This is a genomic window from Tannerella forsythia (genome assembly GCF_003860135.1).
GTDB lineage: Bacteria > Bacteroidota > Bacteroidia > Bacteroidales > Tannerellaceae > Tannerella > Tannerella forsythia_A.
Map to the genome: position 1 here is coordinate 1 of NZ_RQYN01000004.1, position 57671 is coordinate 57671.

A 57671-nucleotide genomic window follows, 5' to 3' on the forward strand; every position below is an offset into this window, starting at 1 on the left:
ATGTTTATTTGTTGAGTTGAATGTTAAACAACAAACACCTAAACACCTAAACATCCGAAGGACTGAACGCTGAAGATTGATTGCTGTAAAAGCCCTGAAAGGGCGCCTTAATTCAGCCCAATGCGAAGCGTTGGGGAAAAAGGCATTGCATCCCGGCGGAGGGCTGTAAGCCTGACATATTCCAATTGTTAATTGTCAATTGTTATGCCCGGTACCCGCCGAACCATGTACCCGGCATAACCATTAACCATTGACAATTAAATAATAATGGTACACGCCGAACAGTGTATCGCGTAATTTGGGTTAAATAAACTTTTCTCTGCGGCGGAGATTCAGGAGTCCGGCCAGAAGAAAAACGAGACCTCCGACGAACAGAAACAAACGGCTTTTGAGGATCGTATTCTGCCAGACGAGAGGATGCACCTCGCGAGGCAGCGAGAAAGGATTGAGGAAGACATTCCAAAACGAACGGCTGATCAGATCGACGGCATTCATAAAGATAAAAAACAGCAGTCCCAACACAATCATGATCACGGCCGTAGCGTTCCCGCTACGCGTGAGGGTAGAGAAAAGAAACGCGAGGTTTCCGAAAAACAGCATGGGAAAAAGCAGCTGGGCGGCCATCTCGAAGACGGGTACGGGATAGAGCAGCCATCGGGCGAGCAAAGCGAAAAGCAAGAGGATGACATAATCGGCCACGTAGACCATCAGCATACGCACGCCCCAGACCTTATAACGGTAGTCGGGGATGCCGAAGATGATTTCGAGCATGCGACTGTCTTCGTCATTCTGAATCCCAAAGACCACCGGATAGAAAATCAACAACATACACGGGAAGAAGAGCAAATAATAAATGCTCTCTTCGTTGATTTCCACCCTGTCCCATGCCATCTGAAACATAAAAAAGGCAAAGAACAGGAAAGCAGCCAGCAGAAACCAAACGAACTTACCGGCAAAGATAATCTTCACGTTATAGCGCACTATCCGCTCGGCCAGAATGATATATTTTCTCATCTTCTACATGTTTTTTAATAAGCACAAATAAGCGTCTTCGAGATTCGTCTCTGCCGGCACGGCATCGGGACGAGGCTGCACGGCCGACAGATAACGCACTTGTATGCGATCGCCATCCTGAATATGATGCACGACGAACGATTTATCCAGTTCGTCGAACGACTCCCCATCGATGGAGAACTGCCACACCTTGCCTTCGGCCATGTGAACCATGCCTTCGGGTTGTCCGAAGTATTTCAACTGTCCCCGGTCGATGACGGCGACCTGATTGCACGAGCTGGAAATATCTTCGATGATATGCGTCGAGAAGATGACGATGCGTTCCTTGCTCAGTTCGACCAGCAGGTTACGGAAGCGGATCCGCTCGCGCGGGTCGAGTCCCGCCGTAGGCTCATCGACCACGAGGATACGGGGCAGATGAAGGAGAATCAGGGCGATGCCGATCCGTTGCTTCATGCCGCCGGAGAAGGAACCGATCTTCTCATCTCTCCGTTCGTACATATTCACGGCTCGCAACACGTATTCGATCCGTTCCCTGCGCAAACGGTCGTCGGTGAGCCCTTTCAGGATGGCCTGATAGTCCAGAAACTCCCACGACGACATGTGCTCGTACGTGCCGAACTCCTGCGGCAGGAAGCCGATCAGCCCCTGCAACTCCTCACGGTAAACGCGGGTGTTCAGCCCATTCACCCAAATACTTCCATAACTTTGCTCCAGAATCCCCGTAACGATCCGCATCAGCGTCGATTTGCCGGCTCCGTTGGGCCCCAGCAGCCCGAACATGCCCGTCTTGATCTCGAACGATACGCCACGCAACGCCTTGAACGGACGACGTCGCTTGCCGAGCCAGGGCACACGCTTGACCAGACGGAAGAACGTACGTTTCAGCCCCGCCAAACGACCGCCTACGCGCTCGATGTTCACTTCCCGTTCATACAGATATTGCGACGTAACATAAACAATCAACCCGCATCCCCACAAAAGAGCGGTAAACACAGTCAAAGACGGTCGACCGATCTTACTCGACAGTACGACAAGCAGTACGACAGGCACTCCCCAGAACAGGAGTCGGTTGAGATAACGGACGCGTCGTCTGTCACCGAAACGGTAAAAGAGGTACATCCGTATTTTACGCCACAAGTACAAGGTGAACGCATATACGATAAACGAAAAGATAAAGATCCAGAACGAATGCTCCAGATAGCCATAGGTGAAATAGACGACAAACGCGAACAGTCCAAACACCCAGCCGATGTGCAGGAAATCTTTGAACGAATGATATTCCTGCTGAATACCCAGACGCTTACGCCGTTCCCGTCCGCTGTTCCACTGGCGGGCGAAACGTCCCGCGCGGTCGTACACCTTCACAAGGTTACGGATGACGATCCGAATCTCCTCTTCGGGATGAATCACATCGGCTCTTGCCCGTCGCAGACTGGCCTGTACAAAGGCTGTGACCCCGGGAATAAGGATGACCAGCGTCACGACGGATACGGCCTGCCACAGCCAACTGTCGATATAGAGATAGACGGCAAGCAGTCCGAAAAGCATCAGGACGAGATGCAGCCATCGCACCTTGGGCGAAAGCGCACGGTACCATTGCAACGTATGCTCCAGTCCCATGTAAGCCGTAGGAAGGATGACGAGCGTCAGCAGCGACGAGAAGGTCAGTCCGCCGATGACCGTAATGGCGAAAGGCGCTCCGATGGCGCCGGCATATTCCGTGTCGCCCATCGCCAGCGGGAACATGGCGATAATCGTGGTGATGCTCGTGATCAGAATCGGACGGATACGAGACAGTCCGGCCGTCATCAGCGCACGTTCGCGTCGGAAGCCCTCCTTACGGAGGATGCGGGCATAGTCGATCAGGATGATACCGTTGTTGACCACCACTCCCAGCAGGATCAGAAATCCGGTCAGCGTATTGGCATTCAGCAGGCTGTTACCGGTCATAAGCAGAGCCAGCAGTGATCCGATAGCCGCCAGAGGAATGGAAAAGAGCAGTACGAACGGGGTCGTTATCGATTCGAATACACACGAGAGAATCATAAAGATCAGCACGAAGGCGGCAAGCAGAAGGAATTTAAAATCGGCAAACAAGTCTTCTTCATGAACGACTTCAATGGCTACCCCGGCAGGCAGATTATAATTCGCGATATACCGGTCGATGTCGGCACGGTACCCTTCGAGCAACGTCTTCGACTCTTCGACACTGCGGGCAAACCGGTAGCGCACTTCGAGTTGCTTGTCCTGATTCACGCGCATGATGCGTGAGCGTCCGTTGCCCTTGTGAAGCGTAGCCAGCTCGTCGAGGCGGTGCATCCCTCCCTGCGCGTCGGCAATGCGCACATCTTTCAAGTCATCAAAGGTTTGCTGTTGCTTTTCCCGCTCGGGCGTCTTGTCCGGCAGCTCTTCACGAATCACGATATCGTAGGTTTTATTACCCACTTTAAAGGTCGTTCCCGTAGCATATTCGGGCGTCAGCTGCGCCAATCCCGTCGCGATATGACTTCGGGTGATACCGTATGAAGCAAGCAATAACGGGTCGAAATGCAGCCGTACTTCGGGTTGACGACGGGCAGACGACATCCACGCATGTTCGACAAATTCCTGCGCGTCGAGGTAATACCGTATATCTTCGGCCACCACCTGCATCATGTCGTAGTCCGATCCTTTGATCACCACCTGCTCCTGATTATCCCCAATGCCCAATAGCGCCATAAACGCCATGGCCGCTCCTGCGCCGTCGCCCCCACCGGGTCCGCTCATGGCTTCGGAGAACGAGATCTCGACACCTCCCACAGCCGGCATTCGCGCTTGCGCATCAGACTTGATCTCACCGATCTTCCGCTTGCCCGTAGCCTCGTAATCTTTCCGAAGAATCACCGTCAGCACGGCTTGTTCCTGCTGAATACGGCTGACGACATCCTGCTTTTCCGGAATTTCATTGAGACGTTCCTCGATCACTTTCACGATCTTATCGGTATGCTCCAGCGTACTGCCCGTGTGCATCGTAACATAAATATCGAAGCGGTCGGACTCGACCTCCTTATTCTGACGAACGTTCATCGTCAACGACAGAATCAATGTCAGGAAAAGCAGCACGACGGCGCTCAGCAAAGTGATGCCCGGATGACGCATACACGTTTTGAGAAACACAAGGTAAATCTGTACAGGCCGTTGCAGCAGAGAGATTCTTTCGTAAAACACGGCGCGGCCGTTCTTCCGGCGCAAGATACCGTAGGTTACCATCGGAATAAACAGCAGCGCCACCCCCATCGATACCAGCAGGGTGGAGATAATCGAGACACCGATATGGTTACCGATCAGTTTGATCATGAAATTTTCGGAGAAGACGAAAGGCAGGAATACCGTAATGGTCGTGAGCGTAGCGGCGATAATCGAACGCCAGACCTCTTTCGTCCCTTTCGTTACGGACTGCTCGGGCGACTCTCCCGCCGCCGATCGCCGATACACATTTTCGAGCACGACGACGCTATTATCGAGCAGCATCCCGATAGCAAGCGCCATGCCGACGAGAGTCAGGCTGTTGACCGAGATACCCGCGGCATAGAAGAAGTTAAACGCCGTATATACGGACAAGGGGATAGACAAGGCGATGAAAAACACGAGACGGATATTCTTCAGGAAAAACCAGAGCACTAAGATGGCCAACAAGCCCCCTATCAAAGCCAGACGAATGATCTGATCGATATTCTTCTCCATCGTTTCGGCCGTATCCGACTCGATCACAATTTCCACCTCCTGCCCCTGCAAACGTTCATTGAGCCGGTCGATCACCTCCCGTGTACGATGCGACAAGTCGATGAGGTTCGTCCGGGCTTCGTTCACGAGCGCGACGGAGATCGCGTCCTTGCCGTTCACGCGGCTGAACGAAGTTTCTTCTTTCAAGTCGAAGCTGACGGTGGCCACGTCTTTCAGGAATACGGGCCCTTCGGCTACGACAAGATGTTCCAACTCGGAGACCTGCGTGTAGGCCGAATGAACGTGAACGAAATAGCGCGAATCGGCTTCCGTAACGTTACCGGCAAACATCTTCTCCTGCGTCTGACGGTTCAGCAACTCACCGATTTTCGAGGCGGTCAGGTTCAACGCTTCACACGCCTCTTTATGTAAACGGATTTCGATGGCTCGCTCCTGTCCGCCGTACACATCGACGGCCGCCACCCCGTCGATATGTTCAAGATCGCGCCGGATCTCCTCTTCCACGATGTTACGCACGCGATCCACTCCACCGGAACCTCGCACCTGCAAGGTCATAAAACGGTTCGCCATCATCGCCAGATCGACTTTCTGCACCTGCACGGTAAAACCTTTCGGAAGCGATGAGGCGACTTCTTTCATTTTCTCTTCGAGCCTGAGATACGTCGTCTTGAAATTAACATCGGCTTTGAAATCGACCTGTATGGACGACTGGCGACGGTTGATCTCGGAGCGTATCTTATCTACCCCTCCGACGGTGCTGATCGCCCCCTCGATCGGAATGATGACCTCGGTTTCGACATACGCCGGATCCATCTCCTGTTGAGACTGGACGGAGACGAACAACACGGGCAATTCCGCATTGGGCAACAGTTCCACAGGCAGCTGTTTATATGACACATACCCCAATAAGGTAAGCGCAATAAACAACATGCTGACGGTTACCCTTCTGTTTAAAAGAATGTTCATTCTTCGCGTCTTACCTTACTTTTCAATTGCTCAAACACATAGTAAACACAGGGGATCACGACAAGACTCATCAAGGTAGATGTGACAAGCCCGCCGATGACAGCTACCGCCATGGACGAGCGCAAGGCCGCTCCCTCGCCGATATGGAGCGACATGGGCAGCAACGCCAGAATCGTCGTGAGCGTAGTCATCATGATCGGACGGATGCGCTGCCGGCCGGCCTCGACAATAGCCTCGGTAAGTTCCATCGTCGTCTTCAACTGGTTGATACGTCCGACTAAAAGAATCGAGTTATTCACCGCAATCCCGGCCAGCATAATCATCCCGATCACCCCCATGATATTGAGCGTCATCCCGGTGATCCGGAAGATCAGTACGGCCCCGACGAGCGCGAGCGGAATGGTCAGCAGGATGGTAAAAGGATGCAATAACGATTCGAACTGCGAGGCCAGCACCATGTACACGAGTACGACCGACAATAACAGCGCAAGCATCAGGCTGTTCATCGATTCGCGACGCTGTTCCTCCTCACCCGTCACATGAATCGAATAACGCGGAGGCAGCTCCACGTCGGCCACTGCCCGGCGTATGTCTCGCGCCACCTTATCGAGCGAGCGGGCTTCGTCTTTGTCGGCAAGAATCTTGTTGATGCGGCTCTGGTTCCGACGGAATATTTCCTTCGGAGCCTGTGTCGGGGTAATCGTCGCGATCTCGTGCAGCAGAAACTCCCGGTTTCCGTTCCGGATGACAAGACCTTTCAATTCTTCGGCCGTAATATCGGGTACTTTGATGACGATATCACGCATTTCTCCCTTATATTCCATTTTGCCGACGTCACGCCCCTGCAACTGTTGCTTTAACTGGGTGAGCACGGTCGAGGCCGTAATCTGATGAATACCGGCCATCGTACGGTCGAGGGTGATCAGCAGCTCCGGCGCTCCGTCGGCCATCGACGACTTGAGGTTATAAATTCCTTCAACCGAGGTCATCCGCGCCAGCACCTCGTCCGTGAGAGCCGCAATCTCTTCCGATTCTTCTCCTTTCACTTCGACGACGATGGGTGCTTCTTCATCTCCGAACAGCGCCCCCAGCGAATAATCCTCCTGCTTGAATGCCAACTCCACCCCTTCTATCCCTTTCGTCGCTTCCACAAAGCGCGATATGACTTGATCGGTCGACAAAGGCGACGATTCCGAGAGTAAGACCGTCAGCGTCGCCGTCGACTCTCCTTCAAAGACTTCATGCTCCGACGCCCCTTCTCCGATATGGCTGTACACGGTAAGCAGGCTGTCGCTACTGATGGAGCGCAGCAGATATTCCAGATTATGCACCACAGCATCCGTGCGTTCGAGACGTGTGCCTTCCGGCAGCCTCAGCGAGACGGAGAATGCACGTCCGGCGGAACGAGGTAAGAATTCCGTCCCGATGAAGGGAGTAAGCAGGAACGTAACAGCCAGCAATCCTACGGACAGACCGATCACCCACCAACGACGCCGGAGAAACGAAGTCAGCAGCACGCCATACCCCTCGAAGCGAACGGATTTCGCTTGCGGTTGTACCTGCTTCTTCCCCGATAGCCGGTCGTACAGCATAGGAATAATCAGCAAGGCGACAAACAAAGAGGACAGCAGCGAGAAGGCCACCGTCCACGCCTGCTCTTTGAACAGTTCGCCCGATGCCCCGTGCAGGTAAACGATCGGAAGAAAAACGACAATGGTCGTCAGGGTAGAAGCAATCACCGCGCCGGCGACCTCCGACGTCCCGGTGACAATAGCCTCGGCGCGGCTCAACCCTCGCTCATGATTTCGGAAAATACTTTCTATCACCACAATCGCGTTATCGACGAGCATTCCTCCGCCCAGCGCGAGACCTCCCAGCGTCATGACGTTTAACGTCAGCCCATTGAAGTACATCAGATTAAACGTTGCTACGATCGAGACAGGAATCGACAGACTGACAATGAGCGTCGTGCCGATACGACGCAGAAAGACAAACAACACGAACACGGCCAACAGCATCCCCAGCAGGGCCGTGCTTTTCACCTCGCCGATCGCCTGACTGATAAAAGTACCTTGGTTACGGATCACCTGAAAACGATAGCCGGGCAAAGCCTGCTCCATGACTTTTAACTGTCGACCGATTCGATCGACCACTCGTACCGTGTTATGCTGCATCTCCTTATAAACAGAGAGACCGATGCAACGTTCGCCGTTGACACGTACGATATTTTCGGGACGGGCATTTTCGAACCGGGCGGTAGCCACTTCACGTAAGTATATCGGCGCGCGGTTCTCGATGCCGCCATTTGTACGAACGTCCGATGCCGATGCAACCGTCGGACGATAGCCCACAATCAGATTCTCAAAATCGGCTTCGGAAGTAAAGAGCGACGAGCTTTTCACCAGATACTGCAACCCGAGTTCACTGACCCGCCCGCCCGATACGGTCTGATTATTCGCCTCGATTCCGGAGGCGATATCTTCCATCGTCAAACCGAACGCCTTCAACTTATAGGGATCGGTTCGTAAGGTCAGGACAGAACGTTCCTCACCGGAAAGTAATACTTCGCCCACGCCTTCTATGCGCACCAGTTCGTTGCGCACGTAACTCCCGGCCATCTTACGCAACTCCGCCATATCGGTGAGGGAACGATGCGACATGGCAATCAGCATCACCGGGTCGGTATTCGGATCGTGCTGGGTGATATTGAGAGACTCAAGATCCGTGTTGCGCGAAAAAGGCGCCATGGCTTTCTGCAAGTCTAAAAAAGCCTCGTCCATATCCTTATGCTGGACGTAGGTGACCGTGATGCGTGCCGAACCGGAACGAATCACCGAGGAAACCTGCGTGACGTCGCTCTGACGTATGGCCATCGACTCCATATTCTCTACAAACATCTTCTCGATCTCTTCGGGCGGACGTTCACCCGCCTTGATTTCTACGAACAGACGAGGAGCATTCATGTCGGGCAGTAAATCCACATTCAGCCGATTGTACGAGATATTGCCGAGCAACACGATCGCCAGCACCACCATCGCCATGGTCACGGGATTATTTACTGCGAACCGGATGACTTTCTTCATGTTATTGCGTACTCTTAAACTATCCTTTTATTACCGTTCCTCCGTACTACTACTTCAACACCTTCACCCGGCTATTTTCGCGCAAGGTCTCAAATCCTTTGACGATAAGATGATCATGTTCGTTCAGCCCTTCCGTTACCTGAATCGATTCGTCATCCTCAAGTCCCGTCCGTATCTGACGCGCCATGGCCGTATTCTTCTCCACTACATATACATATTTGCGGTTTCGTGCCGAGAGCACCGCATGTTTCGGAATGATAATCGCACTGTCGGCCTGCTCCACAACGATATCGACTTTGATAAACATACCGGGACGCAGTTTCTGCTCGGTATTGTCGATCCGTACCCGTCCGGTGAAGGTGCGTGTCTCGGTACTGATGGCCGGCGACAGCTCGCTGATCACACCTTTCAACGTATCTTCGGGCAAGGTGTAGTGCGTCACACGGACCGGCTGATTGACGCGGATGTACGGGATCGTACTTTCGGGCAGGTTCACGTCCATGTACATACTCGCATACGACATGATACCGACCATCGGCTTCCCCTGCTCCACCCGACTGTCCGAGGTATAATGAGGCAGGGAGACGATTACCCCGTCAAAAGGCGCCTTGATATTCATCTTTTCCAGACTGATATGGGCATTCTCCAATTCGTACCGGGCATTGGCGGCTCTCACGTCCGTATTGCGCATCTCACTGAGAGTCACTCCTCCTTTCTCGTACAACGCCTTCTGCTTGCTTTGCTCCTGCCGGGCAATTTCAAGGTTCAGCGTTTTCGATTCCAGCGCAATGCCGTTCTCATATTCCTTATTTTCGAGACGTATGATCAGTTGACCTTTCCTGACCCCATCTCCCAATTTATACGGTTTGCCCGTTGCCGGATTACGCTGAAGACCGTACATCCCGCTCATCTCGGAAACAAGTTCGGCCGCATAAGCCGCCTGTGCCGTTCCCGTGGTATGAATCAGTTTGCTGATCGATCCTTTCCGAAGCTCCTGCACGGATACGGGAGTTTCCACATCGTTCTGATCGGATTGAGGTTTGGAACCGCATGCCGTAAGTACCGACAGCGCGGCTACGGCGAAGATTGTTTGGTATTTCATCATGAGGTATATCATTTATTTTTTACTCGAATACGGGAATAAATTTATTTATCGCTGCGACGGGCATCGCTCAATGTCCGGACAGGAATTACCGGAGCGTTTTTCTCAAAATCGTACAGCGAAAGAATTTTCAGATTCAGCAACTCGATTTTATAATTGATCAACGTTTGCGAATAAGCGATCTTCTTATTGGATAGCTGGGTCTGAAACTGGCTGATCTGCATACCGGTGAGGTCTCCTTCACGATACCGGGTCAAGTTCAGGTCATACGTCAGTTGCGCGTTCCTGACATTCTTTTCGGCAAGGGTAATCTGCGTACGGAGGTTTTCGAGCCGGCGCCACACCTGACGGATATTCAGCTCGATGTCGAACTTTTCATTCTCCTGCCGGAGCTTCGCGATCGTCTGTGCCGTCCGCTGCGCTTTCACACGCGCTTTCTTCTCTCCCCAATCGAAGAGCGGAACCGTAAAACTGATCGCGATACGGGGGTTTTGCGTCGGATTGTCGTAGACGCTTCCCAATCGCTCATTGTCACCGGTAATACCGACCGACAAAGAGATATCCCCTTTAAATTCATTCAGACTCTTCGTGCGAATCATCTGCAATTCCGCCAACTCGATATCGATCTCACGCTGCCGAAGCTCCATCCGCGAGTCGAGCCCGTTGCGAACAGCGTCCTCAAGGCTGACGGCGATCGGGCTGATCCCGATATCGGCCATGACACGAATCTGTTCGTGAAGCGGCAAGCCCAGCGCCTGCTTCAACTCGTCCTCCGCGTTGGCGAGCGCGACCACACGTTCCTCGACCGAAGACTGTGCCGTGGCCAAATTCAACTCCGCCTGATAAAGCTCCTCCTTGGCCGACAAATCGGCCTCGACCTTGTTTTTGATAATCTCGAAGCTCTGCCGGGCATTCTCCAGCTCCTCCCGGCTGATCTCCAGATTGCTCTGCGCCATATAAACCGTATAGAACCGATTCGTGATGTCTCGCTCCGTATTCAGGCGCTGAAGAGCATAATCGATTCCGGCGTTTTCATAATCGAACTCGATCTGTTTCAGCTCCATCTTCCGACGGTTATACGTAAACACCGGCTGAGTGAACTGAAGATAAAGATTGTTGCTGAATGCTTTGTTGCGGTTTTCATGCCCTTCGACTACCGACGTGTTATTTTGCCAGCCGAACCGGTTAATGAGCGAAAGCTCCCCGTCTGTCCACAAGATAGGCTGCGTGACACGGAACGTTCCGCTCGAAGTCAGCGACTCGTTCGTGTACCATTGCGACAGCCGGTTGTCGAAACGACGTGTCTTCGTATAATCAATCGGATCGAGATTCAGAGAGAACCGGGATTTTAACGATGCCCGTTGGGCGACGAGTTGAAGCTGATACCGCTCCAGATTGAGCTTTGAGTTGATCAGTGTCGGATTGTGCTCTTCGGCGATGTCGAGTGCCTGCTCTATGGTCACCGACCGTTGCGCATACGCTCCCGAAGGCGCTCCGCACATTCCCGCAAGGCACATCACCCCACTCACGTAAATCCTTAGGAATTCTTTGTTTATCATCATGCTTCTTTTCTATTACTGCTTCTTTGAATTTATTCGCTTATTTTCCGACAATTTTCACGGCATCGGCTGTGACGATTCTTAACTTCGTATCGTTGGTCAGCACGACACGTACCGTGTCACGGTTGAAATAATACGTACCCAACAGGCTCCATCCGTCTTCCGAACGGGCAAGGTCGATATACGCTTCTTCCTCATCGTGATCGTAGCAGACCTTAAACCGGTATTCCGTACGACCTCCTCCACCGCCGCCACGTCCCCCTTCACGAAGTTCCTGAGGCTTATACACGTAATAATAAAGGTCGTATTGTCCGGCATGCGGGACCGGAATACTCCATGTAGCCGTCTGATTTCCGCTACCGCTCTTGACCACGTAAGCCGATCGGATATGCGCACCGTAATACTTATCGTTTGTCGTCAATGTCCATTGCAAAGGAGCACGCCATTGGGACACGCCCGAATAGCGGAACGATTGATCGTTGTCCTTATCGAGCCACCGTGGCAGAAGGCCGAACACTTCGGGTTTGGACAAGGCGAACAGCAACGAGTCTTCATTATCTACGATCACCTCTCCGGAGGTATCGTCCGACAGAAGCGGCAGTACGAAATCGCCTTCCTGTTCGATCGTCCGGTTCTGTTCACGCTGGATATTTCCGACGGGCAGATCGATCAGCGCCGGCAGATTGGCTGATACCAGTGTATGGACACGAATTCTCCGCGGCGCTTCGTCCCAATGCGTCACGATGCGTTTCGTCTGATGCGGAGCGAAAGACAGGGAACGCTGCGTCCGCGGATCGTACAGGTCGCTGCGTCCCCCGGCGTCGGTTTCGATGCGGATCGTTCCCTCGTAATCGGAGGTATTGGTGATCTGCAAGGTCATGATATATGTCTCCTTATCGCGGTTCGTGACATGTACGATACGAGGCGTCCCGACGATATACACAGGCAGCGGCGTAGGACGTTGCCATGCGCCGAGAGGTGCCCGGAGGTCTTTGCCGGCCATCGTGCCAAGCGTATCGAGCAGGTGTTCGAAACGCAGATTCGTAAATTTGTTCCGTTGCAGGATGGTACGCAGCGAGTCTCGACAGGCCCGGTATCCCATATCGATTTCGGCAGGAGCGAAGAGGCTGCTTGCCTTGAGCGACAGTACATCGTCGACCAGATTACGCAGTTCCGTATCGGCGAGCAGCTCCTTCAACGGCCGCTGCTCCATCAGCAGATTCGCCTTTTCCTTATTGCTGATACCGTTCATCTCCCTGACCCAATCGTTCTCTTCGGACTTGTCCTGCAGGTAGAGTTCGATCATGCGGTTGGCGGCAGACCATTCCGACGAAAAGACATTGTATCTGAAATTATACAGTTGGGGGAAAAGCAAATAAGGATTGACCTCGGCAGAGACATTCGCCGCTCCGCGATCGAATGACCAGTTGAAATCGCTCTCTGTACGGCGGAAGAGATGCATAAAGCTATGGAAAGTACGGATGGCTGCTTCCTTATCGGTAATCTCACGCCCATCCCAACGCGCCCATTTCTTTTCGCGCTTGACCCTTCTCGCAACGTCGGCCTCGTTGAACAGGCAACCTTTTTCGGGAAAGAAGACCATCTCGGGCTGTACTTTCTCCTGTGCCTGCGTCCATGCTCTGGGGTAGCTGTAAAACTGCACAGGCACTTCGACCAGCGAGAAGCGGCGGAACGAATAATCGAGCGCATAATCGCGTTCGATCGACCGGCGAAACTCCCTGATTTGCGATGGGATGGTATCCATAATCGAGTCGAACGGAGTCGTAAAATCACCATGCCCCCGGAGATGCCAAATGCTGTACTCCGTGCTGTCCACCACGAGGCTTTTCTGTTCATAATCCCCCACGACGAGCGAGAGGGAAGGGGAAGGAAAGTCAGTCTCATAGATAAACACCTGATCTTTTTCTCTATCCGAAGAGAAGGCTGCTGTATCCAACGCTGTGGGAGAAGGCTGCTGTCGCGTGCCCTGCGAGAGAGCCTGCAGACCGTCCGTCGTACGCACCGTCAATCGGAAACGGCTGAAATACGTTTGCTGTCCGTCGGTGCTGAGGCTACTGTAGGAGGTGCCGGGACGCGGATACCAATACGCTTCGGGCGTAAAGAGCAGATAGTCGCGTTCCTGAAAGCTGTATTTCTTATCTATTCGGAACATACCGTCGCCATAATCATGCTGTAAGATATCGGCAGGAATATCAAGGTAGCAGAAACGGTCGTCGATGCGTCCTTCGTATTTCATGACGATCGAAAGGGAGTCGCCTTCCGCGTGCTCACGTCCGAGATCGACAAGAACGATCTGGTTCTTACGCTCGAACGCTAACGGACGGCCGGCGACTTCGACCTCGCGCACGGTCAGGCCGGGATTGAGGGAAAACGTAAACACGGAACCGCGAGCGGCAGCCACCCCGCTCATGGATACCTCGGCGGTAATCGTCGACGGCTGTTGGGTGAGCGTGATGTCGTAACGGTCGACAAGCATTTTCGGCGCGTGCACATACTCGTTATTCAGCGCGATATAATGCTGCCGCAGTCTTCTTTCTTCCCGGACGGAATCCACATGACGATAAGCTGCCGCGATGCCTCCGAGAAAGAAGCAACAGCCGAGCGCCAGCCAGCGAAAACGTCCGTACTTCGTGTTCGGCAACCGCCGAAACAAAAACACGGAGAGGCAAATAAAGCCCAGCCCAAGCAGCAGGTAAACGGCACGATGTATCATCAGCGCCTGCCCGTTCGTAAACCCGACGACGGACGATTTGACCAAAGGCAGGTTGTAGGTCATGTAGTCGAAGACATAGTAGAACCGGTCGCCCACATAAAACAAAGTCAGTCCGATATAGCCCAGCAGCAGCACGAAGGTCACGGCCTGATTCTTCAGCACAAGCATCAGAAAGATGGACAGTCCGAGGATATAGACGAGCGTTGGAATGCAGATCAGGAAGAAATACGTAAGATACGCCGCCCAGTCGAGCGCCACGCCCGATGCGAAGTTAAAAATCAGCACCATCGCAAGAATCATCAGGTCGAGGCGGAAAAATACGCTCAAAATCCCCCATATCTTACCCGCTACGTATTCGGCATTGCTGAGCGGATGAACATAAAACACCTCCGAAGTGTCGAGCTTTTTGTCCGACTTGAGAAACTCGGACGACAAAAAGACGGCGATCACCGCCTGCCCGGTATTCAGGAACAGCAGATTCACGTACGGGATATTGGAAGGTAGCGACTGCATCAGCCAGTAGCCGTCGTCGCTAACTAAAGCCGCAAAATTGAACAGTGCCAGAATCAACACGGCAAGCACCAAGAAGACACGATAGAACCACGTACGGAGCAACAGCTTGCGTTCGTACTTGGCGACAGACCGTATATTATTCCATACCGACATATTGATTCGTGTTCTATGAATGGTTCATTTGTGTTTCTTCGGTTAAATCAATCGTTCATCCACCGATTCAACTTGTTCTCCATATAATATACGTAAGCATGCTCCAAATTGGGAGGATACGGCTCGGCATCATACCCTTCGATCTCGTCGGCTACTACCTGTACTTCCCACCCCGTACCGGACGGAATGGTCGATATCACAGGGTATTTCGCATCGACAACAGGCATCTCATCACTGCTGATATGCATCCGCCACACCTTCCCCTCGGCTTCTTGCAGCATTTCCCGGGGCGATCCGAAAAACGCCACCTCGCCTTTGTTCATCAGCGCCATACAGTTGCATGTACTCGATATGTCGCCGACGATATGGGTCGACAAAATGATCGTCACGTCCTGCTTGCCCACTTCGGCCAGCAGATTACGGAAACGAATGCGCTCCTCGGGATCCAATCCTGTGGTCGGTTCATCGACGATGATCAGTCTGGGGCGATGTATCAACGCCTGCGCAATGCCCAGCCGACGTTTCATTCCGCCGGACAGTTTATTGGCATAACGCTCCCTGACATCGAACAGCCCGACGCTCTCCAGCATGGCATCGACGGCTTGCCGGCGCTCCCGCCGGCTGTTCATCCCCGACAGACGAGCCGCATAGTCAAGGAACTCATGCGTCTTGTATTTCGCAAAGAAACGGAAGTCTTGCGGCAGATAACCGAGAATCCGGCGTACTTCCCGGCGTTGCTTACGCAAGTCATAGCCGAATACATTCACCTCGCCCGACGTAGGCTCCATCAGCGCCACGAGGATACGCATCAGCGTCGATTTGCCGGCCCCGTTAGGCCCCAGCAGACCGAACATGCCCGTCGGTATATCCATGTTGACGTCTTTCAAGGCATGGGTACCGTTCGGATAACGTTTGTTTAGCGAACGTATCGATATGTTGTTCATCTGTCTTTACCGGTTATCGTCTCCTATAACGCTGTTTTCACTTATCTTATTGTCTCGGAAAGCACCTTCGCCTTTCCCTTACCTGTAGAGGACGCTTTCCCTTACCTGTAAAGGGTGCCTTCCCTTACCTGCAAAAGGTGCTTTCCCTTATGTGCAAAGCCGTCCTTTCCTTAGGTAATTGCGCTCGTTTACGCGATATAGGTTTCCAGCAATTTGGCCTGCGGAGCGGGCTTTAGGGTAACCGATTGTGTGGTTGCGGGAAAGAGCACGGTTTGCCCCTGCGAAACAGTCAGTTCGTTGCCGTTATCGTCACGTAATTCGACGGAACCGGCCATACAGATATAAACGACAAACGAATCGAGCGTGGCATAGTCGCGTGTCATAGGCGTTTGCGTTTCCAGCAAACGGGTGGTGAAGTACGGGCATTGCACCAACTCGACGGCAGCGCCAGGCTCCGGCGTGTAGTGCGTCCGATAGTCGGATTGCAGCGTATAGTCGATCGCGTCTTTGGCCAGCTCGGTATGCAATTCGCGTCCTTTGCCCTCGGCATCTTTGCGGTTATAGTCGTAGATGCGGTAGGTGATATTGCTGGTTTGCTGGATCTCGGCGATGAAGCATCCGGCACCGATGGCATGCACGCGTCCGGCAGGCAGGAAGAAGACATCGCCCGCAGTCACGTCGTAACGTTGGAGCACCTCCATGATGCTGTTGTCTTCAACACGTCGCACATATTCATTCGCATCGACCGGTTGCGAGAAGCCACAATACAGGGAGGCGTCAGGCGCGGCCTTAATCACATACCACATCTCCGTTTTCCCGAACGACTGATGACGTTTTTGGGCCAGTGTATCGTCCGGGTGTACCTGAATGGAGAGATGATCGCGAGCATCGATGAATTTGATAAGCAACGGAAAGCGTGTGCCAAACCGCTTCATTACGTGACTGCCCAGCAGACTTTCGCCATACTCGCGAATCAATTCGTCGATGGTTTTTCCTTTGTCGGCGCCATTCGCTACAACGGAAAAATCGCCGTCAACATGCGACAGTTCCCAACTCTCTCCTATCTTCTCCTGTGTAGGAGCCATCCCTTTGAACGGACGGATATCCGTCCCTCCCCAGACTACTTCTTTTAAAATCGGTTGAAATAAATATGGATACATTGTTTTGTTTGTTGTTTGATTGTTTGTTTGTTCTGTCTATTTATTTTTCTCCTCCTTCGACAGCTTCCACCGCCGAAAGAGGAGAGCAAAGTTATTTTTTCAGCCAACGGAATGATTCAATATCGATTCCTCTAAAACAGTCGTCTGCGCACGTATTCGGAAAATACCCGCACAGTTTCAAAATGCCCTGGGTATCTGTTTCAAAATACAGCGTGTTCTGTTTTCTGTCTACCATCAAATACTTTCCGTACACTTCATAAAGCTCGTCCATCGTCAACGGCTTGTCCCCCTGCTCGTGTGTTCCGATATCGTTGACGGATTCGGTGTAGACGCACGTGGTGTCGCAGAGAAAACCTCCTTCCTTTTTGTAACGGAAAGAGCCGTCTGCATGCTGCAACGGAGTCACTTCATAGAAGCTACGCGCCGTAACCGCTCCGTTTTCCACCTGTATATCCGTATAGCTCGACCATCCCGTCCACGAAGAACGAGATACCCGATAAACATACGAATTCCCTTTCGCTTTCTTCAAGTCAGCCCATTGGCTACGGCTGTTCTCATACGCGTTTCTTTCTGCAAACTCGTCGCTCCCGCAACCGGATAGTCCGATAACGGCCAACAAGCAAACGAGGCCTAATAAATCTTTTGCTTTCATAGATCGTACATGTTTAAGTAAATTATTCATCTCTTTTTACATGACGTTATTCTTTCCCTTTTCGTGGCGTCGTTTTTTTCTGTGCCCGTCTTTTCGCCCTCTCTCCTTGTTCGACCGATAATGAACGAAGTTCAGGCAGTCGTTTCAATACCATAGCCGTGCGTGCCGGGAGATACAGTTTCAGCCAGCCTTTATATTCTTTCTCGTACAGCGGATCGTACTGCGTCAGATGTTCGATGGAGTCGTCCGTCAGTCCGTTCCCACCGAGGCGAAGGTCATCCGTGTTCAATACCGTACGGTAACTGCCCGGAGGAGTTAGCAGACCGTAATCGGTAAACGACTGCGTAGGACTGAAATTGAAGACGAAGACATATTCTCCCCGCATATAGGCCAGCACCTGATCGCCGTCGTTGTCCCACACCTTCTGTACAGGCAACGTTTGAAAATCTTTTATGCTGCGGATCAACGCAAGCATTTCACGGTCAAAGTCTCCCAAGAAGCGATATTTCAGGTTCGGATCATCGACCAGACTCCACTGTCGGCGCGCATACTTGTACGACCAGCCGTTGCCTTCGCGCGGGAAATCGATCCATTCGGGATGTCCGAACTCGTTCCCCATAAAATTCAGATAACCGCCGTTGATGGTCGTGGCCGTCACGAGCCGGATCATTTTATGAAGCGCCAGTCCGCGCTCTACCATAAAATGTCGGTCGTCCGCCTGCATGTGCCAATACATATCGGCATCGATGAGACGGAAGATGATCGTTTTATCTCCTACCAACGCCTGATCGTGACTCTCGGCATAGCTGATGGTCTTCTCATCGGCCCGCCGGTTCGTTGTCTCCCACCAGATGGCCGAAGGATGCCAATCTTCGTCTTTCTTCTCTTTCAATATTTTGATCCAGAAATCCGGAATATTCATCGCCATGCGGTAATCGAATCCATAGCCGCCGTCGGCCACTTTAACCGCCAGCCCCGGCATACCGCTGACTTCCTCCGCAATCGTCACGGCATACAGATTGACTTCGTGTATCAACTTGTTAGCCAGCGTCAGGTACGTTATCGCGTCATCGTCCTGATGGCCGTTGTAATAGTCGCCGTAATTCAAAAAATGTTCGCCCAGCCCATGGCTGTAATAGAGCATAGACGTGACGCCATCGAAACGAAAACCGTCGAATCGGTATTCGTCAAGCCAGTATTTACAATTCGACAGCAGGAAATGCAACACCTCGTCTTTCCCGTAATCGAAACAGAGCGAGTCCCATGCCTGATGTTCACGCCGGGCGCCGGTATGGAAATACTGATGATACGAACCGTCGAAACGTCCGAGCCCTTCCGTCTCATTCTTCACAGCATGACTGTGCACGATGTCCATAATCACCGTCAGCCCCATCCGATGAGCATCGTCGATGAGACGCTTCAGCTCGTCGGGCGTACCGAACCGTGACGAAGGTGCGAAAAAGCTGCTCACATGATACCCGAACGAGCCGTAATACGGATGCTCCTGTATTGCCATGATTTGTATGGCATTATAACCGTCCTTTACGATGCGGGGCAAAACGTGTGTACGGAACTCCTCATACGTACCCGTTTTTTCCTCTTCCGAAGCCATACCGATATGACATTCGTAAATCAGCAACGGCGATGTGTCCGGCCGGAACGTATTTACTTCGAACCGATACGGTTTCTCGGGTGCCCAGACTTGGGCCGAAAAGATTTTTGTCTGCTCATCCTGCACCACCCGCTGACACCATGCGGGGATGCGCTCTCCGCACCCTCCTTCCCATTCGACCAGCAGCTTGTATAAATCTTCGTGATGGAGAGAGGAGACCGGTAAACTGATCTCCCAATGGCCGTTGTCGAGAGGTTGCAGACGATAACTCTCGTTCTTTTCCCAGCCGTTGAATGTGCCTATCAGATAGATGGCTGTGGCATTCGGTGCCCATTCACGAAACACCCATCCTTGCGCTGTACGGTGCAATCCGAAATACAGATAGCCCGAAGCGAACTCGGCGAGCGTTTGTTTCCCGCCACAAGTTAATGTCTTCTCTTTTTCTATCACACGATGATAACGTCCTTCGATGGCATCCGAATAAGGTTTCAGCCAAGGATCGTTCTGAATCAGAGCCAGCTTTTTCATCTTTCGTTCTTATTCATGTTTATTCCAGATCATATCAACAGCGAAGCATCTTGTCTTAAATCGCGCTTTACGTTTTTTTCCGTAAGTACAGCTCATCTTCGCAACCGGTGCAAAGCTACGAGATAAATTTCAATTCACCCACAGACCGATAAAAATAAAACTCAAAACGACTATGTTTTTTTAATTAGATGGTATGTGAGCTTTCATTTGCTTTTAGAGCATCGATGCTGCTGTTGGAGCAATAAAAGCAGAAAGTGCTTTCAATATCTTTATTCTCGAAGTAGTTGTTTCAAATCACGCAAGAAGAAGAAAGACCGGTCAATTGAAAAAAACAGTGCAGTAAGAATATCATGAGGAATGTGATAAAGTTTTTACCCAAAGAAGATTCTTTGCCTCTTATTTCCTTCATCTTTGATATTTTTCCGGCAATAAATCGCACAAATATTTTGCAATGACATCTTTTTTCTTTTACTTTGCAACCGTTATCAAAATTTGGACAACAATTATGTACAATAATAACATCGGTATTCTCATTATTTCTATTCAGCTTCTGGAAGACTCCGGAGGGTGGGATTGGAATATCGGTAACTGAAAAAGATATAACAGCATAAAAAGATAGCCTTTCTCACCTGTGGTGGGAAAGGCTTTTTTTTACAACAAAAACGAAAGAAAATTTTTTATGTTATGGAACGGATTTATGTTTTCGACACCACTTTGCGCGACGGCGAACAGGTGCCCGGATGTCAGTTGAACACAATAGAGAAAATCGAAGTCGCAAAAAAGCTCGAGTCATTGGGCGTCGACGTGATCGAAGCGGGATTTCCCGTGTCGAGCCCGGGCGATTTCAACTCCATCGTTGAAATTTCCAAGGCGGTTACCTGGCCGGTCATCTGCGCGCTTACCCGAGCTGTGGAGAAAGACATCGAGGTGGCGGCCGAGTCGCTCAAGTACGCCAAGCGGAAACGTATCCACACCGGCATCGGCACGTCGGACTCGCACATCAGACACAAATTCAATTCCAACCGTGAGGAGATCGTCGAATGTGCGGTGAAAGCGGTGAAATTTGCCCGCCGTTTTGTGGACGACGTGGAGTTCTACGCCGAAGACGCCGGCCGTACCGACAACGAATACCTCGCGCGGGTGGTACAGGCGGTGGTGAACGCAGGGGCAACCGTGATCAACATCCCCGACACCACGGGCTACTGTTTCCCGCACCAGTACGGCGCCAAAATAAAGTACCTCGTCGATCACGTCGATTTGAAAGGGGCCATCCTCTCCACTCACTGCCATCAGGACCTGGGCATGGCTACCGCCAACACCCTTGCGGGGGTGCTCAACGGCGCGCGGCAGGTGGAAGTAACCGTGAACGGCATCGGCGAACGCGCCGGAAACACCTCGCTCGAAGAGGTGGTGATGGCGCTCAAAAGCCATAAAGAGCTGGGATTCGAGACGAACATCAATACGACCAAGATTTATTCGACGAGCCGCCTTGTCTCGGCTCTAATGAACATGCCGGTACAGCCCAATAAGGCGATTGTGGGGCGGAACGCTTTCGCACACTCGTCGGGCATCCATCAGGACGGCGTGCTCAAAAATACGGATACCTACGAAATTATCGACCCAAAAGAGGTGGGCATCGACGACAACGCCATCGTCCTGACGGCAAGAAGCGGCCGGGCAGCGTTGAAAAACCGCCTGAGCCTGCTGGGTGTCGACCTCGATAACGGCAAACTCGACGACGTGTACCAGAAGTTCCTCGCGCTGGCCGACCGGAAAAAAGACATCAAAGACGACGACGTGCTGGCGCTGGCCGGCATCGAATCGCGGCTGAACCGGATCAAGATCGATTACCTGCAAGTTACTTGCGGCGTAGGGCTGCGCCACGTGGCGAGCATCGGGTTGAACATCGCCGGCGAGCACTTCGAAGCCTCCGCCACCGGAAACGGTCCGGTCGATGCGGCCATCAAAGCGGTTAAAAAGATTATCAGCCGCGAAACGGTGATTCAGGAGTTCCTCATTCAGGCCATCAACCGCGGAAGCGACGACGTCGGAAAAGTACACATGCAGGTAGCGCACAACGGCATGTTGTACTACGGCTTTTCAGCCAATACCGACATCGTTTCCGCATCGGTCGAAGCTTTCATCGATGCGGTGAACAAGTTCGTGGAATAGCCCTCCGAAAAAGAATACGACAACAATAATTTATTAAATAACAACGACAAAAACAGAAAATGACAAATCATACAACACAGGCAAACAGTTCGAAGCCCTCGACCGGACAGAAGGGGGCGACCTTGTTCGATAAAATATGGGACGCTCACGTCGTTACCACAGTACAAGAGGGGCCTACCCAACTCTACATAGACCGTCATCTGTGCCACGAGGTAACCAGTCCGCAAGCCTTTGCGGGGCTTCGTGCGCGCGGACTGAAAGTATTCCGTCCCGAACAGACGACCCTCACGGCCGATCACAACATCCCTACCGTGGGACAGGACCAACCCATTCGCGACGAAATATCCCGCTTTCAGGTCGAGACACTTGCCAAGAACGCACAAGATTTCGGGCTGACCTACTACGGTCTCCACAATCCGAAAAACGGCATCGTGCACGTGGTAGGACCCGAAAACGGCTACACCCAGCCGGGCATGACGATCGTCTGCGGCGACAGCCACACCTCTACGCACGGCGCTTTCGGTGCCATTGCTTTCGGCATCGGCACGAGCGAGGTGGAGATGGTACTGGCCTCGCAATGCATCTTGCAGACGCGACCGAAGACGATGCGTGTGAATTTCGAGGGCAAGCTGGGCAAGAAGGTAGGAGCGAAAGATATGGCGCTCTATATGATTTCGCGGCTCACCACGGGCGGCGCGACCGGCTACTTCGTGGAATACGCCGGCGAGGCCGTCCGCAACCTCACCATGGAGGAACGGATGACGCTTTGCAACCTGAGCATCGAGATGGGTGCCCGGGGCGGGCTGATCGCTCCCGACGAAACGACTTTCTCCTATTTGAAAGGGCGCGAGTTCGCTCCCAAGGGCGAGAAATGGGAACAGGCGGTGGCCTATTGGAAAACGCTGAAAACCGATGCCGACGCGGTATTCGACAAAGAGGTCTCTTTCGACGTGTCGAACCTCCGCCCGATGATCACCTACGGAACCAACCCCGGCATGGGCATGCCTGTCGACGGCACCATCCCGCAGATGGAGGAGATCGACGAGGCGGGAAAAATATCGTTCGCAAAGTCGCTCGAATATATGGGTTTCGTTCCCGGCGAAAAGCTGGAAGGGAAAAGCATCGATTACGTGTTTCTGGGAAGTTGCACCAACGGTCGGATCGAAGATTTTCGGGTATTCGCCCACTATGTGAAAGGAAAACGGAAGGCCGACCACGTAACGGCGTGGCTCGTGCCCGGAAGCTGGCAGGTGCGCAAACAGATCGAAGCCGAAGGGCTGGACCGGATCCTCGAAGCGGCCGGATTCGAACTTCGTCAGCCCGGCTGTTCGGCCTGCCTGGCGATGAACGACGACAAAGTGCCCGCCGGCAAATATGCGGTATCGACCTCGAACCGGAACTTCGAAGGGCGTCAGGGTCCGGGAGCGCGTACCATTCTGGCCGGCCCGCTGGTAGCGGCCGCCGCGGCAGTTACAGGTCGTATTACGATGCCTTGACAGGAGATTCTGAGAATGAGCCAATATGCCAATGTGAAAATTTGCCAATGGGTTAATCTCCCGATTTTTTTAATGTGGAAATCGTTTTTTAAGAGATGAGCACGGATGTACCGGTTACGGGAAATAAGATAGTTGATTTGAGTTTTCAATTTTCACTCAAATTGATCGGCTACGTAGAGATATTGGAGGAGAACAGGAAATTTGTTATTGCAAATCAACTGTTAAGAAGCGGCACATCAATTGGTGCAAACGTTCGTGAGGCTCAGAATAGTGAAAGCAAATCTGACTTTATTCACAAATTCAAAATTGCGGCAAAAGAGGCGGAAGAAACCGAATATTGGCTCTTGTTATGCAAATATTCGGAAAAGTATCCGTTTGAAGAGAATCTTTTAGAAGAGATCAAAGAGATACAAAAAATCATCAGCAGTATTATATATACGGCCAAAAGCAAATAGTTCCAGCTAAATTTCAACCATTCGTACGTTGACAGATTGGCAAATTGGCACATTCGCTTATTGGCATATTGAAAAAATTATGGACAAATTTCAAACACTTACATCCACCTGTGTTCCGCTTCCCATCGAGAACGTGGACACAGACCAGATTATCCCGGCACGCTTCCTGAAAGCGACCACGCGCGAAGGTTTCGGCGACAACCTGTTCGCCGACTGGCGTTACCACAAAGACGGCAGCCCGAAGTCCGACTTCGTACTCAACAATCCCACCTATTCCGGTCAGGTGCTGGTGGCGGGCAAGAACTTCGGAAGCGGCAGTAGCCGCGAACATGCCGCATGGGCTATTGCGGGTTACGGATTCAAGGTCGTCGTATCGAGCTTCTTCGCCGATATTTTCCGCAACAACGCCCTCAACAACGGCATTCTGCCCGTGGTAACGAGCGAAGGTTTCCTGAGCGAACTCTTCGCGTCGATCCAGAACAACCCGAAAGCGACGGTTACGGTCCATCTGGAAGAGCAAACCATTCGGAACAACGAGACCGGCACGTCGGAATCGTTCGAGATCAACTCCTATAAAAAAGAGTGTCTCCTGAAAGGACTCGACGACATCGATTTCCTGTTAAGCAACCAATCGCTGACGGAGGCGTGGGAGAGCAGAGCGAACCGGTTCTGACGACCTGCCTGCGGATTTGTTGCAGCGCTTAATAAACGATTGAATATTGAAAACATGCGTGATCTTCACGAATAAGCATAAAAACAATGACAACAATGAATCATTCACAACCTTTCGAATCCTCGCCGAGGAAAATCGAAATCATGGACACCACGCTGCGCGACGGCGAGCAGACCTCGGGCGTCTCGTTCGCGGCCGAAGAGAAGGTGAGTATCGTTCGTCTGCTCCTCGAAGAGCTGCACGTCGACCGGGTAGAGATCGCCTCGGCGCGCGTATCGGAGGGGGAATTCGCGTCGGTGCAAAAAATAGCCCAGTGGGCAAAGAAAAACGGACACATCGACCGGATTGAAATTCTGGGATTTGTGGACGGAAAAGCATCGCTCGACTGGATTGCCGCCGCCGGATGCAACGTGGTGAATCTCCTTTGCAAAGGCTCTGAGAATCACTGCACATATCAGCTACGGAAAACGGTGAACGAACATCTGGCCGATATCCGGTCGGTCATTGCCGATGCCAAAAGCCGCGGAATGACCGTAAACATCTACCTTGAGGACTGGTCGAACGGGATGCGCGACTCGCAAGCCTACGTCTTCGAAATGATGGACGAACTCCGGCACCAGCCCATCGCCCGCTATATGCTGCCCGACACCCTTGGCGTCTTAAATCCGTCGGAGACAAAAGAGTTCTGTGAAACGATGGTGAACCGCTATCCCGATCTGCACTTCGATTTTCATGCCCACAACGATTACGATCTGGCGGTGGCCAACGTCTTCGAAGCCGTGAAAGCCGGTGTGCACGGCGTGCATGTAACCGTGAACGGTTTGGGCGAACGCGCCGGAAATGCGCCGATTACCAGTGTAACGGCACTGATCCACGACCAGTTGAAACTCAAAACGAACATTGCCGAAGACAAGCTCTACGGCGTGAGCAAAGTGGTGGAGAGCTATTCCGGCGTGCGCATTCCGAACAACAAACCGGTCATCGGCGATAACGTCTTCACGCAGGTAGCCGGCGTGCACGCCGACGGCGATAAGAAGAAAAATCTCTATTTCAACGATCTGGCACCGGAGCGCTTCGGCCGTTCGCGCGAGTATGCGCTGGGGAAAAATTCGGGCAAGGCCAATATCCTCAAAAACCTCGAAGCCTTGGGCATCGAGGTGGACGACGAAGCGGCGAAAAAAATAACCGCCCACATCATCGAATTGGGCGATAAGAAAGAGCTGGTCAGCCCGGACGAACTTCCCTACATCGTCTCCGACATCCTGAAAAACGGGATTGAGAACCAGAGCATCGAGATACTCAACTATTCGCTGATGCTTACCGAGGGAATGCGTCCTACGGCCACCGTGAAACTCTCCATCGGAGGGCAGGTTTACGAACAGTCGGCTGCGGGCGAAGGGCAGTACCACGCCTTTACAAAAGCGATGTACAAGATTTACAAAAGCCTCGACAAGCCGACGCCCGAGCTGCTCGACTACGTGGTGGTCATCCCTCCGGGCGGAAAAACGAACGCTTACGTGCAAACGATTATCACGTGGAAGTTCGACGGAAAAGTTTTCAAAACAAGAGGACTGGACGTCGATCAGACGGCTGCGGCCATCAAAGCGACCATGAAGATGCTCAACATGATTGAAAAAGGCAATATCCCCGTCATCAACTATATGCAGCTGCCGTAGGGGAAGAAATCAGAAAAATGAAGTAAAAAAACAGATATCAGCAATTCTATACAACAATGAAAATCAATATAGCAGTATTGGCCGGCGACGGCATAGGCCCCGAAATCATGGCGCAGGCGTTGCACGTAACGCAGGCCGTTTGCGACCGGTTCGGACATGAACTATCGTACGAAGAGGCCATGGTAGGCGCGTGCGCGATCGATGCCGTGGGCGATCCCTATCCGCCGGAAACGCACGCATTGTGCATGGAGTCCGACGCGGTGCTTTTCGGAGCGATCGGCCATCCCAAATTCGACAACGATCCCAACGCCAAGGTGCGTCCCGAGCAGGGTTTGCTTCGCATGCGCAAGCAATTGGGGCTGTACGGAAACATCCGTCCCGTGATGACTTTCCCCTCGCTGGTACACAAATCGCCGCTCCGTGCCGACCTCGTCTCCGGAGCCGATTTCGTATGCATCCGCGAGCTGACCGGCGGCATGTACTTCGGTCGTCCGCAGGGACGGAGCGAAGACGGCAATACGGCCTACGACACCTGCGTTTACACCCGTGAAGAGGTGGAACGCATCCTGCATCTGGCCTACAAGTTTGCCGCGCAGCGACGCAAAAAAGTAACCGTGGTGGATAAGGCGAACGTGATCGCTACTTCGCGCTTGTGGCGGCAAATCGCGCAGGAGATCGCCCCGCAGTACCCCGACATCGAAACCGATTACCTCTTCGTGGACAATGCCGCCATGCGCATCATCCAGTGGCCGAAGAGTTTCGACGTGCTCGTTACCGAAAACCTTTTCGGCGACATCCTCACCGATGAAGCTTCGGTCATCACCGGATCGCTCGGGCTGTTGCCCTCGGCTTCGATCGGACTGCACACGTCGCTCTTCGAACCGATTCACGGGTCGTATCCGCAGGCGGCAGGCAAGAACATCGCCAATCCGCTGGCCATGATCCTCTCGGCCGCGCTCATGTTCGAATACGGTTTCGACCGGATGGAGGAGGGCGAGCTGATCCGTCGCGCGGTAAACGCGTCCATCGACGCGGGCATCGTAACCGAAGACATTGCCGACGGCGGAAAAGCCTACACCACAAGCGAGGTAGGCCAATGGATAACCCGATACATCGCGGAAGAGGCATGAATAAAAAGCTGAACAGCGCCACCTCTACGCAGGGACGCCGCATGGCCGGCGCGCGCGCCTTGTGGCACGCCAACGGCATGACGCGCGAACAGATGGGCAAGCCCATCATCGCGGTAGTCAACTCGTTTACGCAGTTCGTGCCCGGACACGTGCATCTGCACGAAGTCGGACAGTGGGTAAAAGCCGAGATCGAGAAACTGGGCTGTTTTGCGGCCGAGTTCAATACGATTGCCATCGACGACGGCATCGCCATGGGGCACGACGGGATGCTCTACTCCCTTCCTTCGCGCGACCTGATTGCCGATTCCGTAGAATATATGGTGAATGCCCACAAAGCCGACGCGATGGTTTGCATCAGCAACTGCGACAAAATCACTCCCGGCATGCTTATGGCTGCGATGCGGCTGAATATCCCGGCCATCTTCGTATCGGGCGGACCGATGGAGGCCGGAAAGATCGGCGACGAACAGGTGGATCTGGTGGACGCGATGATCGAATCGGCCGACGTGTCGGTGTCCGACGAACGGGTGGCCGAACTCGAACGGCTGGCTTGCCCGACGTGCGGCTCCTGCTCGGGCATGTTCACCGCCAATTCCATGAACTGCCTGAACGAGGCCATCGGGCTGGCGTTGCCCGGCAACGGAACCGTCGTCGCCACCCACGCCACCCGCAAAGCGCTGTTTGTGAAGGCCGCTCGACAGATCATAGAGAATGCCAACCGCTACTATTTCGACGGCGACGAGAGCGTGCTGCCCCGCAGCATCGCCACGCGGCAGGCGTTCCTCAATGCCATGACGCTCGATATCGCCATGGGCGGCTCGACGAATACGATCCTGCACCTGCTGGCCATCGCGCAGGAAGCACAAGTCGATTTCTCGATGGACGACATCGACGCGCTGTCGCGCCGCGTGCCCTGCCTCTGCAAAGTGGCTCCCAACACGAAGAAATACCATATTCAGGACGTAAACCGCGCGGGCGGCATCCTCGGCATCATGAACGAATTGGCGAAGGGCGGACTGGTCGATACGTCCGTGCATCGCGCCGACGGAACGACCTTGGCCGAAGCCATCCGGCAATACGACATTCGGACGGAGCATCCGTCGGAAGAGGCGTACGAAATCTATTCCTCGGCCCCCGGAAACCACCGGAACCTGGTGATGGGGTCTCAACACGCACGGTTCGCCTCGCTCGATACCGACCGCAGCAACGGCTGCATCCGCGACATGGCGCACGCCTACACCAAAGACGGCGGACTGGCGATCCTCAAAGGCAACATTGCCCGCAACGGCTGCGTGGTGAAGACCGCCGGTGTGGACGAGAGCATCTGGAGATTCAGCGGAACGGCGCGGGTCTTTCATTCGCAGGAAGAAGCCTGCGAGGGCATCCTGAACGGTAAGGTGCAGGCAGGCGATGTAGTCGTGATCGTGTACGAAGGCCCGAAAGGCGGGCCGGGCATGCAGGAGATGCTCTATCCGACCTCCTACATCAAAGCCCGGCACCTCGGCAAAGCGTGCGCCCTGATTACCGACGGACGTTTCTCAGGCGGCACCTCGGGCTTGTCCATCGGACATATATCGCCCGAAGCGGCGGCCGGAGGCGCGATCGGACTCGTACGCGACGGCGACATCATCGACATAGACATCCCCCGTCGCAGCATCGACGTGCGCCTGTCGGAAGCCGAGCTGGAAAGACGGCGTGCACAGGAAGATTTCCGGCCGAAACGCGACAGAACCGTCTCCAAAGCGTTGCAGATGTATGCGCATTTCGTAAGCTCGGCCGATCTGGGAGCCGTGAGAATCCTCAAACACGACAAAGCATAGTGTAATCATCTGAAAACAAACAAATATGAGCAAAGCAAATCATTCGGAATCAATCATTCCATCCCCCTCGGCAGAAACGGAGGTTCTTTCGGGCAGCGAAGCGCTGATTCGCTCTCTGATTGCCGAAGGCGTCGAGGTGATGTTCGGATACCCGGGCGGAGCCATCATGCCCGTTTTCGACGCCTTGTACGACCATAAAAAAGAAATCAAACATATCCTGGTACGCCACGAGCAGGGCGCCGTACATGCGGCACAAGGCTATGCGCGCGTATCGCAGAAAACAGGCGTGGCGCTCGTTACATCGGGGCCGGGCGCTACGAACGCCATCACGGGCATTACCGATGCCATGATGGACAGCACGCCGCTGGTCGTCATTTCCGGACAGGTGGCGTCGGGGCTGCTGGGTACCGATGCTTTTCAGGAGGCCGACGTGATTGGCGTTACCTTGCCGATCACGAAATGGAACTACCAGATACGGCGGGCGGAAGATATTCCGTGGGCGGTATCGCGGGCGTTCTACATTGCGTCGAGCGGCCGACCGGGGCCTGTGGTGCTCGATATCGCCAAGGACGCGCAGATCAACCGATGCCCTTTTTCGTACCGGAAGACCGACTTCCTCCGCAGCTACCAGCCCGTACCTTATCCCGAAGAAGAAAAGATACGGAAGGCGGCCGAACTGATTAACGCGGCCCAAAAACCTTTCGCCTTGGTGGGGCAGGGCGTCCTGCTCGGTCGTGCCGAGGAAGAGCTGCGTGCGTTTCTCGAAAAAGGAGGCATTCCGTTTGCGTCGACCATTCTCGGGCTGTCGGCCATGCCCTCCGGCCATCCGCTCAACTGCGGCATGCTGGGGATGCACGGAAACATCGCGCCCAATATGAAAACGAACGAGTGCGATGTGCTTATCGCCATCGGCATGCGCTTCGACGACCGCGTTACGGGCGATCTGAAAACGTACGCCAAGCAGGCGCAGGTGATTCATTTCGACATCGACCCGGCCGAGATGGACAAGAACGTCAAAACGACCGTCAAGGTATTGGGCGACGCCCGACAAACCCTTCCTATGGTAACGCAGCTGCTCGAAAAACAAACGCACGAGGAGTGGTTGTCGAGTTTTAAACCGTATGCCGACAAGGAATACGCCTGCGTGATTCAAGAAGAACTGTTCCCCCGGAACGGAGGTGCCATAAAAATGGGCGAAGTGGTACATAAGGTAACGGAAGCCACCCACAACAGCGCCATTTGTGTAACCGACGTGGGACAACATCAGATGATGGCGACCCGTTATTTCAAATATACGCGCTCGCGGAGCATGGTTACCTCGGGCGGACTGGGGACAATGGGTTTCGGACTGCCGGCGGGCATCGGCGCCAAATACGGTGCGCCGGAGCGGACGGTGTGTATCTTCGTGGGCGACGGTGGATTCCAGATGACCATCGAAGAGCTGGGCGCCATCATGGAACACGACATCGACGTGAAGATCATTCTGCTCAACAACCAGTTTCTGGGCATGGTGCGCCAATGGCAGGAGCTTTTTTTCGACGAACGTTACTCCGAGACGCATCTCAAGAACCCCGATTTCATCAAGATCGCCGACGCCTACGGCATCAAAGGACGGAAGGTTACGGAGCGCAAAGAGTTGGACGGCGCCATCGCCGAAATGCTCGCGCACAAGGGTGCCTACCTGCTCGAAGTCGTGGTGGAAACGAAAGGGATGGTCTATCCGATGGTACCGGCCGGCGGATGCGTAACGGATATTCTGATCGGAAACGGACATAAAATATAAACGCAATCGGTTTACATCACAGACTGCAAACACAGAACAGTATGGAAGAAAAAACATTATACACCATCACCATCTTCTCCGAAAATACGGTGGGAGTGCTCAATCAGATCACCTCCATCTTTACGCGGCGACAGATCAATATCGAAACGCTGTCGGTCTCGCCCTCGGCCATCGACGGGATTCACAAGTTTACCATCACGGCCTACGCCTCGTGCGACGAATCGATGAAAAAGCTGGTACGCCAGATCGACAAACGGGTGGACATCCTGAAGTCGTACTACAACACCGACAGCGAGCTGGTGCATCAGGAGCTGGCCCTGTACAAGCTGGCTACGGAAAAAGTCATGGAGCACGGCTCGGTCGAATATTTCATCCGCAAATACAACATCCGCGTGCTGGAGATATCGAAAGACTGCGTGGTGTTTCTCAAAGCGGGACATTATGCCGAGACACAGGCGCTCTTCGACGAGCTGGCCAAAACGGTCGGCGTGTTGCAATTTATTCGCTCCGGACGGATTGCGATCACCAAATCGCCCGTCGAACGGCTGAGCGATATGCTCCTCAAACGCGAAAAAGAACGGGAAAGAGATCAAGAAGAAAGAAACTATACACAGAAATAATTTAAAACGTAGAACAATGGCAAAAATGAATTTTGGCGGGGTAGAAGAAAACGTAGTCACCCGCAACGAATTTCCGCTGAGCAAGGCTCAGGAGGTATTGAAGAACGAGACCATCGCCGTGATCGGTTACGGCGTGCAAGGGCCGGGACAGTCGCTCAACCTGCGCGACAACGGCTTCAACGTGATTGTAGGACAACGCAAAGGCGGCAAAACGTGGGACAAAGCGGTGGCCGACGGATGGGTGCCCGGCGAAACGCTTTTCGAGATCGAAGAGGCTTGTGCCCGCGCTACCATCGTTCAGTACCTGCTCTCCGACGCAGCCCAGATCGAAGTATGGCCTCGCATCAAGCCCCATCTGACGGCCGGCAAGGCACTCTACTTCTCGCACGGCTTCGGCATCACCTACAAGGAACGGACGGGCATCATCCCGCCGGCCGATATCGACGTCATCCTTGTGGCTCCCAAAGGATCGGGCACATCGCTCCGGCGCATGTTCCTCGAAGGACGCGGCCTCAACTCCTCTTACGCGATCTTCCAGGATGCTACCGGCAAGGCGTATGAGCGGGTCATCGCCCTCGGCATCGGCGTAGGATCGGGCTATCTCTTCGAAACCGACTTCAAGCGCGAAGTCTACTCCGACCTCACCGGCGAACGCGGCACGCTGATGGGCGCCATTCAGGGACTGCTGCTGGCACAATACGAGGTGCTGCGCGAAAACGGTCACACCCCTTCGGAAGCCTTTAACGAGACGGTCGAAGAACTGACCCAGTCGCTCATGCCCCTTTTTGCCGAAAAAGGAATGGACTGGATGTACGCCAACTGCTCCACCACCGCCCAGCGCGGTGCGCTCGACTGGATGACGCCTTTCCACGACGCCACCAAGCCCGTCTTCGAAAAACTTTACAAGGAAGTAGCAAGCGGAAATGAAGCGCAGCGCTCCATCGACAGCAACTCACAACCCGATTATCGCGAGAAACTCGAAGCCGAGCTGAAAGCCCTCCGCGAAAGCGAGATGTGGCAAACCGGTGCCGTAGTGCGTACCCTGCGTCCGGAGAATAATTGATTATTTCAGAAACTTTTTCGGCATGCAAAAAGGCTGCTCCTTGATATCGTAGGAGCAGCCTTTTCCAAATGGAAGTGATTCCGGTGCGATTCGAACGCACGACCCACAGCTTAGAAGGCTGTTGCTCTATCCAGCTGAGCTACGGAACCCCATTCTTTTTGCGGGTGCAAAGATAGAAAAGGTTTTTTGTTCTGCCAAAAGAATAAAACTCGAATTACCTTCGGCAAAGTCACCCTTTCTAATGCTTTTTATCTTGATCTTCGTAGAAATATTGGTAATGTCCCACACGGGAGTACACTCCATGAATATCTCCTTTTGCATCTCTGTATGAACCGCTCTCGATCGGAACATCCGGAAGATACTTCACCGGAGTACCGTAAATGCCCAGATAATACAGATCCGGATTGATGATCACCTCGTTCGTCAACGGTGATCCGGCATAGCGCAGCACATTGCAGACATATCCTTTATTCTCGATCTTTCGTGACGAGAGTTGAACCGTATAATAACGCCCTTCCGGCTCTTCGATGATCGTCACGCTATTGGAGCGTTTCTCGGCATTCAGATAATTATAAAGGAAGTAAACGACCGATTGCTTATTCAATATTTCGACTCTCGACAAATAACCTGCCCCGTTATAATGATATTTCAGCTGGACATACAATTGGCCGTCTTTCCAGACTTCCATATCTTCGACAAAGCCGTGATCTTCGAGCGACAGGATTTTATACTCGTATTCTTTATACGAATACGTATAATCGTATCCATATTTGATTTTCGGATTCTCTTCGTCCCATGAAACACGCTTTTGGTCGTCATCAAACACGCCCTTACGAAATCCCACGATCTTTACATTTCCGCTTTTCTGCTGTTCTACGATCAATTCCGTGTAAACGGAATCAAGGGCATACGCTTTCATCCCTACGTTAAGCAACGAAGTTTCGATATCGATTCCATTATTATTGATCCTGTTACCATGTTCATCGATTTCAATCAGATCGGATGTCTGCACCTCGCATCCTGTCATGGCGATCAATACGCAAAAAGCCGAAAGGCTTTTCCATATATTCTGTAAATGGTATATGCTCATAGTTTTTGTTTTTATGCGACGCAAAAGTAATAAAAAAACAACATTTTCAAGGACTTTGGAAGAGGAATTGCTTATTTTCGGACTCGACATCGTCAAAAAGCCCCTTTTTTCCATCTTCTTTTAAAAATCAGAACGGATATCCGACGGCGAAATGCCACGCAAACTGATCGGTCAAGTTGGGGCGAGTAATGGCCCACTTCCGACGACCGATTTCCTGCGGGTTGTACGCTTTCATTCCCGTATCAAGACGGATCAGGAAGTAATCGAAGTCGAGCCGCACGCCCAACCCGTACGAGAGGGCTACTTCTTCGTAGAAACGCGTCAGATCGAAATTTCCTTGCGGTTGGTAATCATACTTACGGATCGTCCAGATATTTCCCGCGTCGATATAGGCGGCCAGCTCGAACTTCCAAAACAACTTGGTACGATACTCCAGATTGACATCGAGCCGGAGGTCGCCCACTTGATTGACGAAGGTCGTAGCATCCGTAACAGGCATGCTTCCGGGCCCCAGCGAACGTACCGACCAGCCGCGATTACTGTTCGCGCCGCCCGCAAAATACCGACGGGTAAAGGGCAATTCCTTGCTGTTGCCATAAGGATAGCCTATGCCGGCTCCGAGATGAAAAGCGAAAGAGTTGCGGTTATCGATCGTCAGGCTTCGTGCAAAATCGATGTCGCCTTTGACGAATTGCGAATAATGCGTACCGAAGAGTTTATAGCGGCCGTCGGCGTCTTGTCCCGTCTTCAGCAGATTCGATAGTCCGTACAACACGTTTCCGGCCAGTTCGACCGACAGACGCAGCGAGTACGTACTTCGTCCGCGTTTCATCGGGTCGTAATTGTTGAAAGAGTACGTATAGCCGGAGCTGACGATGAACAGATCGGAGTAGTTGTACTTGGCCGTAATTTCCGGCAGCGTATTGCGGAATGCCGTATCGATATGGAGCATATAAATATAATCTACGTCGAGCAGTTTAAACGTATGACGGGCCAGATTATTCGTCCGGCTCTGCCAGATGTAGTTCCAGCCTCCGGAAAGGATGGCGCGCCGATATTCCGGTCTTCGTTGCTGATCATAGCTGAACTTAAATTCGGTGGTGGCACGTACTTTTCGACGGAAGTCGTAACTTGCGAACGGAAAAACGAATGTAGGGAAGAGCATGGACGCTTCGCCGGCAAATTCCCAATAATTCCCCCAACCCGCATGGCTGTTCCCACCGGATAGCGCTTCGTAGGCTCCGCGTACTTTGGCCGCGAAGCGCTCCGATCCACCGAACAAATTACGGTGCTGATAGCTCAGGCTCGATGCGAAGCCCAAATCGCCGCTTGAGTTCGTGCCTTCTATTTCGATACCGAAACCTTGTGTTTGGGCCGGAGCCGTAAGAATGGTACAGTCGAGTTTCAGCGTGTCGTTTTCCTCGCGTTCGTCATAGCGGATATTAACGTGGCGCAAGGCACCCAGATTGGCAAATGCCGCATACGTCAGTTCCATATTCCGATCGCTGTACAGCTGTCCGGGTAAAAGGTAGCAACGGCGCGAAAGTACCTCAGGACGCAAGCGATGTTTTTTCGTATTGTTATAGACCCATACGCCTCGTTCCCATACGGAGTCGACCGGTGCGATACGCGTATATTCGGGTGCTAACGGATCGTAGCCCGTCACGACGCTTACCTTATCGATATAATACCGCCGGTGAGGACGCTCTTTGACCGAATCGGAAGGCATAACCGAGCGAAAGGGCTTGATGTGCAGATCGAGGTCGACGAGCTGTTGACGTTGTCCGCTGTCTGCATGAAAATAAATATAATCGCGATGAAAGGCATAGTATCCGCGTCGGCGCAGCAAGGTCGTGACGCGTTGCCGCTCTTTATCGAGCACATCGCGGTCGAAAAGGCTGCCGGGACGTACCAGCGGCGTATATTCTTCCGGTACCGAACGGAACAGCCCTCTGAACCACGATACGGGCGGAGCTTCCAGGCGGATGATGCTGTCGATACGCGCGTCGTCGACTTTCGTCCGATATTCGCGGATACGGTACGGGTCGCCGGCGGCAATAATATAATGTACCGCCGCTTTTTTACGCGTCGTCGTATCGATGGAATAACGCACATCGGCGTGTACAAATCCTTTATTGATCATATAGCGGTGAAGTTCGTCACGCGACTGCCCGACAAGCGCCGTGTCGAGAATTTCGGGCGGCTCACCGATGCGGCGCAATTGCTTGTTCAGCCATCGTTTCTCGTTGCGCCCCGACCAGCTATAGACATACAGCGGCCATTTCAGGATACCGAACACTTTATAATTGGGTTGTTGACGGAGATACGATCTGAGATCGTCGGCTTTCACGCGGGTGTCATCGACCGAAATATCTACTTTATCCAGCAAGTATTCGCCCTGTCCCACATATTTTGTCGTGCTGCACGACCAACAACATACGGCAAGGCTTATCCAGAGCATCAGGCGGACATTTCTTTTCATATCGTCTTTTAGCACCACAAATGTACGCGAAATAAATTATTTGACGTACTTTTGAGTTCCTAAAAATGATGCGGCATGTTGAGTAAAGCAAAAATAAAACAGGTGCGGGCGCTGGAGATGAAGAAGTATCGGGACGCGCAGCAGATGTTTGTGGCAGAAGGGAACAAGCTGGTGGCGGATTTGATGAAGGTCTTCGCATGCGAATGGATGGCAGCCTCTCCGTCGTGGATCGAGGCGCAACCTGACTTGCCTGCCGGCGAAGTAATCGAAGTCCGTGACGACGAGATGCGAAAGATCAGCTTCCTGAAAACGCCTCAAGAGGTGCTGGCCGTTTTCAGACGACCTACCTACCGGCTCGACGAAGCCGATCCCGACGCACAACTCGTCCTCGCCCTCGACGGCATTCAGGATCCCGGCAATCTGGGAACGATCGTCCGACTGGCCGACTGGTTCGGCATCGCACACGTGGTTTGCAGTACGGACACGGCCGACACCTTCGGGCCGAAAGCCGTACAGGCTACCATGGGAGCGCTGGCACACGTACAGATCCACTACACCGATCTCGTCGAATACCTCAAACGGCACCGGACACCGCGATACGGCACGTTTCTCGACGGTGAAAACCTGTATCGGAAGAAACTCTCGTCTACCGGAATCCTCGTCATGGGAAACGAAGGGAACGGCATCCGGCCGGCTGTCGAGGCGCACATCAACGAACGACTTTTCATCCCGAACTTCCCCGAAGGACGCTCATGCGCGGAATCCTTGAACGTAGCCGTAGCCGCCGCCGTGGCCTGTGCCGAATTCCGCCGGCAAGCGATACAGTCGCCTGTTTCATGACACGGAACGACGTATCGCCATCGTATGCCGTCAACCCCTTCTCCCGATTTTACGTGCACCTTGGAAACGTCGTTTTTTCTTTCGCACGAAATTATTTGATCGTAGAAACGCCGTTTTTAGCATCACGACAAATTATTTGATCGTAGAAACACCGTTTCTGGCATCACGACAAATGATTTGGTCGCAGAAACGCCGTTTCTAGCATCACGACAAATGGTTTGATCGCAGAAACGCCGTTTCCGGCATCACGAAAAACCGTTTGATGGCAAAAACGCACGTTTACGCCTTCTCCCGATGGTTAATGATCAGTGTGGAGGGCATATCCTGAAGCGCGTCTTTGCATTCTTCCGAAATAATGTTCCACGCCGTATAGCTGACGAGCATAAAATCATGATCGCTGAACGATTCGCTCATCACGTTCTTTTCGGGGAGGATGTGCGCGTTTTCCGTTTCGTTCGTAAAGTCGGTCAGGGTACGGACGATGTGATCGCTTGGGTCGGTGACGAAATTCGTCCGGTTCAAAAGGCTGACCGTGCCATGCGTCGACCGCAGCAGCACGCGCACGTAGTCGAGCAGGATCAGGTCGTCCGACGAATTGATAAGAAGCAGGATATGATTAGCCTGCGCGAATCCGCGATTGATAAACACGCCCACCGACGAACGACTCTGCTCGATGAATTCCTTCGTCTTGTCGTGAATCAGCGATCCGGGCGAGAACAAATCCTGCACTTTGAGCTTCTTGAAAATGCCGAAGAACGACTTCTGAATGCTCCGCGCGTCGATGTCGGACGAGAGATTGCTCATCGAGATGCCGGCGCCCACGAGCAGGAAGTCGTACCGCTCGTCGTTGACGATGCGGACAATCGATTCGCTCGCGTTGTCGGCCACCTCGTAGCGCGTATGTATTTGCATATTGAGCTTGCGCGCCTCGTAAAGGACAGGCCCGAAGCTGACGCGCTCGAAATTGTCGGTATGCAGCGGGTTGACGTCCGACCCGACCGTCAGATGCAACGCCGTCAGATCAAGTTTATCCTTACCCTGCGAGAACATCTGGTGCGCCACATCGAGCATAATCTGTCCGTTGCCCGCCCGCCCGAACGAGAGCAGCACTTTAAACCGTCCTTCTTTAAATTGTTCCATCCGTTGTTGTTTGATCTTCTCGCCCGTGCGGAAGCAAAGATTGATGAATTTGAGGAGCGGAGTCGTCATAAACGTGGTGAAGAGCGTCATCAGAATCAGCATCACGAAGACAGGGGGCGGGAGAATCTTCATTTCATAACCGATGGTCAGCGCGATCAGCTCCATCAGACCGTGCGTATTCATCAACGCGCCGAGCGAAAAGCTGCTCTTCCAGCTTTCGTTTTCGAAACGTGCCGAGATCAACGCCCCGCCGAACTTCCCCACCGTCGAAATCACGATAAAAAGCAGGCAGGTCAGCCACATGTCGGGCGAGTCGATCAGCCCGATTTCGGTACGCAACCCCGTCGAGGCGAAGAACAAGGGCAGGAATAATACGAGCGATACGTCTTCCACCTTCTCCGTCATAATTTTGCGAAAACGCAAGTTCTCCGGCATCACCAACCCCGTCACGAAAGCGCCGAACAGCGCGTGCAAGCCCAAAATTTCCGTCAGATAAGAAGACGTCAGCAAGAGCAGGAACATCAGCGTCACGAGCGGTTTGCTCACGACTTCCTTGTTGTGATACAAGTTTCCGACCATCCGCAGCAGCGGACGCACCACAACGAACATCATCAAAATATAGACGGCCGCGAAAACGATGTTGTAGATCGCGCTCAGCATCGTGCCGGCCTGCGCCACCGCGACAACGATGGCCAACAGGCACCATGCCGTGACGTCGCCGTTGGCCGCGCTGGCCAACGCCACCGTGCCCAGATGCGTACGCGTCAGACGATGTTCCTGAATGATGCGCGCCAGCACCGGAAAAGCCGTAATGCTCATCGTAATCCCGATAAAAAGCGCGAAAGGCAGAAACGGCGTATCGTGATAAGCATACTGGTCATAGACGAGATAGGCCGCCACCATGCCGAGGAAGAACGACATCAGCATACACGTATAACTGATCATCATCGTCTCGCGCAACTTCTTTCGTACTACGCTCATGTCCAATTCCATCCCGATGGTATACATAAAAAGCATCAGCCCGAACTGACTGAGCAGGTTGATGTTCGACAACGATTCCTTCGGAAACAGAAACTGCGAAAAATCGGGCGCGAAATGTCCCAAAACAGACGGACCCAAAATGATTCCCGCCAGAATCTCACCAACAACCATCGGCTGACCGATCTTCTTGAAAATCATCCCGACGATGCGGCACGTAATCAGGATGACAATGATTTGCAACAGCAACAATCCGAACGAAGAATGAATATGCTCGGAAACCAGTCGCAGAAACACGGCAAACCCCTCCGCCAAATTCTTCGGCGCATCGGCTTGCATAACCGCATCGGCCACCCTCTGATGGCTCTGACCTTCGCGGATGACGAGATACATCAACGACCCGAAAACCAAAATCATCAACGCATAAAACAGGAAACTTTGGGTACCTTTTTTCATCGACGGATGCTATTTTCGGACAAATGTACACGATAATTTTTAAATTCCGTACTTTTGCATGCTCCAAAATACAGCATATTCATGACGAAAAAAACGATCCAACAATTACTTGACGAGCGCATCCTGATCCTCGACGGAGGAATGGGAACGATGATACAAGGCTTTAAACTCACCGAAGCGGATTACCGTGGCGAACAGTTTGCCGATTTCCCCGGAGCGCTCAAAGGCAATAACGACCTGCTCAACATCACCCGCCCCGACGTGATCCGTTCCATACACCGGCAATACCTCGACGCCGGTGCCGACATCTTTACCACCAATACGTTTAACGCCAACGCCATTTCGATGGAAGACTACGGCATGGCATCCCTCGTGCGCGAGATGAACCTCGCGGCCGGGAAGTTGACGCGTCAGCTGGCCGACGAATACATGAACGAGCATCCCGAACGTTCCGTCTTCGTAGCCGGATCGCTCGGCCCGACGAATAAAACCGCCTCGATGAGCCCCGACGTGAGCGACCCGGCTTTCCGAGCCGTCTCATACATGGATTTGTTCCGAGCCTACCACGAACAGGTCGAGGCGCTGATCGACGGTGGCGTAGACCTGATCCTCTTTGAAACGACGTTCGATACGCTGAACGTAAAAGCCGGTCTCGAAGCGGCGTTGGACGTGATGCGGAACAAAGCCTACGAACGTCCCATCATGCTCTCGCTGACCTTATCGGGACAGGGAGGACGCACGTTCTCCGGTCAGACCCTCGCCGCTTTTCTGGCCTCCGTCCAACATATTCCGCTGATGAGCATCGGGCTGAACTGCTCCTTCGGAGCGGCCGATATGAAACCGTACCTCAAAGAACTGGGCGACATCGCCCCCTACTTTATCAGCGCTTATCCGAACGCCGGCTTACCCAACCAGTTCGGACGATACGACGAGACCCCGGAGAAGATGGCCGCGCAAATCAAAGACTTCATCGACGAAGGACTGGTAAATATCGTCGGGGGATGTTGCGGGACAACCCCCGCGCACATCGCCCAATACTCGGAACTGACGGCTCAGGCACGTCCGCACACACCCGTGCCCGCACCGGACACGCTTTGGCTCTCCGGACTCGAACTGTTGGAAGTCAGGCCGGAAAACAACTTCTTGAATATCGGCGAGCGTTGTAACGTGGCCGGTTCGCGAAAGTTCCTCCGCCTGATCAAAGAGAAGAATTACGAAGAAGCGCTGACCATCGCCCGCAAGCAGGTGGAGGACGGCGCGCAAGTGCTCGACATCAACATGGACGACGGACTGCTCGATGCCGTAGAAGAAATGAAAACCTTCCTCAACCTGATCGCTTCCGAGCCCGACATCTCACGCGTCCCGGTGATGATCGATTCATCGAAATGGAAAGTCATCGAGGAAGGGCTTATGTGCGTGCAGGGTAAAAGCATCGTCAACTCCATCAGTCTGAAAGAAGGAGAAGAAGAGTTTCTGACACATGCCGCGAGAATACGGCAGCTGGGGGCGGCCACCGTGGTGATGGCGTTCGACGAGCAGGGACAGGCAGACGTTTTCGAGCGTAAAATCGAAGTCTGCGAGCGCGCCTACCGTCTGCTGACCGAGCAGGTCGGGTTCCCTCCGCAGGACATCATCTTCGACCCGAACGTGCTGGCCATCGCGACCGGAATGCCCGAACACAACGGTTACGGTCTCGATTTCATCCGTGCTGTGGGATGGATCAAAAAGCATCTGCCCGGAGCGAAAGTAAGCGGTGGCGTGAGTAACCTCTCGTTCTCGTTCCGCGGAAACAACTACGTCCGCGAAGCCATGCACTCCGTCTTTCTCTATCATGCCATTCGCGAAGGCATGGATATGGGGATCGTGAACCCATCGACGTCGGTCACGTACGAAGATATTGAACCGTCGTTCCGGAATCTCCTCGAAGATGTGATCTTGGCACGTCGTCCCGAGGCGGCCGAGAAACTGATCGCTTACGCGCAAAGTCATATCGAACAGGCCTCCGGCGAGCAGGAAAAGAAGCATGACGCATGGCGTGACCAGTCGCTCGACGAACGACTCGAATACGCGTTGCTGAAAGGGATCGGCGATTTCCTCGAGGCAGATTTGGAAGAAGCTCTCAAGCAGTACGGACAAGCCGTCGCCATCATCGACGGGCCGCTGATGAACGGGATGAACCGCGTCGGTGAGCTGTTCGGCGCGGGAAAAATGTTCCTCCCGCAAGTCGTGAAAACGGCACGCACGATGAAGAAAGCCGTCGCCATCCTCCAGCCGGCCATCGAAGCGCAGAAGACTACGTCGGGCGCGACCAAAGCCGGCAAGGTCGTCTTCGCCACCGTCAAAGGCGATGTGCACGACATCGGCAAGAATATCGTCTCGATTGTCCTGACATGTAATAATTACGAAGTGATCGACCTCGGCGTGATGGTGCCGGCCGAAAAAATCATCGAAACGGTACGCAACGAACAGCCCGATCTGCTCTGCCTGTCGGGACTGATCACTCCGTCGCTCGAAGAGATGGTGCATGTAACCGACGAGATGCAGAAGGCCGGCTTCCGTATCCCGATCATGGTAGGCGGTGCCACCACGTCGAAACTGCACACGGCACTGAAAATCGCTCCGCACTATGACCATCCGGTAATCCATGTGCTCGATGCCTCACAAAATCCGCTGATCGCGGCGAAGCTGCTCAATCCCGCCACGCATGATGCTTATGTGACTGAACTGACGAACGAATACGAGCGTCTGCGTCAGGCCAAATCAAACGAGGAGGTGAAGCCGCTACTGCCGTATGCCGAAGCGCAAAAACTCGGACAGCCAACCGACTGGGCGAACTATATCCCTGTCGTACCGAAGAAGAAAGGCTTGCAACAAATCGATATTCCCATCTCCGAGGTCGTGCCCTATATCAACTGGGTTTTCCTCTTTACGGCATGGCGGATAACCGGCCGTTACGATGATCTGACGCAACTGCATGACTGTCCGGCATGTCGCGCCGCATGGATCGAAAAACGGCCGGAAGCGGAGCGGGCCAAGGCGAAGGAGGCCCTGAAACTGTATGACGATGCGCAGGCGGTGTTGAGAAAACTGATGGCCGACAAAGCATGCTGCAAGGCGCGTTATGGCATCTTTCCTTCAGTGAGCGAGGGCGATAACATCCGTATTGCCGATACGGTCATTCCCGTCTTACGTCAGCAACTGCCCAATGTCAAAGGATTTTGCCTCTCGCTAGCCGATTATGTCATGCCGGCCTCCGAAGGACGGGACGATTACGTCGGGGCGTTTGCGGTGACAGCCGGCGATTGCATGGAAGAGCTGCGCGCGCAATATGAGAAAGAGGAAGACAGTTACCATCTGATGTTACTCCAGACCCTCTCCGACCGTCTGGCTGAGGCTTCGGCCGAGTACCTGCATACGAAAGTACGTCGTGAATACTGGGGCTATATACCGGACGAACAACTCTCTTTCGACGAGATGATCCGCGTTCGGTACCGAGGTATCCGCCCGGCCGTAGGCTATCCGTCACTACCCGATCAGGGATTGATTTTCAGTTTAGACCGGTTAATCGGGGTTGACCGGATCGGCATCACGATCACCGAGAACGGAGCGCTCTCTCCCACCTCGTCCGTAGCCGGCTTCTATTTCGCACACCCCGAATCCCATTATTTCATCATCGGTCGCATCGGCGAAGATCAATTGGCAGACTATACCGCCCGTCGTGGCGAAACGGCCGAACAGATCAAGAAGTTTCTGGGGAGGCTGACGGAGTAAGTAGTACCCGCATCTCGCATCGCCGGCAATCGAACTCAAGTCTTAGAGAGGTCTCTTTGTATTTGAGGTAGAAGGGCTCTCTATACGGTGATTTCCGCTTCTGATGCACCGGACACCAGCCCATGCTGTAACGCAGGCAATGTTTGGTGTACATCAGCGGAACTCCGTCAAGCGGTTTTTCTTCGTAGGCACGCTCAAGCCGCTGCACCCCGTGCCGGCGATAAAACGCTTCGGCTTCGGAGTTATAAATGTTCGCCGTATAATCGAGCGTCGCGGAAGGAAATGCAACGGTTTCATCACCTGCCGGACGCTTGGCATACCGACGGGGATAGCGGATCCGACGCACGGCGAGCAACTTTTCTACCGCCTCGCGACGCATCTCGCTCAACAACGACGAAGGCACGAAATAGTTTTCGCACATCGTCACCGTAACATCTTGGGCTTCGAAGGGCGTCCCGCCGAGCTTCGACAACTGCACGCGGATATTGTCGGACTGCGGTTTCCGTGCCGGCTCATGCGCAAACGGCCGAACGACCGTCACGCAGGCATCCGTCTCGTCCGTTATCGTCAAAGCAAACCCTGCGAGACAATCGCTCCATTCCATCGTGACCTTGATCTTACGCTCGGCCGACGGCTTTGCCAGCATCGCCTCGAAATCATGATCGAAATTACGATACAGAACCGTCTTCGATTTTACGGACGGCATCTGAGCAGGAAAGACGCGATGAGCTTCCGTCCGGTTCACGCGAAATCCTTCCAACTCGCCCCGTGTGTTGAGGAAGACAAGGCCGTCTCCGTTATGTAAAGGCTTCAGGCCCGATACGGTCAACGATCGTCCCTGCACATCCTTCACCGTTCCGACCGGTTCGCCAATCGACTTGGGCGTATCGAACGACGTGATCTCCGCCTCCCGACCGTGCAGAAAATATCCCGTAAAGCCCCGGTTGAAACTCTTCTCCGGACGCGGCTCGAACGTGAAAGACGAACGTCCGGCAGAAGCGCCGAAGAACTTGGGATGCTTGGCCATGATCGCGTCTAAGTGGCGGCGGTAAAATGCCGTGATGTTCTTAACATACGACATATCTTTCAGTCGCCCCTCGATTTTGAACGACGTAACGCCGGCATTCATCATCGTTTCGAGATCGTCCGAGCGATTCATATCGCGCAGTGAAAGCAAATGTTTACCGGATGCGATCGTCTTGCCGTCCGCATCGACCATCGTATAGGGCAGACGACAACATTGCGCGCAGGCTCCACGGTTGGCACTGCGCCCCGTAAGCGCCTGACTCAGGTAACAGCGCCCACTGTAACTGACGCATAAGGCGCCGTGCACAAACGCTTCGAGCGTTACATTCGGGACGTGCGCGGCGATCTTCCGTATCTCTTCGAGCGTCAGCTCACGTGCCAGCACCACCTGCTCGAAGCCCGTACGACCGAGGAACGCCACTTTTTCGGGTGTACAGTTATCCATCTGCGTACTCGCGTGCAACGGAATCGGCGGGATATCGAGGCGTGTAATCCCCATATCCTGCACAATCAGCGCATCGGCTCCGGCATCATAAAGCCGATGAATCATCCGTTCCGCATCCGTCAACTCCTCGTCTCTAAGAATCGTATTCAGAGCAACGTAAATCTTTACATTATATATATGAGCAAAGTCGCACAACGCACGGATATCGTCGAGCGAATTACCGGCCGCCGCACGCGCGCCGAACTTCGGCGCACCGATATATACGGCATCGGCTCCGTGCAGCACAGCCTCCTTGCCACAGAGCAGGTCTTTGGCCGGCGCGAGCAATTCAATCGGTTGAGCTATCATCATTCAGACATTAGGGCACGACAAATCTCCGAGCCGGCCGATGTCGGCACCGCAGAAAGGTGTCTCCTGATAGACATAGTAGTTCAGCCAGTTCGTAAATAGCAGGTTCGCATGCCCGCGCCAACGCACCAAGGGTGGCTTCGACGGATCGTCGTCCGTATAATAACCGACAGGCTTTTCGATGGGTAATCCTTTGGCCACATCGCGCTTATATTCTCCGTCGAGCGTATCGGGCGCATACTCCGAATGACCGGTAATGAAGAACTCGCGTCCACCGCGTGCCATCATCATGTAAACACCGGCTTCCTCACTTTCGGAAAGAATCTTGAGTTCGGGAACTTGCATGATATCTTCGCGTCGCACCTCCGTGTGTCGACTGTGGGGAACGTAGAATTCATCGTCGAAGCCCCGGAAAATGGAGAGGTACGGATCATTCAGGGTATGGCGGAAGATACCGAATTGCTTCGCGGGCAAGTCATGCTTCGCGACTCCGTAGAAATGATACAAGGCCGCTTGTGCCGCCCAACAGATATACAAGGTGGAGGTGACATGCGTCCGAGCCCATTCGAGAATCTGCGTCAGCTCATCCCAGTAGGTGACTGCCTCGAAAGGCATCCGCTCGACAGGCGCGCCGGTGATAATCATCCCGTCGTAAAAACGATCGCGCATCTCGTCGAAATCCTTGTAGAACTCGCGCATGTGCTCGATAGGCGTATGTTTCGGGGTATGTCCCTTGATCTTCATAAGTTCCAGTTCGATCTGCAAGGGAGAATTGCTGAGCAATCGTACGAGATCGGTTTCCGTTGTAATCTTCAACGGCATCAGATTGAGTACGACCACACGCAACGGACGAATATCCTGTTTCGTTGCCCGTAACGAATCCATCACGAAGATCTCTTCTCTCTTCAACAGCTCAATGGCAGGTAAGTTTGGAGGTAAGTTTAACGGCATAATTTAGTTTGAATAAATGATATAAGCGGTCATATCGGCATTGACCCTTCGGTTACGGTTGACGATGTTTCATCTCGTTCAACAGCATAATCAGAGACATGTTCACCGTCCGACGGATATTTTGGTCACGAACGGTCGAAAAACGAAATTCGTTGGAAACGACATCGTCTCCGTGAGCGACAGCGATCCATACCGTTCCAACAGGCTTCTCTGCCGTACCGCCTCCCGGCCCCGCAAAACCAGAAGTGGCCACCGCATAGTCGCAGCCCAAAACCCGCAAGGCTCCGCGCGCCATCTGCTCGACCACCGGCCGACTGACCGCCCCGTACCGTTCCAAATCCGTTTCGAAGACATTCAAAAGCTTATGCTTCAACACATTCGAGTACGACACGACACTGCCCACATAGTAGTCCGAGCTTCCGGCCACAGACGTCAGCGCGGCGGCAATGGCACCGCCGGTACAACTCTCGGCTGTTCCGACCGTCTGTCCTCGCGTTCGCAGGTGCTCACCGATCAGGACTTCGAGATCCTTGTCCCCTTCCGGCTCAATATGTCCGTACAGCCTCTTCCCTAATTCTTTCCGCAAATTCGCAAGCGTCGTTTCCGCTTCTTCCGGCATCCGGCTGTATGCCGACAGTCGCAGACGGATGATACCGGCCTGCGGCAAATAAGCAAGCTTGACAAACGAAGGCAAGTTCTTCTCAAAATCTTCCAGTTCAATGGCCAAAGCCGATTCGGTATACCCCGTCACCCAATATGTATCATGCTTGATATACAAATCCTGACGGAATTTCTTCTTCAGCCGGGGAATAACTTCATGCGTCATCAACCACTTCATCTCGGCCGGAACACCGGGCATCGAAACGAAGACTTTACCATCACGCTCGAACCATGTACAGGGAGCTGTTCCGGCTTCGTTCCGAATCACAGTCGCTTTATCGGGCACCAGAGCCTGATTCCGGGTCAGTTCGTTCATCGTCAAATTCCGACGTGAAAAGATCTTTTCGATATGGGCATACACCTCTTCCGAAAAACGTAACGACGCGTCGAAACAGTCGCATAAAGCATGCAATGTCAAATCATCCGGGGTAGGCCCTAATCCTCCGGTAATCAAAATCACGTCGGCACGACGTCCTGCCGCATTGACGGCTGATACGATGTCCTCTTTCTTATCGCCCGTAACCGTCTTATGTACCACTTCGAATCCGTTATCATTCAATAGCGAACCCATCCATGCCGAATTTGTGTCTACCACCTGTCCGATCAGCAGTTCGTCTCCGATCGTTATAATCTCTACAGTCATTTCTTTCTACAATTGAGCATTTCGCTTCCTCAGCTACAGTTCCACGCGTGCGAACGGCGTAGCATCCATCGGGCAGAAAATCCTGTCTAAATACTTAAAATATCCGGTCATGGCCACCATCGCCGCATTATCGGTCGTAAAAGCGTTCGGCGGCAAGTAAACCTTCCATCCGAACCGACGGGCATGGTCATGGAATGCATCACGCAGACCCGAATTAGCCGAAACCCCTCCGGCAACGGCAACCTCATGAATACCGAAATCATCGACAGCTTTGCGCAACTTATTCATCAGGATGTCGATGACCGTAGCCTGAAGCGAAGCGCAGAGGTCGGCTTTCCGTTGTTCGATAAAATCGGGATTCGTCTTCAGCTCATCGCGCAACGTATAGAGAAACGATGTTTTCAATCCGCTGAAACTGTAATCGTATCCGGGAATATGCGGCTTGCTGAAAGTAAACGCTTTCGGATTTCCCTCATTGGCCAGCCGGTTGACGACCGGCCCGCCCGGATAACCCAGCCCCATCACTTTGGCACATTTGTCGAACGCTTCGCCGGCAGCATCGTCGATCGTTTGGCCCACCACTTCCATCCGATCGTAGGCATCTACCTTGATAATCTGTGAATTTCCACCGGACACCAACAGGCAGATAAAAGGAAATGACGGAAAATCCTGATCCTCGGGAGATTGCTTGATAAAATGCGCCAATACATGAGCTTGCAAATGATTAACTTCAATCATCGGAATCCCCAGCGACAAGGCCAGCCCCTTGGCAAAAGAAGTACCCACTAATAGCGAGCCTAACAAGCCCGGCCCACGCGTAAAAGCAATGGCGCTCAAATCCGATTTATCGATTCCCGCCCGTTTAATCGCTTCCGAAACGACCGGCACAATATTCTGCTGATGCGCCCGTGACGCAAGCTCCGGCACCACACCTCCATACGCCTCGTGCACGGCCTGACCTGCAATCACATTCGAAAGCAGTACCCCGTCACGGATCACGGCGCACGACGTATCGTCGCACGAAGATTCAATGCCCAATATCGTTATATTATTATTTGTCATACTAAAGTCTTCGGTTTCGCTTAACGAAAATTAGGGCACAAAATAACAAAATCTACGGCGATAATGATTAGTTTTGTGAGTTAAATTTGATTTTCAAGCCGTTCATATAAACAGGTCGCGATATTAAAGCATTAAAATACATCGTTATAACGGTGCTCATCATCGGGTGGATCGGTTATGCGTTTCCCGCATTGCTGCTGCATATTCCGATGGTACAGGAGAAGATTGCATCGGAGGCAGAGAAAGAACTCTCCGCCCGGCTTGACGTACCCGTTACCGTAGGTAAAGTCGATATCGAGTGGTTAAACCGTCTCGTGTTGGGAGACGTTTCGATCGACGATCCAAACGGACGGAGGCTGTTTGAAGCCGATCATATCTCGGCCGGATTTAAAATCTGGCCGCTGCTCCACGGCCAATGGGTTTTCACGACCGTCCGCCTGTTCGGCTTCTCGCTTAATATCGAACGGGAGACGCCCGAAAGTCCTTTAAACCTGCAATTCGTCATTGATGCTTTGGCGTCAAAAGATACACTCTCCAAGACGAATATCGACCTAAAAATCAATTCGATTCTACTCCGTCGGGGTCGCCTGAAATATGATGTACTCAGTGCGCCCTATTCGGTCAATCAATTTAGTGCCGGGCATATTCATTTGGATGACATAAACGGAAAAATAGGACTGCCGGCCTTGGGTAACGAAACTTTTTCGGTAGAGATTCATAAGCTCGGCATGAAAGAACAGTCGGGATTCCGATTGAATAAGTTATCCGCTCTCGTAACCGGCAATCAGGACAGTGTTACGGTTCGTCAATTTAAAATCTTGTTGCCACAGACACAATTGCATATTGCCAGCGCTTCCGTCCGAAGCAGCATCGACCGACTGCTGAAAGGGCAGACAGAAGCTCCCGTAACGATACAGATTGATCCATCCCAAATCAGTCTCAAAGATTTGTCTGCATTTGTGCCGGCGTTTCAAAACGCTTCCGAACCTTTTCAGTTATCAGCTTCCGCATCAGGGACAGTCGACAATCTGACGGTTCGTGACTTAACGGTAAAACAAGGTCGTACGCTGTCATTGAAAGCGCAGATGAACCTGAAAAGTATCTGGCATCCGGAAAAAAGTTATTTATTCGGACAGGTAAGCAGCTTACAACTGGCATCAGAAAGCTTAGGCCGAATCATCAATAACTTTCAAGAAACGCCCGTTTCGCTTCCCACATCTATCAACCAACTCGGAATGATCCATTTTACCGGAGAGATATCCGGATTCATCGATCAGTTGGTAGCTTTCGGAAAACTATCTTCCGACATCGGATTGCTTGAGATGGATATGCTCATCGGTCGAGAGAGGGAACACCGATCTGCAACGTATCTGAAAGGTAAAATCGCATCTTCCGAATTGGATATCGCACCGCTGTTCAACGAAAATAATCCGTATGGAAAAGTCCGATTCAATGCGGAGTTAGACGCATCCAAGCCAGCCAACGGTGCGTTTTCCGGGACTGTTCAGGCCAAAATCGACCGGTTTGAATACGAAAAATATACGTACGAGAACATCTTACTTTCCGGTGGTTTCCGTCCGAAAGAGTTCAACGGCACCATCCACATCGATGACCCGAACGGAAAACTTCATGCCGAAGGACTCTTCAACAACAACGGAGAACAATCGGAATTTAATTTCTCCGCCACGTTGGAACATTTCCGTCCGGACAAACTGCATCTCACCGAAAAATATGACTCGCCCGAGCTTTCGTTCCAAGTAAACAGCAACTTCACCGGGAACCATATCGATAACTTCCAAGGACAGATTTCCATTGACAAGCTGTCATTCCTGACACGTTCCGATACTTTTCTGCTAAATACGGCACGCATTCAGGCTTCGGGAGTATCGTCCGAACGGAAGCTAACGGTCTATTCGGATCTTTTGAACGGAGAAGTAACCGGCTCCTATTCTTTCACTCATCTTCTTCCTTCGCTGGTGAACCTTGTTCGTCCTTATCTTCCTTCGCTGAGCACAGCCTTCCCGCCAAGTGCTCCTACCGGAGTAGACAGTTATTCCTTTACGATGAACATTGAAAATACCGAACGGCTCTCTAAAGCGCTGAAGCTCCCGGCCGCCTTATTAGCTCCGTCGCACATCTCCGGATACTACGACAACCCGAATGGACGGTTCCATCTCAATGCTTCATTACCTCGATTCGAGATTTCCCGATCCGTCTTCAAAGATGGTTCCGTCGTGTTACACAATCCGAATGGGGCTATGAAGGCAGAAATACGAGCGACTCAACTGCAACAGAAAGGCTCTCAGAACCAAATTCACATCAAGGCCGATGCCGCCAACGACCGATTGACGACTTCTCTCACACTGGAAAACAACCGGAAAGACGGAGTTAAAATCGCTCTCTCTTCTTCCACGCAATTTTCCACAACGGAAGAAGACGGAGACAAAAGACTGATTTCCAAAATGTCGATCGAACCGAACCGAATCATCATCAAAGATTCCACTTGGAATATTCATCCGGCCTCCATCACGATCAATAAAGAGAAGATATTCGTAGACAATATCCATCTGTCTAAAGGCGACCAGTATCTCCGCATCAATGGAACAATCTCTTCCGGCAAGCCTCAGGAAACGCTTACTCTCGATCTGAACGACATTGAGCTAAGCTATATTTTCGACATCGTAAATATTCCCGCCCTGCAATTCGGAGGAAGAGCGACCGGAACCGTCCGCCTCAACGACCTCTACGGAAGTCGTATCATCAATACCAACTTAGAGGTACAGGATTTCTCATTCAATCAGGTCGTGCAGGGACGCTTGAATCTTTTCAGCGAGTGGGATAACGATCAGAATGGCATCCTGTTGCTGGGCACCATCTACAAAGATCGTTCGACATGGACCGATGTGAACGGGTATATTTATCCCGTCGGCGAAAAAGAAGGGCTTTCTCTATATTTTGACGCAAAAGATTTAGATATCGGTCTGTTACGTCCATATCTCAGCTCCTTCACCCAAACATTTGAAGGTAGCTGCTATGGCAATCTGCATTTGTACGGGCCTTTCTCCGAGCTTTCGTTCGAAGGTAAGGCACTGATCCGAAACGGCCGCATCGGCGTTGATTTTCTCCATACGATATATACTTTCTCCGATTCCGTTTTTCTGACCCCCACCTCTATCGAGGGCCGAAATATCGTGATTCAGGATAAGCATGGCAATAAAGGGGCGGTCGACTTTACCGTGCAGCACCATCACCTCGAGGATTTCGGTTTTTCAGCCGATATCAAAGCAAACAATCTGTTATTATACGATGCTTCGGAGAGAACAAATCCCAATATTTACGGAGTCTTGTACGGAACCGGAAATGCCAATCTTCGAGGCACAGAACGACTTATCCATATCAATGCCAATATGCGAAGCGACCGCAATACGACGGTCGGCTTCAACTTTGCCAACGGATCATCAGCCGAAGAGTACGACTTTATCCGCTTTAAAGACTATCCGACAACAAAAGACAGCACGATTTCCAGAACAATCGCACAAGCGGCCAATGACGATGACGAAGGAACGGAAATACGCATCAACATCGTTGCCGATGTAACTCCGGACGCCAAACTGGAGCTGATTATCGACCCTGTCAGCGGAGATAAAATCAAAGGCAACGGAAACGGGAATCTGCAAATCCAATACGGCACAAGTACCAATCTGGCCATGTACGGAGGATACACGATTCGAGAGGGAAGCTACAACTTCAGCCTGCAACAGGTCATTTACAAAGATTTCAATATCAGGGAAGGAAGCCGAATCGACTTTCGTGGCGACCCGATGAATGCACTGCTCAATCTGGATGCAAGCTATCACGTGAAAGCCAATATCCAGGATTTGGATGAACGATTGGCTGTGGAAAGCGGTATTCAACGTAACATCCCTGTAAACTGCCTGCTAAAACTGAACGGCCGACTACAAAACCCGACAATCTCGTTCGATATGGAGTTTCCAAATTCAAGTCATGAGCTGGCGAGACAAGTACGTTCGTTCATCGGGACGGAAGATATGATGACACGACAGATCGTTTATCTACTTGTACTCAACAAATTCTACACACCGGATTACTCGAAAAATGCGTATCGGCCGAATGAGTTCAGCGCCATGGCCTCTTCGGCCTTGTCGTCGCAACTCTCCGGTATCCTGAACAGCCTGACGGATAAGGTGCAGATCGGAACGAACTTCCGCTCTCGTCAGGATGGTATCACCGATACCGAATTCGAGATGCTTCTGTCAAGTCAGCTGCTAAACAACCGTTTGCTATTCAACGGAAACTTCGGGTATCGCGACAATTACATTCAGCGTAACGCGTTCGTCGGAGAGTTCGATCTGGAATACAAACTGACGCCTTCGGGCGAGATTCGCCTGAAAGCGTACAGCCATGCCAACGACATGTACTACCGGTATAATCTGAAATCGGCGACCCGGCAAGGGGTCGGATTGATGTTTCACAAGGATTTTTCTACACTGTCGGAGATTTTCCGGAGAAGAAAGGAACGCGCGGCAAACCGACAATAAACGACAAGAGTCCTGCTATCGCTTTTCAGAACAGGATACCGACAGACATACTCAGGCCATTCAAGTATTTACTCATACGCATCGACGAAGGAGTCGCTCCCCGATCATACGAGAAAGGGTCAAATTCGGAATGCAGCCGGCTTAACCCGTATTCATAGCCGATATCGAACGCCAACTTGCCGATCACCACTTCCATCGCCGTATAAGCAGCCCAATGATAAGGCGACGTATCTCCTTTATACGAAAAAGATGTATGTGATCCGTTTGACGTAAAACGCACATCGTAGTTGTACTTCAGCTTGACACCGCCCATCACACTGAATATGTAAGGATTTTGTTTAATCAGGTGGTAACCGATCACCACCGGTACTTCAAGCGATAGCATCCGCATCGTCATCGATTGCGGAAACTCCATTGCTCCTTCGTTTGTTTGTGCCGAAGCAGGACGAATTACACCAAACGAAACATCTCCTCTTGAGTAGTTCCACGATGCCGATGGCTGAACAAAAAAGCGATCTACATTGACGCGTACCAAGAAACCGGCCGTATAACCGACATTATGCTTCAGATGAATATTTTCGATCGTAACACCATCCAGATCAATCGATGAAATATCCGACTGCATCGCTCTCAGTCCGAGTTTAAAACCCAAATTGAATATCTTATCTTCCTGCTTGATGAGCTGCTGTGCTGCCATCTCACCGAAACACATAGCACCGAACAACAAGAGAAACACCTTCTTCATGCGCCTATTTTTTCTTCTTCACCGACCAACCGAAGAAACCCAGCAAGTCGCCCACCCCATAGTACTTTCCATGTACATACGTCAATAGATCTGCCTTCTGCATATCGAAAGCACCGGTTTCGGGATGAAGGTATTTCTCGTCGGCTTTCACATTGACAACCTCCGAAATAAACATGTCGTGCGAACCGAGCGTCATCACTTCTTTTACCCGACATTCGATGCAAAGCGGCGATTCCTCGATCAGCGGAGCCCGAACGACGGAGGCTCGTCCGGGCGTAAGCTTCATCTCCTCGAATTTCCGATGATCCTTTCCCGAAACAACACCACACCAGTCGGTGGCAAATGCCATATCACGGGTCGTCAGATTAATCACATACTCCATATTCTTTTTCAGGATAGGATATGAAAAGCGTTCGGGACGCACCGAGATGTAGCACATCGGCGGGTTCGAACAGATCGTTCCGACCCAGCTTACGGTCAAAATATTATATTCCGACGGTTCGCTGCCGCACGAAATCATCACCGCCGGCAGCGGATAAATCATGGTTCCCGGTTTCCAGTCTTGTTTCATAATCAGCTGTTTTACAGTAAAGGTTCTTCCCGTAAGTCACACAGACTTATTTATTTGATTGTAATTTCTTCCTTATTCGTTTTACGTTCACAATAGCGGCATTTGACAGCGCCCGTCTCTTTGTCCGTCACATAGAAATGAGATTTCATCGGCTCATTGTTCGTAATACACTTGGGATTGTTGCATCGGATGATATCGATCAGTTCATCGGGCAGACTGACGCATTTCTTTTCGACGACTTCATAATCTCGGATGATGTTAAGCACAACGTTCGGTGCGACAAGTGCGATTCGGTTGATCTCGTCTTCTTCAAAAAACTTATCCGCAATCTTGATCATGCCTTTCCGTCCCATCTTTTTGCTTTCAAAGTTGTTACCGATCGTAATACGGTTATCCGTTTTATCAAGTCCAAGCAGTTCAGCGACTTTAAATAACTGTGCCGGGGGAATATGGTCTATGGCCGTACCGTTTTCAAGCGCGGCCACCTGCAATTCTTTTCGTTTACCTTTGTTTGACATCTTTATCTCTGATTAATTGTCGATTTTTGTCTTTATATCAATGCCCAGCACGTCGCAGATAATCGCCTCGCGAGTAAAAAGACCGTTCCGTGCCTGCTGGATGTAATACGCCTTCGGATTATCGTCCACATCGTAAGCAATCTCGTACACACGCGGTAACGGGTGTAATACCCGCAAATTCGGACGCGAGTGTTCGAGCATCCTGTTATGCAGGATATACACGTTTTTGACCCGCTCGTATTCAACAAGGTCGGTAAAGCGTTCACGTTGTACACGCGTCATATAAAGGATATCCGTCTGGTTGATAATCTCTTCGGAGAAGACGGTATGTTCATGAAACTCGATGCCGTGCATACGGCAAAAATGTTTCTGCTCTTCCGGCATCTTCAATTCCTCCGGAGCGATAAAATGGAACGTCGGATGGAAGTGCGACATACCGACAATCAGCGAATGAATCGTACGCCCGTATTTCAGGTCGCCTACCATCGTGATGGTCAGGTTATCGAGGGTCCCTTGCGTTTTCTTGATCGAATAGAGGTCGAGCAGTGTCTGTGAAGGGTGTTGATTGGCGCCGTCGCCGGCATTGATGATAGGCACCTTCGTCACTTCGGAAGCGTAACGGGCGGCCCCTTCAAGATGGTGGCGCATGATGATCACATCGGCATAATTGCTGACCATCAGAATCGTGTCTTTAAGGGTCTCCCCTTTTGACGAGCTGGTGGTCGACGCGTCCTGAAAACCGATGACACGCCCTCCCAAACGGTTCACGGATGTTTCAAAACTCAGGCGTGTACGTGTCGAGGGTTCGAAAAAGAGGGTGGCCGCGATCTTGCCTTCAAGCAGGCGGCGGTCGGGATTTTCTTCAAACTTTCGGGCGTTCTCAAGAATGCGCAGAATATCTTCTTTCGCACACTGGTCGATCGATACTAAACTTTTATTTAACATGACAGGATGATTGTATGGCCACAAATGTAAGAAAAAAAATTTATCCGGTGCGAAGCCATAGAAAGAAGTTTTTCGCACGAAAAAGTTCGCGGATTCAAGGATGGAATGCAATTGAATTTACGGCGGAGTCTTGCCGCTGTAAAAGATCGGGCTTGTTGAGCAGTACGAATCATAAACCAAAAAAGCAACTGCCCTCTTGCGGGCAGTTGCTTTTTTATACGTTGTGTTCGGATATCCGGATTTACTTACGGATGCCGAGTTCTTTGATGATGGCACGATAACGTTCGATATCGACCTTCATCAGGTAGTCGAGCAGACGACGACGCTTACCTACGAGCATCTTCAATGCACGTGAAGTGTTGAAGTCTTTCTTGTTCTTCTTCATGTGCTCGGTCAGATGACTGATGCGATACGTGAACAACGCGATCTGACTTTCTGCCGATCCGGTGTCGGCTTTCGATTTTCCGTATTTTCCGAAAATCTCTTCTTTTTTTGCTGAATCTAAATACATGTTCTACTTTGAATAAATTAATACCATTTTATTTAAGCGGCTGCAAAGATAGAGCTTTTATTCGGACAGACAAACGTTTCCGACCGCTTTTTTTCGCGTCGTTGATTTTTTATGCTTACTTTTGCCCCCCGAAAGGAACAGGTTATCTATGCAAAAAATTAGAAATATTGCCATCATCGCCCATGTAGATCATGGCAAGACGACACTGGTTGACAAAATGCTGCTGGCCGGTAAGCTTTTCCGTGAAGGACAGGCCGAGCCGGATCAGTTTCTGGACAGTAACGATCTGGAACGCGAACGGGGGATTACGATTCTCGCCAAAAACGTGTCCATTAATTATAAAGATTATAAGATCAACATCATCGACACGCCCGGGCATGCCGACTTCGGCGGCGAGGTGGAGCGCGTGCTTAATATGGCCGACGGGTGTCTGCTGCTTGTCGATGCGTTCGAAGGACCGATGCCCCAGACGCGCTTCGTCCTGCAAAAGGCGATCCAGATCGGGTTGAAACCGATCGTAGTCATCAACAAGGTCGATAAGCCCAACTGTCGTCCGTCGGAAGTACAGGAGATGGTCTTCGATCTGATGTTCAGCCTCGACGCCACGGAAGAACAGCTCGACTTTCCGACCCTCTTCGGTTCGGCCAAGCAGGGATGGATGTCGGACGACTGGCAGCAGCCGACAGAGGATATTTATCCGCTGCTCGACGCCATCATTCAACATATCCCCGAGCCGGAAACACTCGAAGGAGCCTCGCAGATGCTGATCACTTCGCTTGATTACTCCAAATACGTGGGGCGAATCGCCGTGGGGCGCGTCCATCGTGGCGAACTTCGCGAAGGACAGGACATCATGCTTTGCAAGCGCGACGGCTCGCTCGTGCGCTCAAAAATCAAGGAGATCAATGTGTTTGAAGGATTAGGGCGTAAAAAGGTAGAGGCTGTGCCGTCGGGCGATATCTGTGCCGTGATCGGGGTGGAAGGTTTCGAGATCGGAGAGACGATTGCCGACGCCAACGAGCCGGAAGCGCTTCCGACGATTGCCATCGACGAGCCGACGATGTCGATGCTCTTTACGATCAACAACTCACCGTTCTTCGGCAAGGACGGAAAATTTGTTACGTCGCGCCACATTTTCGAACGCCTCACGAAGGAGCTGGACAAAAACCTCGCGTTACGTGTCGAACCGACGGAATCGGCCGACTCATGGAACGTGTTCGGGCGCGGGGTACTCCACCTATCGGTGCTTATCGAAACGATGCGTCGCGAAGGCTACGAACTGCAGGTGGGACAACC

35 protein-coding genes, 1 tRNA gene and 1 pseudogene (1 of these 37 running past the window's edge) are annotated in these 57671 nt (G+C 52.3%); 14 read left to right on the forward strand and 23 right to left on the reverse strand.

Annotated features, from left to right (window positions below; genetic code table 11):
• Window positions 1–303 precede the first annotated feature (303 nt).
• The 10 genes and pseudogenes from EII41_RS01895 to EII41_RS01940 form a co-directional block, all read right to left on the reverse strand.
• Window positions 304–1014 carry a hypothetical protein gene (locus tag EII41_RS01895; RefSeq protein WP_124751906.1) on the reverse strand — a complete coding sequence of 237 codons (711 nt, stop codon included), beginning with the start codon at window positions 1012–1014 and terminating at the stop codon, window positions 304–306.
• 3 nt (window positions 1015–1017) lie between these two features.
• A complete protein-coding gene (locus EII41_RS01900) occupies window positions 1018–5706 on the reverse strand; it encodes an efflux RND transporter permease subunit (RefSeq protein ID WP_124789203.1) in 4689 nt (1562 codons plus the stop codon).
• Window positions 5703–8789, reverse strand: a complete 3087-nt coding sequence (locus EII41_RS01905) for an efflux RND transporter permease subunit (protein WP_124789204.1) — start codon at window positions 8787–8789, stop codon at window positions 5703–5705. Before EII41_RS01905 ends, EII41_RS01900 begins: the two co-directional genes overlap by 4 nt.
• A 49-nt stretch (window positions 8790–8838) precedes the next feature.
• Entirely contained in the window at window positions 8839–9894 is a 1056-nt protein-coding gene (locus EII41_RS01910) for an efflux RND transporter periplasmic adaptor subunit (protein ID WP_185711801.1), read from the reverse strand.
• Between the two features lie 41 nt (window positions 9895–9935).
• Window positions 9936–11450 (reverse strand): TolC family protein, encoded by a 1515-nt coding sequence (locus EII41_RS01915; RefSeq protein ID WP_185711804.1) that lies wholly within the window; start codon window positions 11448–11450, stop codon window positions 9936–9938.
• A gap of 40 nt (window positions 11451–11490) precedes the next feature.
• Window positions 11491–14850 carry a xanthan lyase gene (locus EII41_RS01920; protein ID WP_124789206.1) on the reverse strand — a complete coding sequence of 1120 codons (3360 nt, stop codon included), beginning with the start codon at window positions 14848–14850 and terminating at the stop codon, window positions 11491–11493.
• 47 nt (window positions 14851–14897) lie between these two features.
• Window positions 14898–15794 carry an ABC transporter ATP-binding protein gene (locus tag EII41_RS01925; protein ID WP_124751911.1) on the reverse strand — a complete coding sequence of 299 codons (897 nt, stop codon included), beginning with the start codon at window positions 15792–15794 and terminating at the stop codon, window positions 14898–14900.
• Window positions 15795–15982: 188 nt separating this feature from the next.
• Entirely contained in the window at window positions 15983–16954 is a 972-nt protein-coding gene (locus EII41_RS01930) for a type I phosphomannose isomerase catalytic subunit (protein WP_124789207.1), read from the reverse strand.
• Window positions 16955–17045: 91 nt separating this feature from the next.
• Window positions 17046–17606: a hypothetical protein gene (locus tag EII41_RS01935; protein WP_124789208.1), complete on the reverse strand. Its 561-nt coding sequence runs from the start codon at window positions 17604–17606 to the stop codon at window positions 17046–17048.
• A gap of 139 nt (window positions 17607–17745) precedes the next feature.
• Window positions 17746–19746: pseudogene (locus EII41_RS01940) on the reverse strand (alpha amylase C-terminal domain-containing protein); the annotation flags it as partial.
• 684 nt (window positions 19747–20430) lie between these two features.
• On the opposite strand from EII41_RS01940, the gene EII41_RS01945 reads away from it, so the two are divergent.
• The 10 genes from EII41_RS01945 to ilvC all read left to right on the forward strand — a co-directional run bounded on the left by EII41_RS01945 (window position 20431) and on the right by ilvC (window position 32634).
• Window positions 20431–21918, forward strand: coding sequence for a 2-isopropylmalate synthase (locus tag EII41_RS01945; protein WP_124789210.1), 1488 nt, complete (start codon window positions 20431–20433; stop codon window positions 21916–21918).
• A gap of 59 nt (window positions 21919–21977) precedes the next feature.
• A complete protein-coding gene (gene leuC / locus EII41_RS01950) occupies window positions 21978–23414 on the forward strand; it encodes a 3-isopropylmalate dehydratase large subunit (RefSeq protein WP_124789211.1) in 1437 nt (478 codons plus the stop codon).
• A 95-nt stretch (window positions 23415–23509) separates the two neighbouring features.
• Window positions 23510–23869, forward strand: coding sequence for a four helix bundle protein (locus EII41_RS01955; RefSeq protein WP_124789212.1), 360 nt, complete (start codon window positions 23510–23512; stop codon window positions 23867–23869).
• A 79-nt stretch (window positions 23870–23948) separates the two neighbouring features.
• The gene (gene leuD / locus EII41_RS01960) at window positions 23949–24542 is read left to right on the forward strand and encodes a 3-isopropylmalate dehydratase small subunit (protein ID WP_124789213.1); all 594 of its coding nucleotides are present in this window, start codon (window positions 23949–23951) and stop codon (window positions 24540–24542) included.
• Window positions 24543–24637: 95 nt separating this feature from the next.
• Window positions 24638–26218 (forward strand): alpha-isopropylmalate synthase regulatory domain-containing protein, encoded by a 1581-nt coding sequence (locus EII41_RS01965; protein WP_260425435.1) that lies wholly within the window; start codon window positions 24638–24640, stop codon window positions 26216–26218.
• A gap of 56 nt (window positions 26219–26274) precedes the next feature.
• Window positions 26275–27348 carry a 3-isopropylmalate dehydrogenase gene (gene leuB / locus EII41_RS01970; protein ID WP_124789214.1) on the forward strand — a complete coding sequence of 358 codons (1074 nt, stop codon included), beginning with the start codon at window positions 26275–26277 and terminating at the stop codon, window positions 27346–27348.
• Window positions 27345–29168: a dihydroxy-acid dehydratase gene (gene ilvD, locus EII41_RS01975; protein WP_124789215.1), complete on the forward strand. Its 1824-nt coding sequence runs from the start codon at window positions 27345–27347 to the stop codon at window positions 29166–29168. Before leuB ends, ilvD begins: the two co-directional genes overlap by 4 nt.
• Window positions 29169–29193: 25 nt before the next feature.
• Entirely contained in the window at window positions 29194–30951 is a 1758-nt protein-coding gene (gene ilvB / locus EII41_RS01980; protein ID WP_124789216.1) for a biosynthetic-type acetolactate synthase large subunit, read from the forward strand.
• A gap of 41 nt (window positions 30952–30992) precedes the next feature.
• The gene (gene ilvN / locus EII41_RS01985; protein ID WP_124751922.1) at window positions 30993–31571 is read left to right on the forward strand and encodes an acetolactate synthase small subunit; all 579 of its coding nucleotides are present in this window, start codon (window positions 30993–30995) and stop codon (window positions 31569–31571) included.
• Window positions 31572–31587: 16 nt separating this feature from the next.
• A complete protein-coding gene (gene ilvC / locus EII41_RS01990) occupies window positions 31588–32634 on the forward strand; it encodes a ketol-acid reductoisomerase (RefSeq protein ID WP_124789217.1) in 1047 nt (348 codons plus the stop codon).
• 75 nt (window positions 32635–32709) lie between these two features.
• Here ilvC and EII41_RS01995 read toward each other — a convergent pair.
• From EII41_RS01995 to EII41_RS02005, 3 genes are all read right to left on the reverse strand, one after another.
• Window positions 32710–32783, reverse strand: a tRNA-Arg gene (locus EII41_RS01995).
• An 89-nt stretch (window positions 32784–32872) separates the two neighbouring features.
• Complete coding sequence (locus EII41_RS02000; protein ID WP_124789218.1) at window positions 32873–33724, reverse strand: hypothetical protein; 852 nt, start codon at window positions 33722–33724, stop codon at window positions 32873–32875.
• A 127-nt stretch (window positions 33725–33851) separates the two neighbouring features.
• Window positions 33852–36206: a BamA/TamA family outer membrane protein gene (locus tag EII41_RS02005; protein ID WP_124789219.1), complete on the reverse strand. Its 2355-nt coding sequence runs from the start codon at window positions 36204–36206 to the stop codon at window positions 33852–33854.
• 75 nt (window positions 36207–36281) lie between these two features.
• On the opposite strand from EII41_RS02005, the gene EII41_RS02010 reads away from it, so the two are divergent.
• Window positions 36282–37046 carry an RNA methyltransferase gene (locus EII41_RS02010; RefSeq protein ID WP_124789220.1) on the forward strand — a complete coding sequence of 255 codons (765 nt, stop codon included), beginning with the start codon at window positions 36282–36284 and terminating at the stop codon, window positions 37044–37046.
• 279 nt (window positions 37047–37325) lie between these two features.
• On the opposite strand, the gene EII41_RS02015 is transcribed toward EII41_RS02010, so the two are convergent.
• Window positions 37326–39620: a cation:proton antiporter gene (locus tag EII41_RS02015; protein ID WP_124750906.1), complete on the reverse strand. Its 2295-nt coding sequence runs from the start codon at window positions 39618–39620 to the stop codon at window positions 37326–37328.
• 81 nt (window positions 39621–39701) lie between these two features.
• On the opposite strand from EII41_RS02015, the gene metH reads away from it, so the two are divergent.
• Window positions 39702–43391 (forward strand): methionine synthase, encoded by a 3690-nt coding sequence (gene metH, locus EII41_RS02020; RefSeq protein ID WP_124789221.1) that lies wholly within the window; start codon window positions 39702–39704, stop codon window positions 43389–43391.
• Here metH and EII41_RS02025 read toward each other — a convergent pair.
• Genes EII41_RS02025 through tsaD form a run of 4 tightly spaced genes read right to left on the reverse strand, consistent with a single transcriptional unit; the run spans window position 43360 to window position 48526 of the window.
• Complete coding sequence (locus tag EII41_RS02025) at window positions 43360–45213, reverse strand: peptidase U32 family protein (protein WP_124789222.1); 1854 nt, start codon at window positions 45211–45213, stop codon at window positions 43360–43362. The two genes, metH and EII41_RS02025, sit on opposite strands and share 32 nt — an antisense overlap.
• Window positions 45214–46161: a homoserine O-succinyltransferase gene (gene metA, locus EII41_RS02030; RefSeq protein ID WP_124789223.1), complete on the reverse strand. Its 948-nt coding sequence runs from the start codon at window positions 46159–46161 to the stop codon at window positions 45214–45216.
• 52 nt (window positions 46162–46213) lie between these two features.
• Window positions 46214–47464 (reverse strand): CinA family nicotinamide mononucleotide deamidase-related protein, encoded by a 1251-nt coding sequence (locus tag EII41_RS02035; RefSeq protein WP_124789224.1) that lies wholly within the window; start codon window positions 47462–47464, stop codon window positions 46214–46216.
• 33 nt (window positions 47465–47497) lie between these two features.
• A complete protein-coding gene (tsaD, locus tag EII41_RS02040) occupies window positions 47498–48526 on the reverse strand; it encodes a tRNA (adenosine(37)-N6)-threonylcarbamoyltransferase complex transferase subunit TsaD (protein WP_124789225.1) in 1029 nt (342 codons plus the stop codon).
• Between the two features lie 152 nt (window positions 48527–48678).
• Between tsaD and EII41_RS02045 the strand changes: the two genes are divergently transcribed.
• Complete coding sequence (locus EII41_RS02045) at window positions 48679–53085, forward strand: translocation/assembly module TamB domain-containing protein (protein ID WP_260425436.1); 4407 nt, start codon at window positions 48679–48681, stop codon at window positions 53083–53085.
• A gap of 25 nt (window positions 53086–53110) precedes the next feature.
• On the opposite strand, the gene EII41_RS02050 is transcribed toward EII41_RS02045, so the two are convergent.
• The 5 genes from EII41_RS02050 to rpsO form a co-directional block, all read right to left on the reverse strand.
• On the reverse strand, window positions 53111–53830 hold the full coding sequence (locus EII41_RS02050; RefSeq protein ID WP_124789226.1) for a porin family protein: 720 nt from the start codon (window positions 53828–53830) through the stop codon (window positions 53111–53113).
• Between the two features lie 4 nt (window positions 53831–53834).
• Complete coding sequence (locus tag EII41_RS02055) at window positions 53835–54401, reverse strand: flavin reductase family protein (protein WP_124789227.1); 567 nt, start codon at window positions 54399–54401, stop codon at window positions 53835–53837.
• A gap of 50 nt (window positions 54402–54451) precedes the next feature.
• Window positions 54452–54919, reverse strand: coding sequence for an aspartate carbamoyltransferase regulatory subunit (gene pyrI, locus EII41_RS02060; protein WP_124789228.1), 468 nt, complete (start codon window positions 54917–54919; stop codon window positions 54452–54454).
• Window positions 54920–54931: 12 nt separating this feature from the next.
• Entirely contained in the window at window positions 54932–55864 is a 933-nt protein-coding gene (gene pyrB, locus EII41_RS02065; RefSeq protein WP_124750897.1) for an aspartate carbamoyltransferase, read from the reverse strand.
• A gap of 241 nt (window positions 55865–56105) precedes the next feature.
• Window positions 56106–56375 carry a 30S ribosomal protein S15 gene (gene rpsO / locus EII41_RS02070; protein ID WP_124750896.1) on the reverse strand — a complete coding sequence of 90 codons (270 nt, stop codon included), beginning with the start codon at window positions 56373–56375 and terminating at the stop codon, window positions 56106–56108.
• Window positions 56376–56523: 148 nt separating this feature from the next.
• On the opposite strand from rpsO, the gene typA reads away from it, so the two are divergent.
• Window positions 56524–57671 carry the 5' portion of a translational GTPase TypA gene (typA, locus tag EII41_RS02075; RefSeq protein ID WP_124750895.1) on the forward strand. The gene runs 661 nt beyond the window's last position, so the window shows 1148 of its 1809 coding nt (coding positions 1–1148); its start codon is at window positions 56524–56526; the stop codon falls past the right edge of the window.

Coding starts and splice junctions, on each gene's coding strand:
- EII41_RS01895 (WP_124751906.1), bottom strand. CDS start 1,014: ATGAGAAAATATATCATTCTGGCCGAGCGGATAGTGCGCTATAACGTG.
- EII41_RS01900 (WP_124789203.1), bottom strand. CDS start 5,706: ATGAACATTCTTTTAAACAGAAGGGTAACCGTCAGCATGTTGTTTATT.
- EII41_RS01905 (WP_124789204.1), bottom strand. CDS start 8,789: ATGAAGAAAGTCATCCGGTTCGCAGTAAATAATCCCGTGACCATGGCG.
- EII41_RS01910 (WP_185711801.1), bottom strand. CDS start 9,894: ATGATGAAATACCAAACAATCTTCGCCGTAGCCGCGCTGTCGGTACTT.
- EII41_RS01915 (WP_185711804.1), bottom strand. CDS start 11,450: ATGATAAACAAAGAATTCCTAAGGATTTACGTGAGTGGGGTGATGTGC.
- EII41_RS01920 (WP_124789206.1), bottom strand. CDS start 14,850: ATGTCGGTATGGAATAATATACGGTCTGTCGCCAAGTACGAACGCAAG.
- EII41_RS01925 (WP_124751911.1), bottom strand. CDS start 15,794: ATGAACAACATATCGATACGTTCGCTAAACAAACGTTATCCGAACGGT.
- EII41_RS01930 (WP_124789207.1), bottom strand. CDS start 16,954: ATGTATCCATATTTATTTCAACCGATTTTAAAAGAAGTAGTCTGGGGA.
- EII41_RS01935 (WP_124789208.1), bottom strand. CDS start 17,606: ATGAAAGCAAAAGATTTATTAGGCCTCGTTTGCTTGTTGGCCGTTATC.
- EII41_RS01945 (WP_124789210.1), top strand. CDS start 20,431: ATGGAACGGATTTATGTTTTCGACACCACTTTGCGCGACGGCGAACAG.
- leuC (WP_124789211.1), top strand. CDS start 21,978: ATGACAAATCATACAACACAGGCAAACAGTTCGAAGCCCTCGACCGGA.
- EII41_RS01955 (WP_124789212.1), top strand. CDS start 23,510: ATGAGCACGGATGTACCGGTTACGGGAAATAAGATAGTTGATTTGAGT.
- leuD (WP_124789213.1), top strand. CDS start 23,949: ATGGACAAATTTCAAACACTTACATCCACCTGTGTTCCGCTTCCCATC.
- EII41_RS01965 (WP_260425435.1), top strand. CDS start 24,638: ATGAATCATTCACAACCTTTCGAATCCTCGCCGAGGAAAATCGAAATC.
- leuB (WP_124789214.1), top strand. CDS start 26,275: ATGAAAATCAATATAGCAGTATTGGCCGGCGACGGCATAGGCCCCGAA.
- ilvD (WP_124789215.1), top strand. CDS start 27,345: ATGAATAAAAAGCTGAACAGCGCCACCTCTACGCAGGGACGCCGCATG.
- ilvB (WP_124789216.1), top strand. CDS start 29,194: ATGAGCAAAGCAAATCATTCGGAATCAATCATTCCATCCCCCTCGGCA.
- ilvN (WP_124751922.1), top strand. CDS start 30,993: ATGGAAGAAAAAACATTATACACCATCACCATCTTCTCCGAAAATACG.
- ilvC (WP_124789217.1), top strand. CDS start 31,588: ATGGCAAAAATGAATTTTGGCGGGGTAGAAGAAAACGTAGTCACCCGC.
- EII41_RS02000 (WP_124789218.1), bottom strand. CDS start 33,724: ATGAGCATATACCATTTACAGAATATATGGAAAAGCCTTTCGGCTTTT.
- EII41_RS02005 (WP_124789219.1), bottom strand. CDS start 36,206: ATGAAAAGAAATGTCCGCCTGATGCTCTGGATAAGCCTTGCCGTATGT.
- EII41_RS02010 (WP_124789220.1), top strand. CDS start 36,282: ATGTTGAGTAAAGCAAAAATAAAACAGGTGCGGGCGCTGGAGATGAAG.
- EII41_RS02015 (WP_124750906.1), bottom strand. CDS start 39,620: ATGAAAAAAGGTACCCAAAGTTTCCTGTTTTATGCGTTGATGATTTTG.
- metH (WP_124789221.1), top strand. CDS start 39,702: ATGACGAAAAAAACGATCCAACAATTACTTGACGAGCGCATCCTGATC.
- EII41_RS02025 (WP_124789222.1), bottom strand. CDS start 45,213: ATGATGATAGCTCAACCGATTGAATTGCTCGCGCCGGCCAAAGACCTG.
- metA (WP_124789223.1), bottom strand. CDS start 46,161: ATGCCGTTAAACTTACCTCCAAACTTACCTGCCATTGAGCTGTTGAAG.
- EII41_RS02035 (WP_124789224.1), bottom strand. CDS start 47,464: ATGACTGTAGAGATTATAACGATCGGAGACGAACTGCTGATCGGACAG.
- tsaD (WP_124789225.1), bottom strand. CDS start 48,526: ATGACAAATAATAATATAACGATATTGGGCATTGAATCTTCGTGCGAC.
- EII41_RS02050 (WP_124789226.1), bottom strand. CDS start 53,830: ATGAAGAAGGTGTTTCTCTTGTTGTTCGGTGCTATGTGTTTCGGTGAG.
- EII41_RS02055 (WP_124789227.1), bottom strand. CDS start 54,401: ATGAAACAAGACTGGAAACCGGGAACCATGATTTATCCGCTGCCGGCG.
- pyrI (WP_124789228.1), bottom strand. CDS start 54,919: ATGTCAAACAAAGGTAAACGAAAAGAATTGCAGGTGGCCGCGCTTGAA.
- pyrB (WP_124750897.1), bottom strand. CDS start 55,864: ATGTTAAATAAAAGTTTAGTATCGATCGACCAGTGTGCGAAAGAAGAT.
- rpsO (WP_124750896.1), bottom strand. CDS start 56,375: ATGTATTTAGATTCAGCAAAAAAAGAAGAGATTTTCGGAAAATACGGA.